Source organism: Microcoleus sp. BROC3, assembly GCF_036702515.1.
GTDB lineage: Bacteria > Cyanobacteriota > Cyanobacteriia > Cyanobacteriales > Microcoleaceae > Microcoleus.
The window spans coordinates 1-57671 of the sequence record NZ_JAUBTQ010000028.1 but is presented as its reverse complement, the minus strand read 5'-3'; the positions used below and the strand labels follow the sequence as shown (position 1 = coordinate 57671).

Genomic DNA, 57671 nt, shown 5'->3' with positions numbered 1-57671 from the left:
GGTTTAGCGCTAGGAATCGGTCAGGCGATCGATACCAGCGTAGTTATTTTAGAAAATATTGTAGTCGGTCTAGACAGCAACCCTCATCTGAAAAAAGGCAAAATCAAAGATCGAAAAGAACGCACGATAGAAGAGTCGGTAGAGCGGAGTGAAGAAGTAGAATCAGCAATGGTTGCCTCTACAGCGGCAAACTTAGTATCAGTGCTGCCATTTTTGCTGATCGGTGGCTTCTTTTCACTGCTATTTAACGAATTGATTTTGACAATTAGCTTTGCAGTAGCAGCGTCTCTGCTAGTAGCTTTAACGGTAGTGCCGATGCTGACTTCTCGCTTGATGGGAATGTCTTATTCCAGCGGTATCAGTCAGTTCGGGCCGATAAAACATTTCAACCGCGGTTTTGAAAACGGCACGCGAGCCTACGGTTCAATGCTGTCAAAAGTGCTGGGTTTGCGGTTAATTATCATTGCCCTCGCTTTTGTAATTTTAGGTGGCGGCACTTGGGTGATGGTGGGACAAATTCCCCAAGAAATTTTGCCAAGAGTTAATACAAGCCAAGCCAGATTATTTGCTTCATTTCCTCCGGGTACTAACTTGGAAACAAATCAAAAAGTGATTGCTGCTGTCGATAAAATTCTACTAGAACAGCCAGAAACAGAGTACACTTTAACGACAGCGGGAGGGCTGCTGTTCGGCAACAATACGGTTGAAAATTTGCTCCGGGGAAGCAGCACAATTACGCTCAAATCTGGTACCAATACCACCGACTTTACAGAAAGAATGACTGAGGAATTGAAAAAAATTGACCTTCCTAAAGGAACTCGTCTGCGGTTAGTTCCAGAATCGATTAGGGGTTTAGTTTTAACTAATTCTCCAGTGCGGGGTGGCGAAATTGATGTCGTGGTTCAGGGGGACACTGAAGAATCATTGCAGGAAGCAGGCCGTCAGATATTAAAAGCATTAGATGAGAAGGTAAAATTAGCCCGGTTTCGACCGGAGGCAGACCCGCCGCAGTCAGAGGTACAAATTCGTCCAGACTGGGAAAGGGCTGCTGTGTACGGGCTGACAGCCCAAGATATTGGGGAGACAATTCAGACAGCAATTGAAGGTGCTGTTCCCACTCAGTTGCAGCGGGGAAACCGATTAATAGATGTGCGGGTGCAGTTCGATCGCACTTCTGTCAAATCTATTCCCCAACTCGGACAAATTCCATTATCTGGCGGCAATAACAGCATCATCCGTTTAAGCGACGTGGCCAATATTACGATCGGCAAAGCGCCTGCAGAAATTCAGCGTCTCAATCAGCGCCAAGTTTTCTTAGTTGTCGGAAACTTGAATAAGGGTGCAAGTCTCGGCGATGCTGTTCAGCAAGTCGATGCAGTTTTATCAGAACTGAAGTTGCCGCGAGGAGTAAGAATTGTGCCGAGTTCGGCTGCTGAAACTAATGAGCAATTGCAAACTTCTCTCAAGCTTTTGGGAGGGTTGGCGACTTTTTTAGTGTTTGTAGCGATGGCGGTGCAGTACAATTCTTTGGTTGACCCGCTGGTGATTTTGCTGACAGTGCCGCTGGCGTTGGCGGCGGGAGTATTCGGGCTTTATGTGACCAAAACTGCGATCGGTGCGACGGTGATGATCGGGGCAATTTTGCTAGTGGGAATTATCGTGAATAACGGTATTATTATGGTGGAGTTGGCGAACCAAATTCGGGAAGAGGAAGGGGTCGATCGCACAACAGCAATTCTCAGGGCGGCACCTCAGCGCTTGCGTCCGATTTTGATGACAACTATTACTACAGTTTTGGGTTTGTTTCCCCTAGCTTTGGGAATTGGAGAAGGTTCGGAGTTTCTGCAGCCTTTGGGTGTGGTGGTGTTTTCGGGTTTGTCGCTGGCGACGCTGCTGACGCTGTTTATTATTCCCTGTTTCTATATTTTGCTGCACGATTTCTTTGGGATGTTTGCAGCGAAGAAGAAGCCGCAGGCGGTTGCTATTCCCGTACAGAAGGCGGCGAGAAAGACTCCGAATTTATAGGAATTTCTCCTCGTTTTCCTCGTTCCTAGGCTCTGCCTAGGAACACAGATCCGGAGGCTCTGCCTCCACTTCTTCCCAGACAGCGAGGCAGAGCCTCTGGACATCGGTTCCCAGGCAGAGCCTGGGAACCAGCTAAAAACCGACTGTAGATTTTGAGGGAAAGTGCGATCGATTTTAGTCCTCTTTGAGAGGACTTTTGCTATGAGACAGGGAATTCATTCCCTGTCGGACTGCGGAACTCACAAGTAATACCGGTACTGAATTGGATGTTCAGTTGAGACGCCTAGAATTAGTCAATAAGGTGTGTTTGACATCCATTTTTTTTGTGTTACAATAATACTACATAAAAAACTGGCAAAACAAACTTAAACAAAAATGCCCTACGAAAAATTAGACATATCAACCCCAAAACCAGTATTATCTTGGGCAAATCACGCCCTGGGCGAAAAAGAAACCAAGATGGCAGAAAATGTAGCATCTTTGCCATTTGTATTCAAACACGTCGCACTAATGCCGGATGTACATTTAGGAAAAGGTGCTTTAGTCGGTTCCGTAATTGCCACAAAAGAAGCGATTATTCCGGCTGCGGTGGGCGTGGATATTGGTTGCGGGATGGCTGCGATCAAAATGCCTTTCACCGCCAACAAATTAGAAGGCAAACTCAAACAAATTCGCCTCGATATCGAAGCCGCAATCCCTGTGGGATTTGCGGAAAATAAAGAAGTAGAAAAAACTGTCACTAACTGGCAAAAATGGGGCGAGTTTAAGGAACTTCATCAAGGCGTACAGCACCAAGACAATAAAGCCTTAAAACAAATGGGTTCCCTGGGTGGTGGCAATCATTTTATTGAGGTTTGCGTTGATACTGAAAACTTTGTTTGGCTGATGCTGCATTCCGGTTCTCGCGGCATAGGGAATTTGCTAGCACAGCAGCACATCGAGACTGCTAAACATTTAGCTAAACTGGCAGAAATTAATCTGGCTGACAAAGATTTGGCTTATTTTGTAGCGGGTACGCGGGAGTTTGCCGCTTACTGGCACGATTTGCAGTGGGCTCAAGATTATGCTCGTTTTAATCGCGATGTAATGATGAATCGGTTTAAGCGGATTGTCGAAAAGCACGTCGCGGGCGGCAAATCTGTTAAACCGTTATTAGAGGTGAATTGCCACCACAATTACGCGGAAAAAGAGGTGCATTTTGGCGAAGATGTGTATGTGACTCGCAAGGGTGCTGTGCGCGCGGATGTTGAGGATTACGGGATTATTCCGGGTTCGATGGGGGCGAAATCTTTCATTGTTAAAGGGAAGGGAAATGCTGAAAGTTACTGTAGTTGCAGTCACGGTGCGGGGCGCTTGATGTCTCGCACTCAAGCTAAAAATGTATTTACTCTTGATGATTTTGTGCGGCAGACTGACGGGGTTGAGTGTCGCAGAGATGAGCAATTTTTAGATGAAATTCCGGGGGCTTATAAGCCGATTGAGGAGGTGATGAGTCAGCAGTCGGATTTGGTGGAAGTTGTGGCGACTTTGAAGCAGGTGGTTTGTGTCAAGGGGTGACAGAAACTGGTTTATTTGTACTTCACCTATCTGACAAGTGCTGTATGGCAAGAGGGGGAAATTGAGCTTAACTCGATTTCCCCCTCTTGACAAACGCTTTGTTTTCTGAAGCTTTTCTCTAACACACCATCTGTCTCGACTCAATTTCTAGCAAGCGCAGCAGTGTTTCATCGCCCTTGGCCTTGGCTGCTTGCTTTCTACGATCGAGAATGTTGCAAATATTCGCCTGGTGCACTTGCGCCACTTCCACAACTGTTGGGTAATATTCCACCGTCGTTGAGGCGCGAGCTGCTGCCACATCCCGATCGCCAGCTTGAGCATCTCGCTTTTTGGTATTGTTGGTGCCACCGTATTTTTTGGGGTTGGGAATGTGTCTCGGATACCGATAGTTCCAGTTTTGGCCCCGGTATTTGCCCGCGACTTCGCCTTCGACCATATCAACTGTAGGAATGTCGTACTCGTAGTTTGAACCGCGATAAGTGAGTTTCATATTTTTTGATCCTTATATGTATGAAGATAAAAAGGGCAGTCAGGTCAGGGTTGATTTTCTTGGCTAAAACTTTTTTAGTTTCTGTATTCAATTATACTGTTTTTTTAGATAAATCGCTTTTATTTACAATAATTAATATTTTGAGGGGGAGACGGCAAGAAAAAACCCGCCGCAGCGGGTTTAATCGAGTTTTGGACTAATTGGAGCAGCACCCTGAGCGAAACTGCTTCGGTTCCGAAGAACTAGCCGACTGTCACCTGATCGGTTTGCACGCCTGCGGCACCTTCTTCAGCAGAGGCGATCGCCACCAACTTGTCGAGAATTTCCTGACTGGGAACTTGACCTTTGAGAACAACCGTGCCGCTGAGCTGAGCCACATAAACAGTCTCGATATCAGCAACTTCTGGATCGCCGTCAAAAGCTAAAGCCACCCGCTTCGCGAGGCCACTTTCGTCAAAATTTCCGTCTGGGCCGACTTTAGCTGGAGCGATGGATTGCGCTTGTGCTGCTTGCTGTACTACTTGTGCCATCGGTTCAGCCGGGGCTTCAGGCTTTTCGAGTCCGAACAGTCTTTTAAACCAACCCATAGTAGTTGAGTCTCCTGAAAATACACTTTTTACACGATAGCTCTAGAATTCCAAAAGACTCGTAATTGTTGCAAAACTCAGCGAAATTTATCAAAATGTTTTATCGGGAGACTTTCACAATCTAAAATCTTAAATAGTATCTAGATGTTGATGTTGCTATTTGATGTATAGGACGATCGCTACGCCTTGGATAGCAGAGGCGTGGTCGAAATAGTTGCCCCACTGTCACCTTAAAAAACTGCAGAATGCGCCCGAATACATTCCCGTTTTGTTTAATTACCGGGGACATCTCGTGCCGGTCATCGATCTGTGTCCACTGATACAAGGAACCGTAACTCGCGCTTAATTGGGGGTAGTCCTGCATAAGTAGTGGTGCGATTTGATCTAACCCGGTCTGTAGAAGCAGATGAAAGGCAAAAATCACTACTTGTTTAGGAATTAGCAATTAGCAATTACCAATTTAGGACTGACGCACGATTGTTTAGAAACCGGTTTTTTTACGAAAATACGCGTTGTAGACCGCACCCAAGGTAAAAAACCCGGTTTCTGGGTGCCGATGCGTCCAGGACTGCAATTCTCAAGTCCCAATTACTACTCACCATTTCCCAATTAGAGATAGTTAAATCTAATTCTTAACTTTTTAGATAATATTGTTCTGCTTCCGACCAATTCAGTTTAAGCAACGAATCATCTCCCCATGTCAGCTTGAGACTCGGCTTAATTGCTGTCACGCCCAAAGCGCTAATAATCTGTGCTGCTACAGCTTTCGCCAATAGCGGCGGTACAGAATTTCCGACTTGGCGAAAACCGTGCCATTTTGTAACGTGAAATCTAAACCAGTCAGGATAAGAATGCAGCCGCGCAGCTTCTCTGACTGTAATGCACCGAGGGGCGATCGGGTGAATCGGTCTCGGCGAAGTATAAGCCCCCCTCGCCCTGTCGGTTCCCGCCCTGAGAGTGTTGCAAACTCCGTCGGGGTGAAGCTTGTAAAAACGGCTGATCGGCTCTTTTTCGCCGTGTTTGGCAGCCTGAAACCTTTCCATACATTCCTGAGAATGCTTAGTTCGCAAACTACAAGAGAGGATTTGTCGATCGTACTCGCGATCGTAGGAATAATCATCATCCAAACCATCAATTCCGCGCATTATACTCGCGTAAGTGCTGCACTTTCCGTACTCCGCCATTACCCAATCTCTGTGCAGCAACTCGCTGTACTTTTCCACATCCGGCAAATCTCCAATCGCATCCCAAACTGTCGGGACAGCAGGTAAATTAATTTTTTTATAGCGTTTAGGAATTTTAACTTTCGGCAGTATAGTCGTTTGCTGAGGGTATTTTGGCAGCTCATAATCTTTTTTGCAGCCAATCAGAAATAATCGTTTGCGAGCTTGAGGCACTCCGTAGTTAACAGCGTTGAGAACTTGATAATTTTCTTCTACTTTATAGCCTGCTTCCAGAAAAGAGCTAATTAAAATATTCAGGAGTTCTTTGTGTTCTCCTGATGCAATCCCCGGCACATTTTCCATTACAAAAAACTTTGGTTTTAGCTCCAAAACTAAGCGTTGAAAGTGAAAAATTAGAGAATTTCGCGGGTCGTCAACATCGCGCTTGCCCATCATGGAGAATCCTTGACAGGGCGAACCGCTGATTACTACGTCTATCTCGCGCCGCCCGATCGCCGATTTTTTCCGAATTTCTGAACCCGTAAGCTGTGTGACATCTTTGCACAGAATAGAACACAGCGGGAAATTAAACTCGTGTGTGGCGCAGTGAATAGGGTCAATTTCGACTGATGCGAGTACATCAAAACCTGCTTGTTCAAAGCCCAGGGTCATGCCGCCCGCGCCTGCAAATAAATCAACAGCGATCGGTCGCTTTTTCCGATTGCTTGGCATAACATTTCAATAAAAAAGTTGCTTTAATAGAAATTAAGGAAATCAACCGCGTTTCTGGTAATAAATCGTGGGTTTGTCAAGAAGCCATCCACAAAGGAACCGGGTTTCTACATAACCTTTTAATACAAAAATTGCTTTAATAAGCTGTATTTAATTTGACATTTTTCATGATTTCCGCAGCGGCCCGATCGCACACACCCACATCTCCGAGACTTTCGCGCATTTCCCGATAACCTGCCAAAGTTTGCTGGCGTCGATCGGCATTTTGCAGCAATTCCAGTGCGTGGTTCACTATATTTTCCGCAGTCGCCTCGTCTTGCAGCAACTCCGGGACGATCGGCTTCATTTGCACCAAATTGGGCGGAGACATAAAAGGAATCGAAAATTTCAGCACGTGGCGAGCAATAATCGCCGTAATCGGACTGACGCGATAGAGGACAACTTGCGGAACATCCAGCAAAGCCAACTCCAAATTAACAGTACCAGATTTAGTAATCGCCAGATCGGCAGCCGCCAAGATTTCCAGAGTTTGATTTTCTAACAAAGTAGCCCGCAAACCGTAATTCTCGATCGCCTGTTCGATTTTGCTGCGGAAAGCTTTGTTAGCAAGCGGAATCAAAAAATGAACTTCCGGCAATTTAGCTTGAATAATTTGAGCTGCCTCAAATATAACCGGCATCAGGTACTTGAGTTCTTGGTGCCTGGAAGCGGGAATTAGGGCGATCGATACCTGTTCGGGCACAATTCCTAAAGTTTTGCGGGCAACTTCCCGGCTGGGCGCAGATTGCATTCTATCCACCAAAGGATGCCCAACCCAACTCACTTCGGCTCCTTTTTTTCGATAATAAGAAGCTTCTTCGGGGAAAATTGCCAAAAGTTTGTCGCAAATATTGACAATCAGATCGGTATTGCGAGGAGAAATCGACCAAACCCATTCTTGAGGTGCGATGTACCAAACCACCGGCAAATCCGGCAAACAGCGGCGGATGTAGCTGCCAATACCGAGATTTGGAGTCAAATAATCAATCAATACAACCGCATCGGGGGGGAAGTTTTTTAGATATTGTTTAGCTTTTTCCTGAACTTTGATCGTCGGCCAAATATAGGGTACAGATTCTATAAGGCCCATAGAACCAATGCCCACAGTATCGCCTAAAATAGTAGCACCAGCTTCCGCCATACGAGGGCCGCCCAATCCTGTGATTTCTAACTCCAAACCTGCGGCGACAGCGTGACGTTTTAACGCTGCAATTAACAAAGCTCCTTGCAAATCTCCAGAAACTTCACCAGTGCTAATAAAAATTTTCATAAACTCCTCAATATCATCGGTAAGGTGCGTCAGACTAAAAACTCTTTGAGTTACCTCTAGGTGGTGACTGACGCACCCTACAGCTTCTTTCTACTTCTTCTACTTCTTTTACTTCTTCCTTCGTTTCCTTTGCGTCTTCGCGGTTCAACAATACTAATTCTTCTGACCCGAAAGAATTAATATAGGCCTCATTTACTTTTTGCCAGGAATCAAACCGCGCCGCCCTTTGGTTACAGACTGCTGCACAAATCTCCGCAGGTGCTGCAAGTGGGCGTTTTCTGGTAACAAATCCAACTGCTCCAAAGCTTGATTGAGAGTGTAGCCAGAATGGTATAAAATACGAAAAGTTTTTTTCAAAACAAGCAAATCTTCTTCTGTCAAACCAGCGCGTTGCAGACCGACTTTGTTGATTGCTCGCACTCTCGAAGGATTCCCCTCGACTAGCATATAAGGAGGTACATCTCGATCGATCCTGCTCAAGCCGCCCACCATAGACAAGCGGCCGATGTGGACAAACTGATGAACCCCCAAAACTCCGCTCAATCGGGCTTGAGACTCTATTTTAACGTGTCCGGCTAAGGCTACAGCATTCGCGATAATTACTCGATCGGCGATCGCGCAATTGTGTCCCACATGAACATAAGCCATCAATAGATTATGATTGCCAATAGTCGTGCTTTCCCCGGCTCCAGTAGCGCGGTTAATTGTCACGTATTCCCGAATCTGATTGCTATCGCCAATTTTCACCCTAGTCGGAGAACCCTCGTATTTCAAATCTTGAGGTTCCAAACCAATCGCCGCACCGGGGAAAATTTGATTGCGAGCGCCTATTTCGGTTAGCCCGTCGATAATTGCATGAGCGCCAATCTTAGTATTCGGCCCGATTTTCACTCTTTCCCCAATTACAGCATAAGCTCCCACTTCTACAGTCGGGTGAAGTTCAGCACCGGGATGAATCACAGCAGTTGGGTGAATCAAAGTAAGCATTTGTCTGTTTTTTTGCTGGTAAGTGGGAAGGAAGTTCGGCATCGCGCAGTGTAAGGGATTTAACGGATGGATGTTGACGGAAGAAGGAAGAGGAAAGAAGGAATTTTTTAAATTTTAAGATTGCTGCGTTCCGAGGAACGCTTCGCGGTTCTAATTTAAATTCAAAACTCACAAGTCAAAACTACCCGCAAGCCCTCACCAATTCCCCAATTTAATCTACCATCGAAAACATCAATTCTCCTTCACAAACTTTTTGTCCGTCTACTTCAGCCAGAGCCTGGATTTTTGCGAAGCGACGGCGTTTTACCCACAGCAATTCTACAGTCATCAGCAACTGATCGCCCGGTACAACCTGACGACGGAACTTGACTTTATCAATTCCGGTAAACATCCACAATCCTTGCTCGATGTCGGGCAACTGAGCGAGAACAATACCGCCAACTTGAGCCATCGCTTCGACAATTAATACCCCAGGCATAATCGGCCGTCCGGGAAAATGACCTTGAAAATGCGGTTCGTTGAAAGTCACATTTTTAATTCCTACAGCCCTCTCGGACGGCACGTAATCAACAATCTTGTCAACCAATGCAAAAGGATAGCGATGAGGTAATAATTTCTGAATTTCTTCGAGAGTAAAAGTAGATTTAACCGCTGGAGAATCCTCACCGTTTGTGGTGGAGACGGATTCAGAATTAGCAGTATTGAGGGTGTTAACTTCAGTCAGCGTGGACATTGCTTGAAGACTTTTGAGTGTGGTAGAAACGCGATGGATCGCGTCTTGGGTTGTGAATTGTAACAGGGGCTTGGCTCGAACCTTTGTTTCTAACTTGTCTCCTTCACGGCCCGCCCGCTTGGGAGTTTACGGCTAAGGCAAGTTGGACGTGCAGGTTGTGACTGGCTTTGTAAGCCAAGTAGTGAGCTTTTGGCCAAGTTCCTAGCAGACTGAGGTCGCCTGCTAAGTCTAGGATTTTATGGCGCACAGGTTCGTTGGCAAATCTCAAAGGCGGGTTGAGCCAGCCGGAGCGATCGCAAACTAGGGCGTTTTCTAGGGTACCACCTTTGATCAAACCTGCTTGTCGCAATTGGTCAACTTGGCGAGCAAGTCCAAAAGTGCGGGCTGGGGCGATCGCCGTCGCAAAACTTTCTGCCTCTGGCGACCAACTGTACCATTGATTGCCGATCGCCTGTTCTTCAAAATCAATTCCGTAACTAAACCGAGTTTCCGCTGACGGTAAAGCCGCTGCAAAAGCATCCCCGTGACGCACCCAAATAGGCTGTTCTAGGACGAAGGAGGAAGTGGGGTCTTGCTTCGATTCTTGAGGAACTAAGCCGGTACGGGCGATCGCCTCTACCCAAACCAGAGCCGAACCGTCCAGCAGCGGCACTTCCGGCCCATCAACCTCAATTCGAGCATTATCCGCTCCCATCCCCGCCAAAGCGGCTAATAGATGCTCTACAGTGCGAATTTGACCGTCGATACCTGCCAGTTCAGTTGAAAGTGCAGTCTGACAAACTGCCTCAATTTTTGCAGGAATTATTGGAGCACCGGGCAAGTCAATTCTGACAAAATAGCGGCCTTCACCAACCCCAGCAGGCAAAACTCGGACGCGAGTTTGTTCGCCGCTGTGCAAACCGATTCCCGACAGTTCAAATTCAGATTTTAAGGTACGTTGAGTCATTTGGAAGAAGGAAGAAGAAAGACCGAAGAGGGAAGAAGAAAGACCGAAGAAGGAAGTTAACCGTAGGGTGCGCAATCGGCACCTGAGACAGGATTGGTAGGGTGCGCAATCGGCACCTTACCAATTACCAATTAGCCCTTACTCCTAACTAATAACTAATGACTGCTGACTAATGACTATTCGTTAATTAGAATCGCTCACCAATCCCAAAGTGAATTTGATTGTCGCCGGTGTCGTTGATACCGTAATCGATCCGGATCGGCCCTAAAGGAGATTGAATCCGCACGCCGAGGCCGTAACCGTAACCGCTACCGGGCTTTTCGCGGATACCGGCCGGGTCGCCCGGGACATCTTTGCCCGTACCCAAGTCGGTGCCAGCATCCAAAAATAGCGCTCCGCCGATAAACGAAATAATCGGGAAACGGTACTCAACGCTGGCTTCTAGGAAGCTGCGGCCGGCTCCCATGTCGCCTTCGTCGTATCCGCGCACCGAGTTGGCGCCGCCCAAGGCAAAGGCTTCGTAGGGAGGCAAATCTCCGAATACGGTGCCGCCTCTAAAACTGAATGCCAGGGTTTGAGGGCCAGGGGTAAAGTTAGTGTACTTGACTGGTAGGTACAAGCTGTAGCTGGCCCGCAGGCGGTTTAACAGGATGTTGCCGGAACCTACAGGAATCGATTGTTCCATCCCAAACCTGAGCAGCGAACCGCTAGTGGGGCGGAGGGGGTCGTTGCGCCGATCGCGCACAACACCTGCTTGCAAAGTTGTCAAGTCATCCGAGCCCGAATCGCTAAAACTCAACTGGTTGCCGAGTTCGTCCTCGGACTCGCGACGGCCTTTGCGATCGGTAATTGAGACTCGCTGGTACTGCAAGCCGACTGAAGCAGTCCACTCAGAATCGGCAAAAGGATTGCGGGCCAGGGGACGGGTGAAATTGATGCCGGCACCGGTGCGGACGATGCGGGGTCGATCGTTGTTGGGCAATCTGACTTCCCTTTCGCCGCCGTCAAAAATCACGCTGATCGATCGTCTTCTAAAGGCATTAATCGTATAAGAAGTCCGGTAAGGATCGCCCGCAATCCAGGGGTCGGTAAAACTCAGGTCAAACAGCGTTTGGCGTTCCCCGATTTGTACTTCAGCCCCCAATTTCTGGTTCCTACCGCCCAAGTTTTGTTGCTGGTAACTCACCGTACCGAACAAACCCGTCGCCGAACTCAAACCCGCACCCGCCGCCAAAGAACCAGTATTTTTCTCGATGACGTTAACAATTACTCTTGCCTTGCGGGGGTCTGTCGTTCCCGGTTCCAAGGCAAGCCGCACGTCTTCAAAAATTCCCAAACCAAACACCCGTCTCAAATCCCTTTCCGCCTTGGTGCGGTTAAAGATGTCTCCGGGCTTGAGTTCTACTTCGCGGGTGACGACAAAGCGGCGGGTGTTGCCTCCGATGGGCTGACCCGTGGCATCTGTTGCCTCTCCCTCCTTGTTCAGGAAGCGGACATCAACGGATTCGATCTGACCTTCTGCCACTTGCAGGGTCACTGTTCCGTCGTCTGCTACTTGCGGGGCATCAGTGATTTGGCCCAAAACATAGCCGTTGTCTTGATACCACGTATTAATTTTTTTCACTCCCTCCTCAAAGCGGCGGAGGTTGAGAATTTTGCCGTATTGATCGCGGAAGCTTTCGTCAATTACGCTTTGGGGCAGCACTTGCTGACCGGTGATTGTCACTCCCCGCAGCACCGGATTTGCCTGGACAATAAAAGTTACCCGGACGCCCAACGGGGTGTCTTCGGGTACTGCCCGCACGTTTCTGAAAAAGCCCGTGGCAAAAATGGCGTTGATGTCTTGTTGCAGTTGGCTGCGGTTGGTCGTGCGTCCCGGTTGGGTGCTGATGACTCGGTAAATTTCGCTTTCCAGGTCTCCCGTCGCCCCGGTGACGGTAACTTCTGCAACTAGCACTTGCGGTTCGGCGGACCCGGCGGGTGCGGGGGTTTGTCTCGGCTGCGGTGCTGGGACTGAGGGCAAGGTGGGAACGGTGTTAGCCGGCGGTCTGGTCGGGGCCGGTCTGGGGGGAACTTGGTCGTTTTGAGCGATCGCCCCGGATTCCTCTGGTTTCCCTAGCTCTGCTGCGATCCAGGCCGGCGTTACAGCCGCTTCCGATGGGGGGAGCGCGCTGCCGAGTTGTGATCGCCCGTGCAGGGCGTTTTGGCTGCTAGAGGCGGGGGAGGGGTTGGATGCTAGCTCGGGTTTGAGTTCAATGCCCGCAGGTGAAACCGGGGAAGACGGGTCTGTGACTCGGTTTGGGGGATCGTCGTTCTCTCCTCTGGCAGGGGCCGCAGCTATTTTTAGGGCTTCCCCTTTGCTAGTTTTAGCGGCTTTGCGGTTTTGAGGAGGGTTTTGGGTTAATTCTGCAATGGGGCGATCGGGTAATTCGATCGAATCAACGGGCGTAACGGCGGCCAAAGTTTCCTCTGCTGATTCAGAGTAGGATGTTTGGCCGTTTGCAGAATTTGATAACCCGAATGTTGCTGAGGCAGTAAAAACTGCCACCAATACAGCAGATAAGCGCATTTTTGTTCACTTTTTTGGAATCCACACACCACATTAGTCATTAGTCATCAGTCATGAGTCATTAGTTATTAAGTCGGTTGAATTTCGCGCTGACCGCTAATTGATATGACTGTTGACCGCTGATTGCTGACATCGAAAGCACAAGGGTGACAAACTGTGCAATTCTAGCGCATTGCCAAGGCCTCTAGACTTTCTGAGCTAGAACCCGTTGCAGAACTTGCTGGTAAGCGGTTTCTACCGCTCCCAAGTCGCGCCGGAATCGGTCTTTGTCCATAACACGGGCGTCGGGGTCGGTTTCTGCCTTGTCCCACAGGCGGCAGGTGTCGGGACTGATTTCGTCAGCGAGAATCAGATTTTGATGTTGGTCGATACCGAATTCTAGTTTGAAGTCTACTAGAGTGATGCCGCACTGGCTGAAAAATTCCTTGAGTATTTCGTTAATTTCGCGGGCGGCGATGTCTAGTTGGTCTACTTGTTCGGGGGTGGCTAGCTGCATTAACAGCAGTCGGTCGCGGGTCAGCAGCGGGTCTCCCAAATCGTCGTTTTTGTAATAAAACTCGACCAGCGGCGGATTGATAATTGTGCCGAGGGCGAGTCCGGTTTGTTTGCAAAGACTGCCGGCGGCAATGTTTCTGACAACTACTTCCAAGGGCAAGATTTGGACGCGGCAGACTCGCATTTCGTTGGGGGCCGGCGTGTCGATGAAGTGGGTGGGAATGCCTTTGGCTTCTAGCATCCGAAACAGGTGCGCGGATACGGCACAGTTGATTTCGCCTTTGCCGGCGATGCTACCGCGTTTCTGGGCGTTAAAGGCGGTGGCGTCGTCTTTGAAGTGGGTCAGCAAAATTTCGCTGTCTTCGGTGGAGTACAGGATTTTGGCTTTGCCTTCGTAGAGTTTGCGATCGGCTGACATGGCGATTAATAATAATGTAGATGAGTTTTAGATTTTACAGTAGCTCGATCGGGCGTTATTGGCGAGTTTTTGGTTCTCGGCTGCGCCGCTGATGCTCTGACGGGCGAATACGCCTGCAGATAGATACCGCCACCGGGTGAGGTATAAATGATTCTTGACAAAGGACAATAGAAATTAGAGCTGCTGGGTTCGCGATCTGTACTGACTGAACCTCGCCAAGGAAACTGGCGCTTAAAAAACATCTGTAAAATGGCTGATTTATGGAAGACAAAAAAATTCATATCCTCTTGGTAGAAGATGATGAGGTTGATGTGATGAACGTCCGGAGAGCGTTCAAAAAAAATAACATCGTTAACCCCCTCTACATGGCTGCCAACGGATTAGAAGCTCTAGCTATATTGCGCGGAGAAGCAAAAATAGAGCCTGCAATGCCTCAAGCGCGCCGGTTGATTTTGCTTGATTTGAATATGCCGAGAATGAACGGGATCGAGTTTTTGCGAGAATTGCGGCTGGATGAAAGTTTGAGGTCGATTCCGGTGATCGTCCTCACAACTTCTAATGAAGATAGAGATAAGGTAGAAGCTTATAATTTGAATGTAGCGGGGTATATTCTTAAACCTGTCACTTTTTCTAACTTCGTGGAAGTTATGGCTACCCTCAACAGATACTGGATGCTGAGCGAAATCCCCTAAAATTATAAATGTTTAATAAAAATTTTTCAATGTGGTTTGTGATTTTTCATCTGTGCAGTTGTTTGAATTCCTTTTTACAGACTGCAACTTTTTCGGAGTAATCCACAATTCGGTTGTTATGGACAAATTTCTCAAAATTCTGATAGTTGATGACGATGCAGTCGATCGGATGGCGGTCAAACGCTCGCTCAAGTCCGCTGGGGTTTCGGCAGAAGTTACAGAAGCAGAAGACTGCGCGGATGCCCTGACCAAACTCTCCGTCAGTAAAAATTCTACCCAGGCGGTCGCGAAACTCTCAAAACAAGATAAATCTCAACATTATTTAAGCGAGGTTGAGGAGCCAGAAAATTCGCTGCTATTAAATCAGATATTTGAGTGCAAATTTGACTGCGTATTTCTAGACTACGGCTTGCCCGACGGAGACGGACTGACTTTGGTGCAAGATGTACGGGAAGCTGGGATAAAAGTTCCCTTAATTGTGCTCACAGGTCAAGGCGACGAACAAATTGCTGTGGAATTGATGAAAGCGGGAGCTTCTGATTATATCGCTAAAGGCAAGATGTCTCCAGAGAGTTTGTCCCGCAGTTTGTACAATGCCATTCGCGTTTACCGGGCCGAGTTTGAGGCGTTTCATACGAGTGAAAAACTTAAGGAAAGCGAGGAACGGTACAGGTTAGTTTTAGAGGGAGTGAACGACGGAATTTGGGATTGGGATTTAAGTAAAAACGAGGTTTATTGGAACGATCGCCTTTTGGAAATTATCGGCTTGTCGCGGGAAGAATTTGGCAGCACTATGGAAGCTCTCTACAACCGCCTGCACCCGGAGGACAAGGAGGGCATCGTCACGGCGATCGCCGCTCACTTGGAACAAGAAATAGACTACAATGTAGAATTCCGGCTGCTGCACTCTTCCGGTTCTTATCGTTACTGCACTTCTCAGGGAAAAGCTCAGCGAAATTTCCAAGGAAAAGCGCTGCGGATGGCCGGCATGATTAGCGACATTACTGAGCGGAAACAAGCGGAAGATGCTCTAGAAAGGGAACGGCAGCAACTGAAACAAATTATTAATTGCGTCCCGGTAGCAATGGCGATGTTCGATACGGAAATGCGCTATTTAGCTAACTCTCACAAATGGCTGACTCAATTTAATTTCGAGTGGCAGTCCCTGACTAATCTCAGTCATTACGAATTGTTTCCAGATACGCCGAATCGCTGGAAAGCGATGTATCAACAAGTGCTCAAAGGTGAGGTAGTTTCTGTGAGCGAAGATGCTTGGGAACGAGCAGACGGTTCTGTTATGTACCTGCGCTGGGCAGCTCACCCTTGGTACAATCCCGACGGTAAAGTGGGGGGAATTGTGATGGTGGCTGACAAGATTAATGAGTTGGTGGAAGCGCGGGAAACGGCCCTAGAAGCGAGCCGGGTGAAGTCGCAATTCTTGGCAAACATGAGTCACGAAATTCGCACTCCGATGAATGGGGTTTTGGGCATGGCTCAATTGCTGCTGCGCGCTCCTCTGGAACAGAAACAGCGGGAGTGCGCTCAGACTATTTACCGCAGTGCTGAACATTTGCTGAGCGTGATTAATGATATTCTCGATTTCTCTAAGATTGAAGCGGGAGAAATGCGGCTGGAAAAAGCTGATTTTGATTTGGATAACTGCATTGAATCGGTGATAGCAATAGTGGCACCTTTGGCAGAGGAAAAAGATATTGAATTGAATATTTTAGTTGACAGTTCGGTGCCCAAAAAGTTAGTGGGCGACTCTGGCCGGTTAAAGCAAATTTTGTTAAATTTGACGGGGAATGCGATAAAATTTACCGATCGCGGTCAAGTTTTAGTTCACATAACTGTCAAGCGGGGCGATCGATCTATCGAAGGCCCCGAAGGTGCAAAATTGCTATTTTCGGTGCGGGACACTGGCATTGGAATTTCGGCAGAAGGGCAAACAAAGCTGTTCCAATCTTTTTCTCAGGTAGACGATTCTCCTACTAGGCCTTACGGCGGAACGGGTTTGGGTTTGGCTATTTGCAAGCAGTTAGTCGAGACAATGGGAGGCGACATTGGGGTTCGCAGTTTGCTAGGCAGCGGTTCGACTTTTTGGTTTGCTATACCTTTAGAAAAACAGTTGCAAGTTGAGCGTCGCGAGCCAGAACTTGCGGGTAAGAAGCTGTTAGTAGTCTCTGGAAGCGCTTTGAGGAGGGCGGCGGTACGATCGCTCGCTCAAAGTTGGGGTGCTCGCTGCGACGAGGCAGAAAGTGCTACTGATGCTTTGACTTGGTTGAAAAATGCTCAGCGCGGGATGTCTCAGCATTCGGGGGAAGGGAAAAAAAGCTGCGATGGGGTGCTTGTGGACTTGCAAATGCCGGATTTGGATGCGGAAGAATTTGGTTTGAAAGTGCGATCGATGCAGCCAGTTGCGTCGTTAATCGCCATGACTGCTTTGCGAGAACAGTCGAAAGCTGAAGCGCTTTGCAACCGGGGTTTTAGCGGCTATGTACTCGAACCGGTGCGGCCTTCCCGCCTGCTTGAAGCTTTGCTGGCTCCGGTTAAGGAAACGGGCAATGTTGGGAACTTGGAAGCTGCTAATACTGACAAGTTGCCAGCAGTTAATTCTCAAGATGTTACTCTCAATTCGCCGTCATCGCTGAGAATTTTATTGGTGGAAGACCACCCGATAAATCAACAAGTTATTGTCGCACAGTTAGAGGTTTTAGGCTATCACGCTGACTGCGCCGCCAACGGTCAAGAAGCGCTGAATTTGCTAGCAGACAACACCTATGATTTAGTGCTGATGGACTGTCAAATGCCGATACTTGACGGTTACGAAACTGCACAAAAGTTAAGGGAAATCGAAGGAGGCGATCGGCATACTTTTGTGATTGCTTTAACTGCTCACGCCATGCCGGGGGAACGAGAAAAATGTCTGGCGGCGGGGATGGATGATTATCTCAGCAAACCTGTAGATTTAGAGGCTTTGGCGGCGGCCCTGAAAAAGTATCAAGCCCAAAATGTTCAGTTTGAAAATAAGTATGGAGTTAAAAGTATTAAGTGGGAAAACAATTCTCACTTAGCAACAAATTATAAAGAAGTTTGGGAAAAAGCGCAGGTTGTGGGTGTGCCGGCACCAAGGGCGATCGCACTTCCAAGTTGGGAACACGCAGACTGCGACGGACTGTTCGACAAGAGCAGATTGGAGCAACTCGGACGAGTTAATATTAAATTGCCAGAGCGACTTTTGCAAGCATTTGTGGGAAACGCGCAAGCTGATGTGGCTGCTGCCAAAATAGCTGTAGAAGCTAAAGATTGGCAAACTGTCGAATATCAAGCACATCGTCTCAAGGGAACTTCGGCTAATGTGGGAGTTGCTTTGATGTCGAATTTAGCTGCACAATTGGAACATCAAGCGCGAGTCTTTCAATTTGAACCGCTAGCTCTGGAACTGTCAACAATTGAGGGGGTTGAGAACATATTAAGGAGTTTGTCAACTCATTTAGCCCGAGTTCAAGAATTGGTGGAAAAGCGAATGTTTGGTTAATCTGTTAGTAGATAGTAGTCGATTGTAGTCGGTGATAGAAATCGCAACTATACCAACAAAATTAGCCTTCGCGTGACTAAGAAATAAAGAGGTAAAGTACGGACAGCGCACCCTAAATATATAATTTCTGCCTAAGTTCTATTTCTTTCTTTCTTTCTTTCTTTCTTTCTTTCTTTCTTCACTCTGTGTCCTCTGCGTTCTCTGCGGTTAATTAAAAAAATTAATTTAGCTATGACTTACGATACCAGTAAAAACACTATCTTAGAGAGCGAGCCCGTCGAAAATAATGGAGCAAGGCTGACGCCTTTGATGGCTTTTGCTCGGGAAGTTTTGTTGTACGAACAGGAGGCAGATCCTCCGGCTATGCGTTCCCCAGATCTGGGGGGGAACGAGGGAGAATATCAGGCAGTTGTGGTGGATAATCTGGTTGCAAAAGTAGCTCGCTGCTGTCGGGAAAGCAAGATTGGAAAAAAATTACCGACGGCTTTTTACGTTCACGTTTCGGCTCTGCAGAAACTCAACCCTGTACTCGTAATTTACGAAAATTGTGCCAGACATACTCTCGAAAATATTCAAGAAGCAACTTTAGTTAAATTTTCACTCGATCGACCTAAAATATCTTATCTTTTTTACCCTGATTTCGATACAGATGCTCACCCTGCTTTGCAAACCAGCATCCAAATTAATCTCGAAACAGGACAAGTTAAATGTTTCGATTACAGCAACAGCGAAAATCCCCCGGTTTTACACCGGAAGGAAACTTTTGTAAGTGCGGATTATCCCAATTACGAAAAGTTTGCTCGACTCACTCGCTGCGAGGAAGGATGGGGACTGCTTGACAATACTAGCGTTATCGGCACTCGCGAGGGTTGGCTCAAATATTTAGGATATTGCGGTGTGGAAATTCAAGATCATGCTGTTGTCGAGCGTTTGAAACAGGAGAATAGCGACCTTTCAATTCCTAAAATTGAGCGACACAAAGCTGCGATGGTACGCAACTCGCTTTCTAAACCTCTGCGTCTGGTTTTAGAAGCTGATTTAGCAATTGATGGGGCGACTTTTTTTGATTACGGTTGCGGTTACGGCGGGGATGTTAAATATATTGCACAAGAAGGTTATGCTATTTCGGGTTGGGACCCATACTATCAGCCGGATACTCCGCGAACTTGTGCGGATATTGTGAATATTGGTTATGTGATTAATGTAATTGAATCTTTAGCGGAACGCCGAGAAGCGTTGCTGAATGCTTGGGAATTAACTAAGAATTTATTAGTTGTGGCGGCTCAGGTTTTGATTGATGATAGCGATCGAGGTCAAATTGCTTATGGGGATGGGGTGATTACTTCTCGAAATACTTTTCAGAAGTATTACGAACAAGAAGAGTTGAAAGTTTATATCGACCAAGTTTTGAGTGTTGATGCAATTCCTGTGGCTTTGGGGATTTATTTTGTGTTTCGGGATGCTGCGGAGGGTGAAAGTTTTCGTGCTTCTCGGTTTCGATCGCACTTATCGACTCCCAGAGTGCGATCGCAAGTTAAGCGGTTTGAGGATTATGCGGAAATGCTGGCTCCTTTGATGGCTTTTGTGAGCGATCGGGGCCGCCTTCCGGTTAAAGGCGAATTAGCGGAAGAATCGCCAATTAAGGAGGAATTTCACAGTTTTAATCGCGCTTGGAGGGTGATTTTGCAAGCAACGGATGCGGATGATTGGGAGAGAATCGCCGACAAGCGCCGCCAAGATTTGCTGGTATATCTCGCTCTCAACGGTTTGGGCGATCGACCTTCGATCCGCCGACTCCCGGCTCAAATCCGCAACGACATCAAAGGTTTGTTTGACAATTATCAAAAAGCTTGCACTTTAGCTGATTTAATGCTGTACAGTTTGGGCAAAGCTGATATTGTTGCGGATTGCTGCGAAGATAGTGCGATCGGCTACAAACAGCCCGGTACCCTTTCAGTTCACGTCTCAGCTTTAGAAGAACTCGACCCTTTGCTCAGGCTCTACGAAGGCTGCGCCAACCGCACAATCGGCAGGCTTGACGGCGCGACAATCATCAAATTTTACGCTGGCAAACCTCAAATTTCCTATTTATTTTATCCCGACTTTGACACTAACCCGCATCCAGCCCTCCACACGGCAATGCACATACATTTGCGCAACCTTTCTGTCAGCTATCAAAACTATTCGGATGTGTACAATCCGCCAATTTTAGTGAGAAAAGAAGCTTTTGTTACTGCTAGTTATCCGCATTACCAAAAATTTGCGAAACTCAGCCGCCAAGAAGAAAAGTTAGGGATTCTCGATCGTGGCGCAGTTAAGAAACATCGAGAATGGGTGAAGTGTTTGGAGGAAAACTGCGTTACAATTAAGGGTCATCGCTTGTTTTGGCGATCGAATGCTGACCCAGAAAGGTTGAAAATGCTGCAAAAAGCTGCGTCGGAACGTCAGCAGAAAAAGATTGAGTGTAATGCAGGAAAGATTGAACAAACCGCAGAGAGCGCAGAGGGTACAGAGGATGGAAAGGTTAGTGGCGAAGAACACAGTTGAAATTTGTTGGTAAGGTGTTTACAATTGAGGCTGTAGCGTTTCTAGGGGTTGAAATGGAAGAATATTTGAAAGTGAGTGAAGTTATTGATTGGCAGCATCATGAAATTAGGAAATGTGCTAAACAAATCGCATCGGGATATGAGACACCAACGGCGATAGCTAAGGCTTGCTTTGAGTGGGTGCGAGATGAAATTCATCACAGTTATGACTATCAAATGAGTCCTGTGACCTGTCGAGCTTCAGATGTACTTCAGCACAAAACAGGGTATTGCTATGCGAAAAGTCACTTGTTAGCAGCGTTACTAAGAGCAAATGAAATACCAGCAGGTCTTTGCTACCAGCGGTTGAGTATTGATGATAAAGGTGCGCCGTATAGTTTGCACGGTTTCAATGCCATCCATTTACCTGAAGTTGGTTGGTATCGAGTTGATCCAAGAGGTAACAAAGAAGGAGTCAACGCTCAGTTCACTCCACCTCAAGAACAGTTAGCGTTTAAAATTCAGTTTTCCGACGAAGAGGCAGATTTTCCAGCCATATTCTCAGAGCCGCTTCAAGTCGTTATAGAAGCATTGCAAGCACAGAAGACATGGGATGATATGCTTCGTAATCTCCCAGACATTTCGTTGGAGTCCGCGAAGAGTTATGGTCTGCTATGATACACATCGAATACTGCTTTGGGCAGGCGCAGCGTTTTGAATTGTTCACGGGCAAAAGAGCCGCAACATTCGTCTTTATGAGCGGCTCGGATACAAGCTATTCAAGAGTGAAAAAATAAACAAACCCCTGTCGTTCGTGTTCGTGCAGAAACAGTGAAAAGCCGCAACAAGCAGCACAGGCTGTGGCAGTAGTTTGAAAACGATCGTTTTTTGTCATAACGTATTGACATTGTAAATACATTTTACCTATACTAGGGAGCATGAATGTATACTTCGTGCTCAATGGCATTACCTTTGTATGGGAGGAGGGAAAAGCGCGGATAAATCCCACAAATCATGATGGGGTTACTTTTCAACAAGCTGCTGAATCCTTCTTTGATCCATTTCTAGTTGTCGTTGATGCCAGCCGCAATGAGGAAGCGCGTGATGCTGTGATTGGGCTAGATAGTCGGTGGAATCTACTGTATGTGGTTCACATTGAGCGTGAAGAAAATGTCATTCGGATTATTTCAGCACGTAAAGCAACTCGTCAGGAGAGGGCAGAGTATGAAGGTTGAAGCATTAAAGCAGCGGTTAGATCGAAACCGTCCAATGACTAGCGTGACGATCCGTATGCCCGAAGATGTTGTGGAAGATCTAAAGAAAGTTGCACCATTGTTGGGTTTTTCGGGTTATCAGCCATTAATTCGTGCTTATATCGGTCAAGGTTTGCGCGTTGATTTAGAACGATTTGAGAGCGAGACAGTAACAGCCTTAGTAGCAAGTTTGAAGCGTCGAGGTGTCAGCGATGCAGTGATTGATGAGGCATTAAACGAAGTCCTTCGTGCAGAGTCCTGTTAATTGTGTCTAGCCAGCAGCATTTCATATCAAATCCGTTGACATCGGAATTATTCATCTCTCTCTTCTGGAGACTCTGCGCCCTCTGCGCCCTCTGCGGTTAAATCATTCCGGTACAATCGGAATTGATACCATTACAAAAGTCACTGTCTCATAAACGCAGACCCAACCATCCTACTTTTGACGAAGCAGTTCGCCTTGAACAAGAATGGCGTAAGTCTGCTGAATAGCTCAATACCTGCACGCGCACAAAAAATCCGGTTTCTGCGTGAATATCTCAAGGGATTATCCACGATTTTTCCTAGAAACCGGGTTTTTTAGGTTGATAGTGCGTAAGTCTTGTTAAGCAAACTTAATCTTCAAATAATCATCCTCCATCTTCGCCCCCGAAGGTTGCAGCGCCGCTAAAGCTTGGGGCAAAACCAAATTACGGCGGTGATTCCCAATCCGAACATTCAACTCATCTCCCGTTTTGCTCAACTGAATTTGATCTTTAGCAATTCCGGGCAAATACAGTTCAAGACTATATTGATTGTTTTCCTGCACGATCTTAATCGTATTTTCTTTGTAATAAACTTGACTTGGGTCTTCGTCTTTGTAAAGCGTTTCTTTCAACCGTTCCAAAGCTGCCAAACCGCACATTTCTTCAGAATAAAGTGGCACTTCCTTAACTGGCAGCGGCATGAAATCCGAGTGAATTTCCTGACGGTACTGCTCCTGACTTTCTTTCCACCGTTTGAAAAATGGGTCAGTTACTTCTGCGGGAATAATCCGGTTTGCTACTACTAAATCTGTGGCTACATTGTACAAACTCAAATAGGCATGAGCGCGCAGAGACTCTTTAATTACCATTTTTTCGGGATTGGTAACTAACCTTACCGAAGTCACAGTATTGTCAGTTAAAACCTTTTCCAAAGCTTCGATTTGTTCGTAAAATTCGTAAGGTGCATCCATCACCTCTTTGTCTGGTAAAGAAAAACCCGCAATTGGTCTAAAAATAGGTTCAACTAAAGGTCGAAGGGCAGCAGATATGCCTTGCAGCGGCTTGTAAAATTTTCTCATGTACCAGCCGCCAACTTCCGGCAAACTTAGCAGTCTCAATGCTGTGCCAGTCGGAGCAGAATCGATAATTAAAACATCAAATTCGCCTTCGTCGTAATGCCGCTTCATTCGTACTAAACCGAAGATTTCATCCATTCCTGGCAAGATGGCTAATTCTTCAGCTTGCACCCCTTCGAGCCCCTGCGCTCGCAAGACTTGAGTAATGTAGCGCTTAACGGCTCCCCAATTGCCTTCTAATTCCCTGAGAGCGTCTAATTCGGCTCCCCACAAATTCGGTTTCACCAGGCGCGAATCGTGTCCGAGTTCCATGTCGAAGCTGTCGGCTAAGGAGTGAGCGGGATCTGTGCTCAGCACTAGGGTTTTGTATCCCAATTCGGCACATCGCAGCCCAGTCGCAGCGGCTACAGAGGTTTTGCCGACGCCGCCTTTTCCGGTCATTAATATTAAGCGCATTGATTGTTTAGCTCGCCTGAAAGTTCTTTACTCCTATATTGTAACGTTATGTAACATAGATTAATTTAGTAGGGGAATTAATTTGGGCGATCGCGCCGCCGGACATACCACATTTCCGGTGATACACCAAATTGCTGCCATGTCAAGGCAAGTTAAAATTATTTATCTCAGATATCAATTGCAACAAATAAAAATCCCTCAGCGTTCATCTGTGTTTATCTGCTAACATCTGCGGTTAAAAAAGGGCGATCGCTCTGGAAAGAGTATTCTTTATTGCTAAAAAATCTGAGATCAATTCTCAAACATTAGTTTTCAGAGGAAATACAAGCTGTTTGAGTACATCCAACCGCGAACAGTCCCAGTAATCGATGTGAGAAACGATTAAACTGTCGTTATTGATTTTCAGTTCGCTCCTTCCGGCGATCGCCATTTTCGGTTTCCAAGGTAGGGGTGCGATCCAGCTCAGAGTCCAGCGAGTTTCTATAGTATCTCCCGACTGCGAAATCCCGTGCAAATCGAGATTTACATCCTGAAAAAAAGTCCCCATAAACCCGATCATTTGGCGGTAGCGATCGACTCCTGTAAATCGATTTACCGGATCTTCAAAATAAACATCTTTTGCATAGATGCTGTAAGTCTGATTATCGGGAAATCTTTGATAATCGTCTTTGAGAATTTCAATAATATCCATTATGATTAGCTATTTGCCTTAAATTATTATAATATAGTTTATACCTGCTTGAGAAAAGGCGGACAACTTATGATCGACCTGTACACTTTTACCACACCGAACGGTCGCAAAGTCTCGATCATGCTCGAAGAAATAGGTTTACCCTACAGCGTGCACGTCATCGACATCACAAAAAACGACCAATTTAGCCCAGAGTTCATCGCAATCAACCCCAACAGCAAAATTCCGGCGATAGTCGATCGAGATAACGGCATCACCGTCTTCGAGTCCGGTGCTATTCTGATCTATCTTGCCGAAAAAAGCGGCAAATTTCTGCCCACAGACAAACAAAAATACTTTCAAGTTATGGAATGGCTGATGTTTCAAATGGCCAGCGTCGGCCCGATGTTTGGTCAGCTAAACCACTTCAAACGCTTTGCACCCGAACAAATTCCCTATGCGATTGGGCGCTACGAAAAAGAAACCTTGCGCCTCTACGGAGTATTAGACACTCAACTAGCAAAATACGAATACATCTGCGGCGACTATTCTATCGCCGACATTGCTACCTATCCCTGGGTTGCTATTTACGAATTTCAAGGATTAACCCTCGACAACCACCCCCACCTCAAACGTTGGGTAGAAACTTTGCAGAAGCGTCCCGCAGTTGAGCGCGGAATGGCTGTTCCATCATTATAAACCCCCCATCTAAATTGTATTTTCGGGAGGGCGGGACACCCCACAAGCAAGTTGACTTTTGTGGAACGGGCTAGAAGCCCGTTCTTAATAAACAGCGGGCGGGCTAGAAGCCCACCCCACAAAGCAAGTTGACTTTTGTGGAACGGGCTAGAAGCCCGTTCTTAATAAATAGCGGGCGGGCTAGAAGCCCACCCCACAAAGCAAGTTGACTTTTGTGGAACGGGCTAGAAGCCCGTTCAAAAAAAGCCCTCAAACTCAATCCGCGAAATGCTTAATAATCGCATCCGCAAACTCCGAACACTTCAACTCAGGCACCGGCGGTTCCATCAACCTCGCCAAATCGTAAGTAACTTCACCGTTAGAAATTGCCGCTCCCAAACCCTTCTTAATCAAGTCTGCTGCTTCCTGCCATCCCATGTATTCTAACATCATCACCCCGGACAAAATCAGAGAACCGGGATTGACTTTATCCAAACCGGCGTGTTTCGGTGCAGTGCCGTGAGTGGCCTCAAAAACTGCACATTCATCACCAATATTCGCGCCCGGGCCCATCCCCAAGCCGCCGACAATGGCGGCGGCCGCATCGGATAAATAATCCCCGTTCAGATTCATGGTCGCCAAAATCGAATACTCGGCCGGTCGGGTTTGAATTTGTTGGAAAATACTGTCAGCAATTCGGTCGTTGACCATAATCTTGTCTTTCCACAGCCCGCTGCCGTGACTGTCCCAAATTGCAAACAGAACGTCGGCGACTTCTTGACGAATTTTGGCTTGTTTTTCTGGCGTCAAAGCATCGTATCCCGGGTCTATTTGACGGGCATTATCTTCTAAGCTAATGTCGGGGTTTTGTTCTTTGTTGCCCAGAATCCAAGACTCTCTTTCAGTTACGCACTGAGCGCGAAATTCGGTGGTTGCTAATTCATAACCCCAATCTCTAAAAGCTCCTTCGGTGTATTTCATGATGTTGCCTTTGTGCACCAAAGTTACTTGCTGCTTTTCTTTTGGCAACCGCAAAGCGTGGGTAATGGCGCGCCGTACTAAACGCTGAGAACCTGTTTTGCTAATTGGTTTAATCCCAATTCCAGAATCGAGGCGAATTTGTTTTTTGCCGTGTTCTGGTGTTGCCGGAATCAACTCATTATTGAGATATTCAATCAATTTCTTGCCGATTTCGCTGCCTTTTGCCCATTCAATTCCGAGGTAAATATCTTCTGTATTTTCCCGGTAAATAATTACATCTAGGAGTTCAGGAGTTTTGTGTAGCGATGGTGTTCCAGCATAATACTTGCAGGGCCGCACGCAGGCGTAAAGGTCAAAGATTTGCCGCAAAGCTACGTTTAGCGATCGAATTCCGCCACCTATGGGCGTTGTCAGCGGCCCTTTGATGGCGACTCCGTATTCTTTGATGGCGTCTAAGGAATCCTGGGGCAAATATTGGTAAGTACCGTAGACATCGCAAGCTTCGTCGCCTACATAGATTTTAAACCAGTTGATTTTTCGATCGCCACCGTAAGCCTTTTCTACCGCAGCATCCATGACTTTCTGGGATGCAGGCCACAAGTCAACGCCGGTACCGTCGCCGCGAATGAAGGGAATAATCGGGTCATTGGGGACGATCGGCAAACCGTCTTTGAAAGTAATTTTAGAACCTGTTGTCGGAACTACAATCTTTTCGTACATATCTTAACAGCGCGGATAGGAGTGTTCCCTATTTTGCCACGATTATCTGCCTAAACTTCAATCAATTCTAAATATTTGTATGAATTTTTGATAAATTGATTTTTAACCGCAGATAACAGCAGATAAAGGCAGATAAACGCAGATTTTTTTGGTGGTGTCTGCATTTATCTAGGATTTTATTCTTTTTGCATATTCTTCTTCACAATCCACAAAATACACCAGATGACTATAATCACCACAACTATTTTTGAAACAGGACCCAGATATTCCTCTACAAGTGTATAATTCTCACCTAGTTTATATCCTGCCAAAGTCAGGAAACTTACCCATAACAAAGTGCCGCCTGTTGAGTAGAGTAAAAAAGGAATTAAAGGCATATTGTTGATGCCAGCGGGCAGGGAAATCAGGGTACGAACTCCCGGTACGAGGCGACACAAAAACACGGCTTTGTTGCCGTGTCTGTTAAACCATCTATTTGCTTTGTCAATATCCGCACCCGATACTGCGATCCACTTGCCGTATTTGTCTGCTAAATTCCTCAAGCGTTCTTCGCTCAATAATTTACCGCCATAGTACCAAGGAAGCGCGCCCAGAACTGTACCGATTACTCCTGCTGCGATCGCCGGTGCTAACTGCATATCATTACCCTTTGATGCCGTGAATCCTGCCAGTGGCATAATCAATTCTGAGGGGAGGGGCGGGAAAAGATTTTCTAAAAACATCAACAGGCCAATTCCGAAATAGCCCATCGACTGCATTGTGTTAGTTATCCATTCAACCATTTTGATTTAATAATTGGTAATAGGTATAGCAGAAGGAAGTTCGGCAACGAGCAATGTACGGGATGTAACGGATGTCAGGAAGACCGAATGCCGAAGTTGGAAGAAGGAAGTTCATGAAGAAGCAGGGACACGGCATTGCCGTGTCCCTACTGTGGGGATAGATAGAGCGATGATTAAGTTCCCGAAGTCCAAGAGTTGGTGTACTCAATTTGCTCGGCAGTCAAGGTATCAATGTGAATACCCATTGCTTCCAATTTGAGACGGGCAATTTCTTTATCAACTTCCACGGGAATTGAGTGAATACCTGGCTCTAGTTTGCCTTTGTTCGTAACCAGATATTCGCAGGCTAAAGCTTGGTTGGCAAAGCTCATATCCATCACGGCGCTGGGGTGTCCTTCGGCTGCTGCCAAGTTGATCAAACGGCCTTCGCCCAACACAATAATCGACTTGCCATTATTGAGGTGATATTCTTGAGTGAAAGACCGGACTGTTTTCACATCGGTGCTTTTTGCGCCGAGGGATTTGAGGTCAATTTCAATGTCGAAGTGACCTGAATTGCAAACAATTGCGCCGTCTTTCATTGTCTCGAAATGTTCGGCACGAATGACGTGTTTGTTGCCGGTAACGGTAATGAATATATCTCCGACTGTTGCTGCTTCGTCCATCGGCATGACGCGGAAACCGTCCATCACTGCTTCGATCGCCCGAATCGGATCGATTTCGGTGACAATTACGTTAGCACCCATGCCGCGAGCCCGCAGTGCCGTGCCTTTGCCGCACCAACCGTAACCTGCAACCACAATATTTTTACCGGCTAACAAAATATTGGTAGCGCGGATAATGCCGTCTAGGGTAGATTGACCGGTGCCGTAGCGGTTGTCAAAGAAGTGCTTGGTGTCGGCGTCGTTGACGTTCATTGCCGGGAAAGTCAGCACGCCGTCTTTCAACATTGCCCGCAGGCGCACGATGCCTGTGGTAGTTTCTTCGGTAGTTCCGATCAAGTCGGAAATTTGGTTCGGGCGGTGCTGGATCAGTGCCGCTACTACGTCGCTGCCGTCGTCGATAATAATATTGGGGCGGTGGTCTAGGGCTGTGTAGACGTGACGTTCGTAGGTAGCCGCGTCTTCTCCTTTGAGGGCGAAGACGGAAATGCCGTAGTCTTCAACTAAGCAAGCCGCTACGTCATCTTGAGTGCTCAAGGGGTTGCTGGCGATCAGTACGGCGTCGCCACCGCCGAGTTTGATGGCGATTGCCAAATGAGCGGTTTCTGTGGTTACGTGGCAGCAAGCAGCCAAGCGAATGCCAGCGAAAGGCTTTTCTTTAGCGAAGCGTTCTTGAATTTGCCGCAAAACGGGCATTTCCCGGCCGGCCCACTCAATGCGTTGTTTTCCCAAGGGGGCAAGGGACAAGTCTTTGACTTCGTGTTTAATCTTGACGGATGTAGCAACCATGTATGTTATTTCCCAGAAATCATCAAACTTTGTTAGTTTTAGCAGATTAACCCCTCAGCGGGCAAGTGCTGTGATTTTACTCGATCGCCGCGGGCGAGGCGAATCTTAAATTTTGATGGTGTTCGATCGACCAAACTGCGATGGCACAGGGGAGTCACCCACACATCTGCGTCAAAAATTCCTGTCGGGCGCTCGCAATTTGGGATTCGCTGCGAGTGGGAATGATTAATGCCCATCGAGTTACTAATTTTGGCAAGCAAGCTGATACCTATGGTTTCCTGGAAACAGCTTTAATTGCTCAGCCTAAAACCGATATAGTCCTAGAAATTCCGCAGCGGAAAGGGCGATAGCTTTGGAAGCATCTCAATGAAAGCAGCCCAGCTAGAAATTGGAGTTTTGAGGCAGGAGGTAGAAGGAAAGAGGAAGAAGCAAAGAGCCAGAAGAAGTGTTTTTACAAATATGAGATGCTCCCGAGGCAAAATAGTTAATAGCAAAACACACTAATTGATAACACCAGCGATTCAAATATTGCAACTAACCCGAAAAGCGAGACAGTCTACAGGATAAATTTATCAATTGCACTGACAAGGAAAAAATTTACTGATAGTAAGAAATCCGGCAATATCTCAGATTGGCAAGCGGCGGCGGCAGTTAGTGGCAGCCAGGAGCGGAAAAAGAAGCGATCGCAATTGCCCAAATTCTCAACACTCAACTCCTAATTGGCAAACAAGCAACAGAATCCGCGATTAAGCAACTGATGTTGAATGCTAAAATTATTCACCTAGCAACTCACGGCTTGCTCAATGAATTAAAAGAGAGCGAACTACCCGGGGCGATTGCCCAGGCTGCATCTCAAACGGATGACGGCTTGCTGACTTCCAATGAAATCCTCGATTGGCGACTGCAAGCTGAATTAGTAGTGCTGAGTGCCTGTAATACTGGTAGAGGTATCATTACTGGCGACGGCGTGATTGGATTGTCTGCTTCTCTGATGACCGCAGGTGTTACAAGTGTTGTTCTCTCACTTTGGTCTTTTCCAGATGCGCCAACCTGTTTGTTAATGATGGAGTTCGATCGCCAAATGCAGGCAAATCCTGACAAGGCGCAGGCACTGGGCCAAGCAATGCTGACAGTGGCGAAGGAATATCTTAACCCTAGCAACAGGGCTGCATTTACTTTAATGGGAAAATGTGAGTAAGCAATAGGCGAGTTTTTTGCACTTTAACGAGCAAAATACATTCACCAGTCCTGGACGCATCGGGGCCCATGCGAAACCGGGTTTTTTAGCTTGGGTGCGGTCTACAACGAGTCTGTTAGTAAAAAAACCCGGTTTCTACTAAAGAATCGTGCGTCCAGGACTATTCACCTTAAAAACGTTTTTTACAACATCGGTCTCCAACCTAAAATCCTTAAAGCTAATAACTGATAGCTTAAAGCTTCGCGCTCAACGACATGAATCCTCAACTATTGCGCCTGCGACTGACTTGGAACGATACACTTACCGGGGATTGTCGCTCCCCGATACTCGACTTGCCCATCGCTTTGGGACGAATTTTTGATGCTATGCCCGCCACAATCAACGGGGAACGAGTTTCTAGAATTGCCCTCAGCAGCAGTCAAGTTTCTCGCTTCCACGCAGTGATTGCCAGGGAAGGCGACACGATCGCAGCGATTGACACGGGCAGCCGAAACGGTACTTTTGTCAACGGCGTTCGCCAAACCCGGTGCGTGCTGGCAAACGGGGATATGCTGCAAGTTGGGCCATACGCGATCGGCATTTCATTTGCTGTTAATTCCCCAGAAACGCCGTCTGTCAATTCTCACATTTTCTTTAACCCGCAGACAAATGGGCCAGACCCCGGGTTGGGCCAGCCTCCGGTGTCGCCGCTTCCTCAAACAGGTAGTAGGGGAGAATTTCCGCCGATCGCATTTTTGCACGCTTCTCAAGTGACAATGCGATCGCTCCAATCTATGGGACTCCCTGTGGCAGAAGTTGATTGGGCTGCAGTTGGCGGCGGTTTGGGCAGCTTGATGTGGGTGGATTTGCTGAGAATTTGCGGGGTGAAAACAGATCGAATTGCGGTTTTGGGCATGGAAAACCAGCCTTACGCCCGCTATCGCCGTCTGTGCCTGAATTCTCAAATTCCGCTGCGGGAACGCCTGCGATCGAATTCTGACTCTTGTCCAGACAACATTTGGGGGTGGCCTCCCTATGCTTTGCGGGAAGCTTGGCAGGAATTGCTGAAAGGGCGTTTGGGGATGTCGTTGAAGTTGATGTGGCAGGTGTTTGCCGAACCGACTTTTGCCGAAACTTATACGCCTCGCGCGGGAAATGTGTTTGATTCTATTGACAGGGAAGTCGATCGAATTGGGTGGAATCAGATGTTTCGCTACGGTAGAGTGCGGGGGATTCGCAAAACAGATGACGGCAGGTACGCGATCGCTTATTCTCGATCGAATGCGGATCACCGCGACCACGCTTTTTTAATCGCCAAATACGTACACTTAGCCACCGGCTATCCCGCCATTCAATTTCTGCCGGATTTGCAAGCTTACCGCGAAAAAACCCAGGATTTTGAGTCGGTTGTCAACGCTTACGAAAGCCACGACGGAGTTTACGAAAAATTGGAGGCCAGCGGCGGCAGCGTGTTAATTAGAGGCAGGGGAATTGTGGCTTCGCGGGTGGTGCAGCGGATTTACGAAGCGCGGCAGCGGAACCGCAACATTCAAGTATTGCATTTGATGCGATCGCCCAAACCCCTGGGCAACAAATTTAACCTCGCTCAGCGTAGCGTCGAAAATCACTACGAATTTCAACCTTTCAACTGGCCAAAAGCTTGCTGGGGCGGGGAACTCCGCGTACTTTTAGAAAAAGCCGCCCCCGAATTTCGCCCGCAGTTGCTCACCGACTGGGGCGGAACTACCACAGCCCAGCGCAGCGACTGGCAGCGGATTGTCAAAGAAGGTTTAAGTCAAGGATGGTATCAAATTACCTTCGGGGAAGTCGAGCGAGTGGAGCGCGACAGTCAAAACCGCACGGTGACGTACATTCAGGAGAAGGAACTCAAGGGGCAAATTAAGTTAGAAGCTGATTTTATTATTGATGCTACGGGTTTGGACGCTAAGGTAAAAACCAGTCCCCTGTTAAACGATTTGGTAGCTCAATACAATCTTCCCCTCAACGGTTTGGGCCGGCTGAGCGTGAACAAAGATTTTGAAGTACCAGAATTGCGCAACACTTCTGCTAGCAACGGAGAAGGCCGGGTATACGCAGCCGGCGCGATTACTTTAGGAGGGCCTTACGCGCCGGTAGACAGTTTTTTGGGCTTGCAATATGCCGCCTTGCGTTCGGTTGAAAGTCTGGCCGCCAACCGAGTTCCGGGTGTGCGGAAATTGAGCGTTTGGCGATCGTTTGTGCAGTGGTTGAAATGGATTTTAAATAAATCTCCCGACTAATATCATGTCCGGTCGATTAACCATGATATAATCAGGAGGAACACCACCCCCATCAAATAAAGAATGCCAAAACGAATTACGATCGCACCTCATCTGAGTCCAGAAGAGCTACAAGCTCGTTTCCGTCAAGCTAAAACAACAACCCAGGCTCATCATTACCAGATTATTTGGCTGTTAGCGAGCGGAAAAACCACCGCAGAAGTGATGGCAGTGACAGGTTATAGTCGTGGTTGGATTTATGAATTAGTCTGGGGATACAATCATTTAGGCCCTGAATCCCTCGGAGATCAGCGTTGCCAAAATACCGATCGTGACCCTCTGCTGAATGATGTGGAACAAGCTCAATTGTGGCAAGTCTTACAGCAGCCACCCCCCGATGGCGGGCTGTGGAATGGTCGTAAAGTGGCCGACTGGATGAGTGAACTCAAGGGTGAAAAAGTCTGTCGTCAAAGAGGGTGGGAATATCTCAAGTCCATGAAGTTTCGATTGAGAGTTCCTCGCCCGGAACATCAGGAATCAGATCTTCTCGAACAAGAGGAATGGAAAAAAAAATCTGGGTCAGTTCGTCAAGAAAATCAAGAAGGAGAACCTAGAAAGCGACGTAGAAGTCTGGTCAATGGACGAACATCGTTGCTTGATTGAAACCAGTTTTGATGCGGGAAGGGGTGGATGAGTTTAGTAATGCTACGGCTGTTGTTAACTGGCGGTTTCAATGGTTGTGGTTATATGGTTTCGTACATCCGAGTACGGGAGAAACATATTGGTGGATACTGCCATTTGTCAACAGCCAGCTTTTCGAGCGAGTTTTAGAAGATTTTGTCAGACATTGGAAAGTAGGACCGAAAAAAAGAGTCGTTTTAGTTGTAGACGGAGCCGGATGGCACTGAGCGTGAAAACGTGAAAATCCCCGACGGCATACATTTGTATTGTCTACCTTCACACTCACCCCAACTCCAACCAGCAGAAAGGTTATGGCCCCTGACAAATGAACCGATAGCCAATCGCTGTTTTAAGAGCTTAGATGAATTAGAAGCAGTGTTATTTGAGCGATGTCAAAAACTGTTAAATCTCAAACAGTTAATCAGTGGTTTGACTCATTTCTATTGGTGGCCGGAGGCAAAAGTTTAATCATGGTTAATCGACCGGACATGATATAACTTGAAGGACGAAGTTCGGCAACAAGCAATGTACGGGATTTAATTGATTTAAACGAGCTTCGCGTTCAATCTAAAATCTAAAATCTCAATTCAAAATCGAACAATTTTGCCATGTAATCTAAAATCTAAAATCTAAAATCTAAAATCGCATGACTCCCACCTTATTCGGTCGCTGGCAAACTCGGTTATTGCTATTTGCAACAGTAGGCGTTTTAGTAACCCTGCCCTTTTTTATAGGTTTAATGACCTCCAAATCAGGCTCAATTTTTTTCTGGATTTTAGGGTATGTAGCGATTTTTGGTCTCGGCTGGGATGCTTTATATATATACATCCAGCAGTTCCGCTGGGATCGAGATTGGCCCGGTGCATTTCAATTGCTCGCCGGGATTTGGGAAGCACTTTTTGTGTTATTTTTAATCAAAATTATCGGTTTGCCCGGGATACCTGCACAAGATTTTGACTTGGGATCTTTTGCATTGCATTATAGTTTAGTGTGGCTGGCTATTTATCTGGCGTCGCAAACATTGATGCGAATTTTCTTTCCCCACTGGCGTTTCCGAGGCGGTGAATGGTTTTAAGAATAGTTTTGAGTATAGTAAGGTGCGCATTGCGCACCAGTAGGGGAACGGCATTGCCGTGTCCGGCGGCGGGATCTGCGACTTTTAATAATAAAAGGTGCGCATTGCGCACCCTACAGAATTTATAGTAAGGTTCAGCGCTCCTGTGCACCCGACAGAATTTATAGTAAGCTCAACTCAAAATTGCTGGCATCCTTCAATGCACCGTCCTCCTTGTATTTTCTCATTTTTTTCTGGTTCTGGCTTGCTCGATCTGGGTTTTGAGTCGATCGGCTTTAATGTAGCGTATGTCAATGAAATTTTCCCACCTTTCATGCAAGCATACCGCTATTCTCGGCAGTGCCTGAATTTGCCGCTACCAGAATACGGATATTGCGAAGGAGAGGAAGCAGATGTAACTCGACTTGTAGGGGGAGAACCAGCTTTTCGCCTGCGGGAATTGATGCAGGATGCCCGCAATCATCACGATATTGTGGGGTTTATCGCGGGGCCGCCTTGTCCTGACTTTTCTATTGGTGGTAAAAACCGGGGTGGGGAAGGAGATAAAGGCAAACTTTCAGCTTCCTACATTGAATTGATTTGCCAACAGCAGCCGGATTTCTTTTTATTTGAAAATGTGAAAGGTTTGTGGAGAACCAAAAAACATAAAGCTTTTTACGACGAACTAAAACATCAGTTGGCTGATTCGGGATACGTTTTTGCCGAACGTTTAATTAATGCGATAGAATACGGTGTCCCGCAAGATAGGGATAGAATTATTTTGATTGGACTTAGAAAAAACCTTGTCAAAAATCTGGGCATTTCCCTAAAGGAAAAAAGCCCAATGTTAGCCGAAAGTTTATTTCCTTGGCAAAGTCAGGTATTATATCCTAAATCAGAAATTTTTTCTCATCCTTGGCCGGAGAGAACAGCCTTTGCAGATGATGGTTTCGTGCCTTGTCCTGATGGCATTCCCCAAGATTTAACGGTAGAATTTTGGTTCCAAAAAAATGACGTTCTCAACCATCCCAATGCCAAACACTATTTCCAACCCAAAGCAGGCCTTAAGCGGTTTGCTTCCGTTGATGAAGGAGATGATTCAAAAAAATCTTTCAAGCGATTGCACCGATGGCGTTATTCGCCAACAGCTTGTTACGGCAATAATGAAGTTCACTTGCACCCTTACAAACTTCGTAGGCTTTCTGTTGCAGAAACACTGGCTATTCAGTCACTGCCAAAAGATTTTGCACTGCCAGCCAAGATGACCTTGACTAATATGTTTAAAACTGTTGGCAATGGGGTTCCTTATTTGGCTGCACAAGGTATTGCCAAAACAATTTTTAATTTTTTATATATAAAACAAATAGATAAATAAGCGCAAAAGTCTTTCAGAAACCCGGTTTATTGCTAGATTTGTCGTGACTAATCCCAAAACTCGTAGAAACCGGGTTTCTAACCCAGGGTAACAGTTAATCGTTGCGCCTCACACACGCTAGAGATTGGTGAACGCCGTTGTTTAAATGAACTAATAAAAAGAAAAATTCACAAATGGTTTAGACTTGTTATATAATAGTTGGTTAAGGTTGAAAACCTATATTTTTTATTGCCTGCAATTCGCCATGACCGTTAAACCCCGCCGCTATCACATCACTACTTTCGGATGCCAGATGAATAAAGCCGACTCGGAACGGATGGCCGGCATTCTGGAAAATATGGGCTTTGAGTTCTCGGAAGACCCGAACGAAGCTAGCTTGATTCTCTACAATACTTGCACGATTCGCGACAATGCCGAACAAAGAGTTTATTCTAACCTCGGAAGGCAAGCTCATCGCAAGCGCCAAGAACCGGGTTTAACTTTAATTGTAGCTGGATGCGTGGCGCAGCAGGAAGGCGAAGCGCTGCTGCGCAGAGTGCCGGAATTAGACTTAGTAATGGGGCCGCAACACGCTAACCGACTTGAAGATTTGCTGGAACAAGTTTTTGAGGGCAATCAAGTTGTGGCGACTGAAGCTGTTGAGATTATGGAGGATATTACTAAGCCGCGCCGCGACAGCAAGGTGACTGCTTGGGTGAATGTAATTTACGGCTGCAATGAACGCTGCACTTATTGTGTTGTCCCCAATGTTCGCGGGGTTGAACAGTCGCGAATGCCGGAGGCAATTCGGGCGGAAATGGAGGATTTGGGCCGTCAAGGTTACAAGGAAGTAACTTTGTTGGGGCAAAATATTGATGCTTACGGACGCGATTTGCCGGGGACAAAACCGGACGGCAGCAACCAGCATACTTTGACGGATTTGCTTTATTTTGTTCAGGATGTGCCGGGAGTCGATCGCCTCAGATTTGCTACTAGCCACCCGCGCTATTTTACGGAAAGATTGATTAAGGCTTGTGCGGAATTACCGCAGGTTTGCGAACATTTTCACATTCCTTTTCAGTCGGGAGATAATGATATTTTGAAAGCGATGTCGCGAGGCTATACTCAGGAAAAATATCGCCGGATTATTGATACAATTCGCCGTTATATGCCGGATGCGTCGGTTACTGCGGATGCGATTGTCGGTTTTCCCGGGGAGACGGAAGCGCAGTTTGAGAAGACTTTGAAGTTAATCGCAGATGTTGGTTTCGATTTGGTGAATACTGCGGCTTATTCGCCTCGCCCGGGGACGCCTGCGGCTTTGTGGGAAAATCAGTTGAGTGAGGAGGTGAAAGCCGATCGCCTGCAACGAATCAATCATGTCGTCACAACAACGGCGATGGAACGATCGCAGCGCTATTTCGGACGCACTGAAGAGGTTTTGGTGGAAGTGCAGAATCTTAAAGATTCAACTCAGGTGATGGGACGCACTCGCGGCAATCGCCTCACATTTTTTAAGGGCGATATTGTAGAATTGGCGGGTAAAATTGTGCGGGTTAAAATTACAGATATTCGCGCTTTTAGTTTGACGGGAGAAATGGTGGAATAGTTTTGGGTTTTGGGTTGAATTACCAAAAATAATGTTGTCCAACTCAATACTCAAAACATAAAGTGTAGGGTGTTAAATCGCAACTAGATTTGTGGGAAGTAATTTAATATCGGCAGCAAATTATGCTGAAACTAATTCGCATTTTGCTGCCCAAAACTCTTCCTAAAAATAAGCATGACAGGAGTATTGAGTTCCCGGAATATCTAAGTGCGCGAAAAGACGAGGAAGGAAATAAACTGTTTCAAGCCAGGGCAAGAAACCGGAATCGAATGCGGAGGGAAATGATGCAATTTTCGATTAAATGTGGCTGTTGGCTGTGGATTCTGGGGACGGTTTAAGTGAAAATGACCCGGGGCGAATTGAGGCTTTTGACAGGCGGGAGGGGGATTTTAACCGCAGAGATCGCAGAGGAGAGAGAGGAAGAGTGGAACAGAGGAGATAAATAGTCTTAAAGCGGTTCGTCTCTGCGTTAGCTGCGCTAACTGCGTGTATATTTGTCGAAAAGTCCTAGGAGTATTGAAAAATGACAACGATGCGGATCGGGCTATTGTTCGGGGGGCGATCGGGCGAACACGAAGTCTCAATTAGTTCGGCGCGGGCGATCGCCCGCGCCCTGGCTGCTGACGAAAATGCCTCTAAATACGAAGTTCTGCCCTTTTACATCCAAAAAAACGGCCGCTGGCTGTCGGGAACATTACCTCAACAAGTGTTAGCCAGCGGAAAACCTCTGGAAATAGAGGAAGAACCAGGACAAAACGACTCTCCCGCTGGACAGTTTCCTAATTTTAATGCCGTAGATGTTTGGTTCCCTGTTTTGCACGGGCCCAACGGCGAAGACGGTACGGTGCAAGGGTTGCTGAAATTAATGCAAATTCCTTTTGTCGGTTCCGGGGTTTTAGGTTCGGCGCTGGGAATGGATAAAATTGCCATGAAAATGGCTTTTGCTCAGGCTGGTTTGCCGCAGGTAAAATACATCGCTGTCAACCGTTCCGAAATCTGGTCTAATCCTTGCGTTTTCCCCAAACTGTGCGATAAAATTGAAGCAACTTTGGGCTATCCTTGCTTTGTTAAACCGGCGAATTTGGGTTCGTCTGTGGGAATTTCTAAAGCTCGATCGCGGACTGAGTTAGAAGCAGCTCTCGATAGCGCCGCCAGCTACGACAGGCGGATAATTGTCGAAGCGGGTGTGGTTGCTAGAGAATTAGAATGTGCAGTTTTGGGTAACGACAATCCCAAAGCTTCAACAGTGGGAGAAATTACTTTTCAAAGCGATTTCTACGACTACGAAACTAAATATACCCAGGGACAAGCCGACTGCTCAATCCCGGCAAAAGTCAGCGGTGCGATCGTCTCGCAAATCCAAGAAATGGCAGTACAAGCATTTTTGGCTGTAGACGCGGCAGGTTTAGCGCGAGTAGACTTTTTCTACATTGAATCAACCGGAGAAGTTTTGATTAACGAAATCAACACTTTTCCCGGCTTTACAGCTACCAGTATGTATCCGCAAATGTGGGCAGCGGACGGCATTTCTTTCCCCGAATTAGTAGACCGTTTAATTCAATTAGCTCTCGAACGGCACGGGTAAAAAGGTTGAATCGCGCCCTGCAAAATGCTGCCTTGCCAACTGCAAAAAATATTTTTTTCGCAGGTGATATATCCATACCAGCAGAAACGATATAACATGGTTGTGGCAGGCAGTGCCTGCCAGCAACCCAATTTCCGCTGCGGGTCGAGCAACTGGGAATTTTCAGCGGTCGGGTATAAATAAATGCAACATAAAATGGTTAACGGAGAAGGGCGAATAGCAGTGTCAATCTCACATCTTGCATCTCAAATTTTAACTCGGTTAACTTAGATGAGACGTTTCACTCAACTGCCGCAGTGGTGGACTTACGGACTGGTATTTCCCCTAGCGGTACTAAACTGCTGGTTAGCCCTCCTAGTCTTTGAATATTTTCGCGCCCTGATTACAGTTTTGGTAGTCGCTACAGTGCTGTCTTTTTTGCTAGATTATCCAGTGCGCTTTCTGCACAGATACGGCCTGAAGCGCGATCGAGCAGTTTTGTCGGTATTGTTTTTGACTTTACTGCTATTGGTGGTTTTAGGCCTCACTCTGGCCCCGATTCTGCTAAACCAAATTACTGAACTTGCCACCCGACTGCCGACTTGGATAGTTTCTGGCACAGAACAGATTGAAGCGTTCCACAAGTGGGCGGAGAATCGCAATCTCCGCATTGATGTGAGCGGTTTGACTACCAAATTGAGCGATCGACTTTCAGCTCAATTGCAGTCACTCACTGGGGAAGTTCTCAAATTTGGCTTGGGTGCTGCAGACAGCCTGTTGAATTTCCTCCTCACAATAGTCGTGACATTCTACTTGCTCTTGCACGGCGATCGCGTGTGGGAAGGCTTGTTTAAATGGTTTCCCTCCAAGCTGAGCCTTCAATTGCGAGAGTTGCTGGCGCGCAGCTTCCACAACTACTTCGTCGGGCAAGCAACTTTGGCGGGTTTGATGGGACTGTCGATGACTGTTGCTTTCTTAATTTTGCGAGTTCCCTTCGGACTGCTGTTCGGTTTGGGTGTGGGTGTAATGACCATAATTCCCTTCGGAGCACCTTTAAGTATTTGCATTGTCAGTTTGCTGATCACATTAAACAACTTTTGGCTCGGTGTCACAGTTTTAGCTGTCGCTACAGTAATTGAGCAAGTAATTGAAAGCGGGGTTGCTCCTCGGTTGTTAGGCGGTTTTATCGGTCTCAATCCCGTGTGGATTTTAGTGGCGCTGCTGGTGGGGGTTAAGGTGGCGGGAGTGGCAGGTTTGTTAGTTGCTGTGCCGATGGCTGGTTTTATTAAGAATACTGTTGATATTTTGGAAATTTCGAGGAACAAGTCGAGGGAAATCGATTCGGTTAGTTCCATTGAACCTATGGAGCAATAAAATTGCCAACTCGGTTAAAATTTAAAATTTTAACCGAGTTTTTCCGGCTATTTTGACTTAGGTTTAGTTGGTACTTTAGCTTGAGGATTTACAGTTTTTTTACTTCCTGCTTTAGGTTTAGGCTTTCCGGGTGCTTTACCTCCTGTGCTGGATGCAGCCGGAGTGAAAAACCGCGTTTATACGTTAACGTCGATCGCTCGCAACGAAGATTTTGACTCTTAACCGGGTTTTTGTGAGTCCATGACTGTTGTAGAGTTCGGATATCAATCCTGTGAACATTTCATGTCAATGCGGAATATCCTGGCCTGCGATCGTAGTCTTGATTATGGAAGTGTGAGGTAATTCGCCAGTGCTACCTGAGTTCGATCGCTCTCAAAAGCTGGAATCAACAAATTGCCTGCGACTGTCCGGTTTCTACCCCACCTTGTAGGGTAAACCCCACCAGTCAAGCAGACATCACAAATGCTTGAATTAAAATTAAAGAGCCTGTACTTCTAACTTAATTACAGTAGGTGCTAAAAATGCAAAACCATAATTATAACTCTCGCTCTAACTCCCACCAAATCAATACTATGTCAACCCAAAATATGCCTGCATCTCAGCGTTCTAGCAGTTTTGCTTTCCCGAAAAAAATTGCTTTTTTATCTCTCCTTTTACTCGGCTCCACTGCAACTGTTGGGTGCAATGCCCTAACTTCTCAAGTTCCTGGAAGTTCTAACGCGATTCAAGCTCAACCTTCAACTCCAGCGCCAATCTCAGCATTGCCTGCAAATATATTACCCTCTCAAGACTCTAATTTTGTCACTAAAGTTGTCCAGGAAGTCGGCCCGGCAGTGGTGCGGATCAATTCTTCTCGCACGGTGAAGAACCAAGCTCCAGATGAAATCCCCGAGCAATTCCGCCGCTTCTTCGGCCCGGAATCTCCCATTCAACCGGGAAATCGGGTAGAAAGGGGTTCGGGTTCGGGTTTTGTTTTTGGTTCCGACGGCCGCATTTTGACTAACGCTCACGTTGTTGACGGCGCGGATACGGTGACGGTAAAACTGAAGGATGGCCGCGAATTTGTCGGCAAAGTTTTAGGCGTCGATACAGTTACTGATGTGGCTGTTGTTAAAATTGAAGCTACCAATTTGCCTGTGGTGAGTTTGGGCAAATCTGAAGAATTAGAGCCGGGAGAATGGGCGATCGCGATCGGCAATCCCCTCGGTTTGGACAATACTGTGACTGTGGGCATTATTAGCGCTACAGGCCGTTCTAGCGCCGATGTCGGTGTTCCCGACAAGCGCGTCAGCTTTATTCAAACCGACGCTGCGATCAATCCCGGCAATTCCGGTGGCCCGCTGCTGAACCAGCGCGGTCAAGTTATCGGCATGAATACGGCGATTATTCAAGGCGCTCAAGGATTGGGTTTTGCTATTCCGATCGATCGAGCACAACAAATTGCGGACCAATTAGTAACAGCAGGAAAAGCCGAACATCCTTATCTCGGCGTTCGGATGTTGAGCATTACTCCCGAAATCAAGAGAGAATTTAATCAAAATCCCAACACCAAATTGAGGCTGACTGAAGATAAAGGCGTGTTAGTTTTGGGAGTTGCGAAAGATTCTCCGGCGGCACAAGCTGGAGTTCGCCTTGCCGATGTCATCAAGAAAATCAACGGTACGGAAGTAAGTGATGCTGGCAGCGTACAGCAAATTGTTGAGAAAAGTACAGTGGGCAGCGATCTGCAGCTTGAATTGAGCCGCGGCGGACAACCTGTTACTGTGGCGGTGAAAGCGGGTGCTTTTCCAGCCGACCAGCAGCGGTAGAATTGTTGATTGAAACTTAGATCTTGCACCATTGTCAATAATCCTTTTATGAACAGGCAAGATGCCTGTTCCACAAGAAAATTAATCTCTTGTGGAACGGGCATCTTGCCCGTTCTTAAGAATGCTGCAAGAGGTGAGTTTTAATCGGCTTGGTCTGTGAGAAGGGTTTAAACCTCCGGCGGGATGTCGGGGGTAGTCATTATAGTAAGTTACCATAATTTATATGGGTTATTAAGAGGTAGAAAGATGGCTAACATTAATCGGAGGCGTACTGAAAATATTAACGGTAACTTTTATGTAGACAATACCTGCATTGACTGTGATACTTGTCGGTGGATGGCACCTGAAGTATTTGGTCAAGCGGGAGAACAGTCTGCGGTTTACCACCAGCCAACTAATGAAACTGAAGAAATGCGATCGCTCGCGGCTCTTTTGTCCTGTCCCACCAGTTCGATCGGCACTGTAGAGAAACCCAAAAGCATCAAACAAGCCCAGCAAATGTTGCCCGCACTGGTAGCAGAAAATGTCTATCACTGCGGCTACCACTCAGAGAAATCCTACGCCGCGGCCAGCTATTTAATTGTCCGTCCCGATGGCAATATTTTAGTTGATTCTCCCCGTTTTGTGCCGCCGCTAGTCAAAAACATAGAAGCAATGGGCGGCATTCGCTATATGTACTTGACTCACCGCGACGATGTGGCAGACCATCAACAATACCACGATTATTTTGGGTGCGATCGCATTCTCCATGCTGACGAAATTAACGCGGGTACTCGCAGTGTAGAAATTAAACTGTCTGGTAGCGAACCACATCAAATCGCAGATGATTTGTTGATTATTTCTGTACCTGGTCACACGAAAGGTCACACAGTTTTGCTTTACAATAACAAGTTTTTGTTCAGCGGCGATCATCTTGCTTGGTCGGAAAGTTTGCAGCAGCTAGTGGGCTTTCGCGAAGTCTGTTGGTATTCTTGGCCGGAACAAATCAAATCTATGCAGAATTTGGCTAATTACTCGTTTGAATGGGTGTTGCCGGGACACGGCCGCAGGTATAATGCCGATCGACAAACAATGAGCAATCAAATGCAACAGTGTGTTGCTTGGATGCTCAGTGCTTAATACCGCAGATTTCAACTAAGTGAAGTACATTCACCCCACCCGCCCTATCGGGTACCCTCCCCTTAATAAGGGGAGAGTTGGGGAGGGGTGTACTCCATTTAGATGCCAAATGCTGTAGTTGAAAACCCCTTTTATTCTCCGCCGTTGAAACAGCTATTAGATACACAAAGTCCTAGCAGAGGGGGACTAAGAAGAAGTGGGGATATTTAAGCCGGATTGGGTATTAAGCCTTTGGAATGGCAACCAAAGTGATAGAATTAGCGGGATAAGTTGCCTGAAAACCTGCGGCGCTGACACCTAAATCGGTCTGACGGACGATCGCCTGCAAATTCGCATCGCTATAACTGTAAACTTGAGCTTTGGCGGCTGGGTTAAATCCTTTCAAACTCAACTTGCTGGTCAAATTTTGGCTAGTTTTATTAATAATTACCAGCGTCAGAGTACCATCACTGGTACGATCGGCTGCGTAGATTGACAAAAGCCCTTGATCTGTGCTAGCTGAGCGCACCCAAGTATCGCCGTACTTACCGCCTTTTCCGTCGTAATTCATGTACATTCGGAAAGCCTAAGCCCCCGGTTCCGATATACATTTAAATTTTATTTTTTGGGCGGGCTAGAAGCACCCCACAAGATTATATGCGTAAGGTGCCCATTGCCCACCCGGAGAGACTTATTTAACCTTGACTGTAAGCCTCCATTGGCAAACAAGAACAGACAAAATTGCGATCGCCAAACGCATTATCTATCCGCCCCACCGCCGGCCAAAACTTATGTTCGCGAGTCCAAGGTGCCGGATAAGCCGCTTGCGCGCGAGTATAAGGACGATTCCACTCATCAACCATCAGAGATTCGGCGGTATGCGGCGCATTTTTCAATACGTTATTTTGCGTGTCAACATTACCTTTTTCAATTTCCGCAATTTCCGATCGAATTGCAATCATTGCATCGCAAAAACGGTCTAATTCCTGCTTCGATTCGCTTTCCGTCGGTTCCACCATTACCGTACCTGCGACCGGCCAAGAAACCGTCGGCGCGTGATAGCCGTAATCCATCAACCGTTTAGCGATATCTTCGACTTCAATAGCCGCAGATTTTTTGAGCGCTCGCAAATCCAGAATACACTCGTGCGCCACCAAACCAGCTTTCCCTTTGTACAAAACCGGATAGTAAGATTCTAAGCGTTTTGCCATGTAATTAGCATTAAGAATTGCTACTTTTGTCGCTTCAGTTAAACCCACTCCTCCCATCATCCGAATGTACATCCAAGAAATAGGCAAAATGCTAGCACTTCCCCAAGGCGCGGCGGAAACAGCACCAACTGATATTTGTTGACTGTTGACTGTTGACTGTTGACTGTTAAGGATAGAATGACTGGGCAAAAATTCTACTAAATGAGACATTACCCCAATCGGCCCCATTCCCGGCCCGCCGCCGCCGTGGGGAATACAGAAAGTTTTGTGCAAATTTAAGTGACAAACATCAGCACCAAAATCACCGGGGCGGCACAAACCAACTTGAGCATTCATATTTGCGCCGTCCATATAAACTTGTCCGCCACAGTTGTGGACAATCTCGCAAATCTCTTTAATTTCTTCCTCAAAAACGCCGTGCGTAGATGGATATGTCACCATCAAAGCCGCCAGTTCTTTTTTGTGTTTCTCTGCTTTTTTCTGTAAATCTGCGACATCAATATTGCCCTGGGAATCGCACTCGACTGCAACTACTTTCATCCCCGCCATCACCGCGCTAGCCGGATTTGTACCGTGGGCTGACTGGGGAATCAAACAGATATTTCGGTGAGATTCGCCTCGGTATTCGTGGTATTGGCGAATAACTAACAAACCCGCGTATTCGCCTTGGGAACCGGCGTTGGGCTGCAAAGAAATTCCCGCAAAACCGGTGATTTCTGCCAGCCACTGTTCTAGTTGCACGAACATCATTTGATAGCCACGAGTTTGATCGCGGGGTGCAAAGGGATGTATCTTGCCAAATTCTGCCCAAGTCACGGGCATCATCTCTGCAGTGGCATTCAATTTCATTGTGCAAGAACCCAAGGGAATCATCGATGTATTTAGCGATAAGTCCTTGGCTTCTAAACGGTGCAAATACCGCAAAAGTTCAGTTTCTGAATGATAGCTGTTGAAAACTGGATGGGCGAGATAGCTGCTGGTGCGATCGCAAAAATCAGGTAAGGTCAAATAGGAATTCAATGAGTCTGCATCCAGCGGAATGTTGAGAGCATTCTGCCCGTCTGCCCTGATATAATCTTTATTCTGTGCAAAAATTTCCCACAACTCTTGCACATCTTCAACGCTGACAGTTTCATCTAAAGTGATTCCCACTGTCGAATCATCAAAAACTCGGAGATTAATTTTGCGAACTTTAGCAGCTTCTAGAAGTTCTGACAGCGGTTTATCTCCCAATTCTACCCGCAAAGTATCGAAGAAATGTTGAGAACCAATTTTGTATCCGAAACTTCTTAAACCGGATGCCAAAAGTGCCGTTAAACTCCATACTTTCTCAGCAATGTCTTTCAGTCCAGACGGGCCGTGATAAACAGCATACATACTCGCCATTACTGCCAGCAAAACTTGAGCAGTACAAATATTGCTAGTAGCTTTTTCGCGGCGGATGTGCTGTTCGCGAGTTTGCAAGGCCAAGCGCAAAGCAGATTTGCCGTTGGCATCTTTAGAAACGCCGACAATTCGCCCCGGAACTTGCCGTTTAAACTCTTCTCGCGTGGCGAAATAGGCTGCGTGGGGCCCTCCGAATCCCATCGGCACTCCGAAGCGCTGAGTGCTTCCTACGGCTATATCCGCGCCGAATTCGCCGGGGGGTGTGAGCAAGCAAAGGCTCAATATGTCGGCGGCGACTGTGACTAATGCGCCGACTTCGTGTGCCGATCGAATAAAATCCGTATAGTCGTAAATTGCGCCGTCTGTGGCGGGGTATTGCAGGAGAGCGCCGAAGATTGTACGATCGAACTCAAAGCTTTGATGGTCGCCGACAATTACCTCAATTCCCAACGGCTTAGCGCGAGTTTGCACAACTTCAATAGTTTGAGGGTGGCAATCTTGGGAAACAAAAAACGCTTTTGCCCCCTTTTTGCTGGTGCTGTAACTCACCGCCATGGCTTCCGCCGCCGCTGTCCCTTCATCTAGCAAAGAAGCGTTGGCAATTTCCAAACCAGTGAGGTCAATTATCATGGTTTGGAAGTTCAGTAAAGCTTCCAATCGCCCTTGAGCAATTTCGGCTTGGTAGGGAGTGTAAGCTGTATACCAGCCGGGATTTTCTAGGATATTCCGCTGAATGACCGGGGGAGTGATGCAGTCGTGATATCCTGTGCCGATGTACGATCGAAATACCTGATTTTTTGCAGCAATTTCTTTCAATTCTGCCAAAGCGCTGTACTCGCTTTGCGCTGCGGGAAGTTGTAGGGCGCAAGAAATGCGAATCGCCGCAGGAACCGTTTTGTCAATCAACTCATCAAGGCTAGAAATCCCCAAAACATTGAGCATTTGCTGGATTTGGCTGGGTGTCGGGCCAATGTGCCGGGCAGCAAAACCATTGATGGGGGAAAGGTTTTGCTGCTGGTTGGGTTCAAGTTGAGGGCTGTAGAGTACCAAGGCTGATTCTCCTGAATTGACTTTTCTTCTTTGTTTGTAACATTTTGCTAAGGAAGAAGAAAGTTCGGCAACGAGCAAAGTACGGGATTGAAAGGATTTAACCGATTTAGCGGATTGATGTTGAGGTTCGAGATTCGAGGGAAGAGGTTCGAGGGAAGAAGGAAGAGGAAAGATTTTTCCCATTCTCCCCCTCCCCCACTCTCCCCTACTTCCCCTCCCCTACTCGCCTTCCACCATTTTTCGATACTCCGGGGCCGATAAAGCGTCGTCTGCTTCGCTGGGATTGTCAACGCGCACTTTCAGCAGCCACCCATCGCCATAGGGGTCGTCGGCCACAATTTCGGGAGACTCTACAATCTCATCATTGCGTTCTACGACTGTACCGGTAACTGGTGGGTTTAAGTCTGCAACGGCTTTCACTGACTCGACTGTACCGAAAGGTTGGCCCTTTTCCACCGTGGCACCGACTTCTGGCAATTCCAAAAATACGATATCACCTAATTCAGCCACGGCAAAGGCTGTGATACCGATCGTGGCTATGTCGCCTTCGAGTCGGATGTATTCGTGGCTGTCTAGGTATTTCAAGTCATCTGGGTATTGTGCCATGTCTTTTCTCGCAATAAACAAAGTATCAAGTAAATTTTATTGAATAACGCACCCTACAACTTGGTGAAATTTTGCCGAAATTCGTAAGGTGCGTCAGTCAGAGTTTTTCGATGGGAGGCGAAGATGATTTGAGCTGACGCACCCTACAAGCTAGGTCGGTGTGGAGAGCGATAAAATGGTTTTTTTACCACACTAGCCGGATAGTTTTTTCCGCGAATTTCGACTTCTAATTGCTGACCGATTTTAGCTAATTTTGCCGGAACAACGGCGAGGGCTACTGCCCGATTCAAAGTAGGCGATAATGTACCGCTAGTGACTTCTCCTACTGTTTCGCCTTCAAAGATTATCGGATAGCCGTGGCGCGCAATGTGCCGCCCCTGCATTTCTAACCCTACCAAGCGCTTCGACACCCCATTTGATTTCTGCTGTTCCAAAACCTCTCGCCCAATAAAATCGCCTTTGGTGTCCAGGTGAACAACCCAACCCAATCCCGCTTCTAAAGGCGTAGTATGGTAATCGATATCTTGACCGTAAAGAGCCATTGCTGCTTCTAGACGCAAAGTATCTCTCGCACCCAAGCCGCAGGGTACAACGCCAGCAGTTAACAGTTTTTGCCAGAGTTCTTTTCCAACTTCGGCATCGACCATAATTTCAAACCCATCCTCTCCGGTGTAACCTGTTCTGGCGATAAAACTCGGCTGTCCCAACAGGTTTGTTTCTAAGTGACCGAAAGCCTTAATTTGTGCGAGGTTGTCTGACACAAAAGGCTGGATAAAGTTAACAGCTTGTGGCCCTTGAATTGCGATCAAAACTTTGTTTTTAGAGATGTCGGCAAAACTAACTCCGCTCAATTCTAAGTGGGCGGCAATCCAAGCTTTATCTCTGATGCGAGTGGCGGCGTTGACAATGATTACTGCCCGTTCTTCGCTAGTAGTGGCATCGGGTTCTTGGCAGTAGAAAATAATGTCGTCTAAGATGCAGCCTTTGGCATTTAGCAAGACTGTATATTGAGCTTGACCGGGTTGCAATCGGCTCAAATCAGAGGGTACTAAGGATTGAAATTTTTCTCTTACTTGTTTCCCTCTCAAACCAAATTTGCCCATGTGGGAAATGTCGAACATTCCTGCTTGCTGGCGTACGGCTTGATGTTCGCTGCTGATGCCTGCGTACTGCACCGCCATCTCCCACCCGGAAAAGGGAACCATCCGAGCTTTGAGTTCTAATGATAGGTCGTATAGAGGCGTGCGGGCAAGTTGGCTCGGCCTCTCTGGATTGCTGGGTTCAGTTGACTTGGCCACAGGTAGCGCTTTGGTTGCGGGTAGAATGTTTTGATTTTACCAAAAATTGAGTTCGCATTTTTGGACGATCGACTTGGGGATAAATCGTCGATAAGTAAGCCCACCTAAAAAAACAGAATACCGGTATTCCCGAATTCTGTAAGAAGTCGAGGATCTAACAGGTATCGCTTTTTACGTTTTTTTAATGGAGAATAGCGGGCTCGAACCGCTGACCCCTACAATGCCATTGTAGTGCTCTACCAACTGAGCTAATTCCCCTTTCTTTTCGCGCTCTCAATCATGCCTTAAGTTACCAATATTTGTCAAGCGTTTTTACAAAATTAATTTTGAGCCTTGGACTGGCAAGGCTTTGGGCTTTTTGTCAAAAAACATCTCCTCGCTTCTGGATAATCGTCAATCCCTACTATCATTTAGTAAGTGTGTTGGGATATTTCGGTTAAATGGCTCAAACAAGACCCCATGAGGAAGTAGACGACTACCAGAGCCGCTGCTGAGACAGCAACTAGAGCACCTGCTAGCATTAGTGAAAATTCCCGTTGCGCGATCGCCTCCTGCATCAAGTGCAAAGACCAAGCAACGAGGGCAACGTCAATTATTAAAATAGAAATCAGCATAAGTTACGATTTGTAACAGCGTACCTATTGTAACAAAACTTTTGGCTGAGTGCCGCGCAGCTCAGACCTATTTAAGTTTTGCTGTAAAACCCGCAGGCAGCACCGGAAAGCCCCTAAGCAAAAATGATAGCTTTGCTTAATAATTACGATATGCAAAGTAAATGAGAGCTAGCTCAGCGTTATAGGTGGCGTTTTTGATTTGGAAGCCAGCGATTCCCTAGGGGATTAGGTGCGCTTCACACGCTTTTTTGAGGGTCAGGGTGCGATCGACCTTTGAGTATAACTGATTTGATAGCAGAAGGTCTGAGCCGCTATTGCACTTGGATGCTGTAAAATTAACTTTATTAACCTGCTTGAAAAGATGACAAATCGCTCTACTCGCGCCCTTTTTCACAGCAAAACACTCAACACTGCTTTGCGTGCTTTTAGCTTTCCGCAAGATATGGAAGTGCGCCGCCAAAAATTGGGAACGTGGATTGCTGCACTTAAAACTGGTACGTTAGACGAAGTTAAAGAAGTTTCGCTGCACGGCAGTTTTATTAATGATATTTTTCAGGATGTTTTGGGATATTGCTCGGTAATTCAAGGTGCGGGGAAAGCTTGGGAAATTAACGCGGAACAAACGATATCTGATGGCGGCGGTTCTGCTGACGGGGCGATCGGCTTTTTTACTGCTGCTGACAATCCTAAAGGCAAAGCCGTGTCCCTGCAAGGTAAAGTGATTGCTCCGATCGAACTCAAGGGAGCGAAAAATGATTTAGATCGTCCCGCATCTGGGCGAACCGAATCAGCAGTTGACCAAGGTTGGCGCTACGCTAATTATACACCAGATTGTCGCTGGATTATTGTCTCGAATTATCGAGAGCTGCGACTTTATCATACCAATAAAACTCCCGCTTATTACGAACAATTTTTTCTGACTGACTTGGCGGATATTGCAGCTTTTAAGCGGTTTTACTTTCTGCTGTGTCGCCGCAATTTTTTGCCTCAAAACCAAGCTCAAACAGTTTCTGTTATTGACAGACTGTTAAAAGACTCTGACGAAGCTCAAGAGGAAATTACCAATAAATTATATCCAGAATACAAAGCAATTAGACTCGCTCTCGTCAAGCATTTTCGCTTTTCTGGGCCGCCGGATATCCCCAACCGCGATCGCGTACTCATCGAAAAAGCTCAAAAAACTTTAGACCGTGTTTTATTCATAGCTTTTTGTGAAGATAAAGGGTTGCTGCCGCGAAACACCCTCAGCAACGCTCACGACCACAAAGACCAATACAATCCTAGATTAATTTGGGAAAATTATCAATCTGTATTTCGCTGGGTAGATGTGGGAAATGATGACCCTCCTGTACCGGATACAACGGCGGTTTATTTAAATTCGATCCGGTTTTAGACGCACAATTGACTGTGCCAAATCCCTTATGCAGTCAGCTTAAGAATTTGACGAGATTTGATTTTGATACCGAAGTTTCCGTCGATATTTTGGGGCATATTTTCGAGCAGTCTGTTACAGATTTGGAAGAATTAAATGCTGAAACTACCGGACAGGAATACAATCAGAAAAAAGGCAAGCGGAAAACTCAAGGTGTGTTTTACACGCCTGCTTTTATTACTCAATATATTGTCGAGGTTTCTCTTGGTGGTTATTTGCAGCGACGAGAGCAAGAATTGCGCGATTTATTCCTAATGAGCGAAGTTGCTGGAGTGTCGGTTCAGCCACCCAATAAAACTGCAATTAAGTTTTGGAAAGCGTATCGAGACGAAGTGCTGCAAAAAACGCGAGTCATCGATCCGGCGTGCGGGGGAGCATCCCGGTTTTGCGCTTTTGAGCATCAAACGGATATTGATCCGTTAAGGTAGGCGCAGCGAAGCTTAAGCATTTGATTAACATTTTTCATCAACCACTGCGCTCCTGAAATTTTTAACCTTCTATCAATTTGTTTTACTGCCGACTCTACAGCTCCGGAACCGATTGAGCAAACCTTTTGTGTTGACAATTGGTCGTAGTTAACAATCCGTCGGCGATGCTTCTCCAAATAAGCACAAAAGTTCTGGGCTTGTTTTTGACGGCAAGACTTAAATAAATTGATGGTTTCCTCGACTCGTCCTTGCCACAGAAACTCCTTACCCTGCGCCAGACGCTTCAACGACCCACCGACCTTACATAGATTTTCAACTAAGTGATACCAATCTAAAATTTCCCGCCGCGCCCCGTCAGGATTCAACTGGACAATAATATTCCAAATGCCATCATGACCATCTCCCAAACAGGTTAGTAGCTCTGATAAAGGCTGACTGTTCACATAATTAACTAACGCTTGGTTGTCAAGAAAAAATGCCCCGTAATAACTGTCGTGCAGTCGCACAGCCTTGTAGTCAAGCCAGTGACTGCCCTCTCCCTTTTCTTTTCTGAGACGGACTTTCCCCCCATCCACACTGGTTTCCTTTACCTCCCAAGCAGCTATTATGGGCGCCCATTCTTGCTTTTCCACTAATCGGTGTAAACAAGTGTGGCCTATATGCACTCCCGTCTGGGCTGCTATTTCACTCTCAGCTTTCTCATAAGAGAGATTAGCCACCTGACGCAGGCAGCACTTTTCCAATAATGGAGCTAAACGAGTAGATTTTTTGACTCCCAATTTTTCGGCTGGTTTTTCAGTAATTATTAGCTTACCAATGCAACTTTTTACTGTGCGAGACCCTCCTGATTCTGTTCCTGTTGCCTGTTTGATAAAAAAAAACCAACCTCCGGCCCGACTAATTCTAGCCATTGCTCTCGAATATGCTTTTCGATTGTTTCCAGACTTGATAATTCTGAGACCGGAGTATTTGTGTACATAATCTCGGCAATCTCAGCAGCACAAGCTTTTAAACGCTCCTTCTGTTCAGGGGTCATAGCCACTCCTCCTACGAATGCAGTTCACGCTTCTATTGACGCTCTACCTATTATCCTCTCTTGATACTACTTTTACAAAACCGGGATGCTCCCGTTGGGGACCCACTTTTTCAAGCCATTGTTGCCTGAGATGCTTTTCGATATTTTCCAGACGGGTCAGTTCACTCGGGGCTGTATTGTCATACAAAATTTTAGCAATTTCTGCCGTACAGGATTGCAACCGCTCTAGTTCTTCAGGGGTCATGGCTCTTTTTCTCCACTTTTTTTGACGCTTTTATTAATTTTAACTATTTTACGCTTATTCGGATATATTTACAAAACCGGGATGCTCCCGGCGTGCGGTTCGGGTGCTTTTTTGATTGCGGCTTTTGATTATTTGATGCAGCAGTACGAAAGAGTCGATCGCGAATTGAATGCTTTGGGGTATAAGCCAAAAAACGGCAACTCGCTGGAATTTGACAGAAGCATTTTAAGCAACAACCTGTACGGCGTAGATTTGCTGCCGGAATCGGCGGAAATTACCAAACTTTCCCTGTGGTTGAAAACGGCGGAACCTGGTAAAACCCTGACTTATTTGGATGATAATATTAAAGCGGGCAACTCGATCGTCGCTGACAGTAATGTAGCAGATACAGCGTTTGATTGGCAAGCTGAATTTTCCCAGATTTTTGCTGATGGCGGTTTTGATGTTGTCATTGGCAATCCGCCTTACGTGCGGCAGGAGTTGCTGTCTCTAATTAAACCATACTTGCAAGCAAATTATGAATCATATAACGGCGTAGCAGACCTTTATACTTACTTTTATGAACTCGGGTTAAAGATTCTCAAACCGGGGGGTGTGCTTTCGTATATTGTCACAAATAAATGGCTGAGGTCTGGATACGGCGAACCTCTACGCAAGTTCTTTGCCAGTCAAGGTTTACTAGAGCAAATTATTGATTTCGGACACGCCCCAATTTTTGAGGATGCTGATACTTTTCCGTGTATTGTCGCAGTCAGAAAACCTAACGCTTCTCTATGTATCTCTGAAACTGAAAGCGAGATTGAGCAAGGTAAATCTGAACCTAATTCGCCTGTGATTGTTTGTCCAGTTCCGCGCGAGGAACTTGCTAATATCAACTTTACACAATACGTTCAACAACACGGCTATCAAATTTCGCGATCGCGTTTCAATGCGAGTGCTTGGAGTCTGGAACCTCCTGCTGTTGATGAGTTGATGCAGAAAATTCAACGAGTGGGTGTTCCGCTCAAAGATTTTGCAGGTGTTAAGCCTTATCGAGGTATTTTAACAGGATTGAATGAAGCTTTTTTAATTGATGAAGCTACTAAAAACAGTCTAGTTCAAGCAGACCCTAAATCCGCTGAAATTATCAAGCCTTATTTACGAGGTCAAGATATTAAACGCTGGAGTCCAGAGTGGGCGAATCTTTGGGTTATTTTGCTGAAATCTAGCAGCGATAGTGTATGGCCCTGGAGTAAAGCAAACGATAAAGCAGAGGAAGTATTTGCACAAACATTTCCATCGCTGTATCAGTATATGAAGCCGATGCAAGAAAAACTGTCTAAGCGTTCCGACAAAGGGCGTTACTGGTGGGAACTGCGTAGCTGTGCTTACTACAGAACTTTTGAACATCCCAAAATTGTTTATCAGGAAATAAACACTTTTCCCGCTTACGCTGTAGATTTTAATGATTATTTTATAAACAATAAAGTATTCTTTTTACCGCATTTTAACTTATATACTTGTGGCTGCTTAAATTCCCCTATTGGATGGTGGATTGCTCATCAATTATTCCCTAAAATGATAGGAGATGCTGTTACTCCTCGCAGCGATTTAATGGTTGATTTTCCGAGCGCAGCACCAACTGACTCAATTCGTGCCGAAGTAGAACCAATTGTCAGCCGTTTAATTGAAATCGCCAAAACTAATCAAGAAACTCACCGAGATGTCTTGCAATGGCTAGAAATCACTTATTTAATTGATAAACTCGGAGAACAACTCGAAGATTTTTCTGCCCTTTCCTTTGCAGAGTTCGTAGCAGAAATCAGAAAGCGAATGCCGAAAACTAAATCCTCCGATCCTCTCGGCGTTGCTGGACTAAAAGCAGTCCGCGAAACTTATAACCCACATTCCGCACCCTCAACTGGCACATACACAGTTGGGGTGCTAATGGAGAGTCTCTAGGACGAGATAATAGTCAAAAATACCCGCTCCTGAAGGGGTCACAATCGCATCGACCTGTTGGGGCTTGCTGAAAATTAACTGCTTTCAGGCATCAGTCCTAGATTCTTCATCTCTAACAACACCTTTATCCGTCATAATTCACTATTAATAGACAGCAAATATCTTCAGCAGCCTGACAATTATACATCACTACTGAATTAAATATTTCTGAAATTTCAGTCAGTTTGGCTCATCAAACAAACTGCTTGATTTCAGAGTAATAAATAATCAGACCTACAGGAGAGCGGCAGCAAGTTTAATATAGCCATTCGCTCGGCTGTTAAATTAGAAATTTGTTGAATCCCTTGCAGGCTCACAAGATGAATCGATTGAAAAATCTGGCAAATCCAACGGAGGGTCGGTCGATTAGTTTGTTTACCTAACTGATTTTTAAATTTTGAATTGGTGCGTTGCAAATTGTGACGCAGTAACCTTTGACCTAAAGTATAGACCAACAAACACAAACCCATTACCAATGCCAAAGCTTCGATTCTTTCTGGCGACTTGAGAAATACACTGTCCGTAAAAAATAGCGGATATTTCAAGAATCCAAACCCTCTTTCTGCTGACTGCTGTTCCTTGTATTTCACAATCATATCGTCAGCCTCTAATTGCTTAGCTTCCAGCACATTAGTGGCGAGAATAAACCTGCCACAGGCTTTAGTTTCTTGGGCGAGCGCGCCTGTATCTGGTTCCAGTTTTGCTTGAACTTTAAATCTCAGTTTCGAGCTGGATGTCTCGCGAGAATTTGTCGCATTAGTATCAGTTTGTGCTGTAATTTCTTTGCTACTAACTTGGGTGATGTTGTAAAATTTTAGTTGTTTGGATAAGCGATGAGCTGCTGCGGCAGCGTCTGCGGCACAAGCCAATTCAATTTTTGAGAGTTCTTGCAGTTTATTCTCAGCTTCAGCCTTGGCTTTTTTGAGTTTTTTTTCAAGTTTTCGTAGGTCTGACTCGCGTCGCAAGCGGCTCTCTACTACTAACCATCTTTGTTCAATTCCACCATAATTACTTTTGTGTTCTGACCAACTATATCCACTCACAGAACAGGAGGTAAATTCTGCTTCATTTAACTGAGATACCAGTTGCTGCGATTGCTTGAGGCAAGGGCGGTACGCGGGTCAACCATCTTAAATTGGTTAACATAGATAAATTTGGGGCTGAATATAATGCACGCTCTGCAACCATTAAACTGTCGAGATTTAACTGTTGTTTAAACTCCTGACAAATTGATGCGAATACGGCACGATCTGATTCATTTCCCGAACCCACCCTTAAAAATAGTGGTACATCTCCTTCGCTACTACAAATTAAATCTAAAATGAATTGTTTTAAGTCGGACCTGTGGTCGCGGGAGTAGCCGTAGGTAATCTTAATTGGCACGGCCGATGACACAGGTTTAGTGGACTCGCGATCTCCGCGATCGAGTGCCGTTTCTGACTCGATAACAGATACAGATGCTAGCTCCGATTCGTATTTACCATGCAGGTGAAAGGAACTTGAATCTAAATGGGATGTCTCTGTATCGATCTCAAATTTTTGAGCTGCGGTTAATGCGATAGTTGTAAATATTTGGCTGCTGACTGCCAAATATAACTTGTCTAATACTCTACCTAAGCGGTATTCGTGTTTGGTGTGATGCTTGAATACCTTCACCCATTAAATGTTCGATTGCTTTGCCTTCAAAAAATTTGGGAAATAAGTATAATGGAGCCCAAACGTGCCCTAACCCATTGATAATCATCGCTTTGACTGCCTGACCCGGACTGACAATCTCACCCGGTTGTTCCCCTATTAACTCGTTGATTTTTTGGACAATTCCTATGGAATCAACTAGACCTGCTATCAGACCAAGATGGTCGAGATTAGAGACGGTTATCTCTGTTGCTTGATGCACGGGCTTCTTGAGTTCGAGCGAGTTGTTTGCTACCTGAGTTTAGACTATTTTTATCCGCAGCGCTGCACAGGGGACGACTGGTTTTTGTTGTTCATTTACACGATCGCACATTTTCATCCCTCAGCGTTTTACCAAGCTTTCGAGCGACACAGGTTGGTTGTTGTCGCGCGCACTTCATCTCCAACGATCTTTCACAGAAGCACTTGGGTCGGCTGTATTTTTCAAAATTGACCACGAATCGATCTCGTGACACGGCTTTCTGAGTATTTCTACTCACTTCTCGCCGACCGATCTACTCTTCCTTCCCACCCCAACTGTGTGTGTGCCAGTTGAGGGTGCCGAATGTGGGTCTAAATCACCCCAAACACCTCTGTTAACTTCTGGCACTTGGGCCATCATATTGGACATCAGGAAAGTAGCGCTGTTATTGGCTTCGTTGCGGGTGCGGTCGGCACTGGGTGCTATGTGTCCCCGGTCGTAGCCGCTTCCGGTGTAATCGTTGGGGCGGACTTTGGTGCGACTCGTTTAACCTAAAATAAGGGTTTTAAACCCTTATGGGACGGTTAGCCTAGCCGATTAACTCGGTTAGCGACAACTGATTGCATATATAGGTGAGACTTTGTGAGTCAAGTCCTATCCTTCAAGTGCAGAGGTGAAAGCATATCCCCTAGTATGACTGGTAGCAACAGTCAGGCTAAAGCGGGGATAAAAGGCAGAACTACTGAGAGCCAAACTCGGTAACTGTCGAGCAAGAATCCATGCGTAGCGCAAGCAAAGATGTGTCCGAACCATCGTCACCCTAAATGGTGTAATGGCTAAATCAAGGATAAACCTGTTGAAAAACACAGTAAGACCTGATTAACACCAAGCCAAAAGGCAAGGATAGGGCATAAGCGGTTCCATGACCGACTTATAAGCACAAGCCTACAAAACCCGGTGGAAAGCATCGCGCTAAAGATTCAACCAATGTGCAATCGGAACGAAGTAACCCAACTAATTATCTCTGGAAAGGTCGATAACCAGTAAGTAGCTAACGAATGATAATTAGGGGCAGGATTGTATCACAAGCGAAAGCCTCAATGTAATACTGAGGATATGCTGACAGATACACGGTAATTTCAAAGATAGAGTCCTAGTAGCAATATATATGTCTAATACGCAGAACAATCAGACGGTGGAATGGAAAGACCTTAATTGGCGAAAGTTAGAAAAGGTTACTTTTAAGTTGCAAAAACGAATCTATCAAGCGAGTGAACGTGGTGATGTTAAAGCAGTTCGTAAACTTCAAAAGACCCTGATTAGGTCTTTGTCTGCAAAGTGTATTGCGGTTCGTCGGGTAACTCAGGATAATCAGGGAAGTGCGGCTTGTTGACGCGCCAAGGAGAAATCCGAAAGCGTCACACCTGCTGAAAGCAGGTCAATAGGGAAGGGTGG

General features: G+C 46.4%; 42 protein-coding genes, 1 tRNA gene and 5 pseudogenes (1 of these 48 running past the window's edge). 24 read left to right on the top strand and 24 right to left on the bottom strand.

Annotated elements, in window-relative coordinates; genetic code table 11:
• Both QUB30_RS18935 and QUB30_RS18930 read left to right on the top strand, forming a co-directional pair.
• Positions 1–2025: the 3' portion of an efflux RND transporter permease subunit gene (locus tag QUB30_RS18935; protein ID WP_333336375.1), read on the top strand. Its footprint begins 1203 nt before the window's first position; 2025 of the gene's 3228 nt are visible here — the last part of the coding sequence; its start codon lies beyond the left edge, outside the window; the stop codon is at positions 2023–2025.
• A 375-nt stretch (positions 2026–2400) separates the two neighbouring features.
• Positions 2401–3582, top strand: coding sequence for an RtcB family protein (locus QUB30_RS18930; protein WP_333336372.1), 1182 nt, complete (start codon positions 2401–2403; stop codon positions 3580–3582).
• Positions 3583–3700: 118 nt separating this feature from the next.
• Here QUB30_RS18930 and QUB30_RS18925 read toward each other — a convergent pair whose 3' ends face one another.
• The 9 genes from QUB30_RS18925 to purC all read right to left on the bottom strand — a co-directional run bounded on the left by QUB30_RS18925 (position 3701) and on the right by purC (position 14011).
• Complete coding sequence (locus QUB30_RS18925) at positions 3701–4072, bottom strand: DUF4278 domain-containing protein (protein WP_333336369.1); 372 nt, start codon at positions 4070–4072, stop codon at positions 3701–3703.
• 242 nt (positions 4073–4314) lie between these two features.
• Positions 4315–4659: a BON domain-containing protein gene (locus QUB30_RS18920; RefSeq protein ID WP_333336366.1), complete on the bottom strand. Its 345-nt coding sequence runs from the start codon at positions 4657–4659 to the stop codon at positions 4315–4317.
• A gap of 632 nt (positions 4660–5291) precedes the next feature.
• On the bottom strand, positions 5292–6554 hold the full coding sequence (locus QUB30_RS18915) for a DNA cytosine methyltransferase (RefSeq protein ID WP_333336363.1): 1263 nt from the start codon (positions 6552–6554) through the stop codon (positions 5292–5294).
• Between the two features lie 136 nt (positions 6555–6690).
• The gene (gene lpxB, locus QUB30_RS18910) at positions 6691–7863 is read right to left on the bottom strand and encodes a lipid-A-disaccharide synthase (RefSeq protein ID WP_333336360.1); all 1173 of its coding nucleotides are present in this window, start codon (positions 7861–7863) and stop codon (positions 6691–6693) included.
• 192 nt (positions 7864–8055) lie between these two features.
• Positions 8056–8850, bottom strand: a complete 795-nt coding sequence (gene lpxA / locus QUB30_RS18905) for an acyl-ACP--UDP-N-acetylglucosamine O-acyltransferase (RefSeq protein WP_333336357.1) — start codon at positions 8848–8850, stop codon at positions 8056–8058.
• A 211-nt stretch (positions 8851–9061) separates the two neighbouring features.
• Entirely contained in the window at positions 9062–9583 is a 522-nt protein-coding gene (fabZ, locus tag QUB30_RS18900; RefSeq protein WP_333336353.1) for a 3-hydroxyacyl-ACP dehydratase FabZ, read from the bottom strand.
• A gap of 103 nt (positions 9584–9686) precedes the next feature.
• Positions 9687–10529, bottom strand: a complete 843-nt coding sequence (gene lpxC / locus QUB30_RS18895) for a UDP-3-O-acyl-N-acetylglucosamine deacetylase (protein WP_333336350.1) — start codon at positions 10527–10529, stop codon at positions 9687–9689.
• 187 nt (positions 10530–10716) lie between these two features.
• Positions 10717–13098 (bottom strand): BamA/TamA family outer membrane protein, encoded by a 2382-nt coding sequence (locus QUB30_RS18890; RefSeq protein WP_333336348.1) that lies wholly within the window; start codon positions 13096–13098, stop codon positions 10717–10719.
• Positions 13099–13282: 184 nt separating this feature from the next.
• A complete protein-coding gene (gene purC, locus QUB30_RS18885; RefSeq protein WP_333336344.1) occupies positions 13283–14011 on the bottom strand; it encodes a phosphoribosylaminoimidazolesuccinocarboxamide synthase in 729 nt (242 codons plus the stop codon).
• Positions 14012–14271: 260 nt separating this feature from the next.
• On the opposite strand from purC, the gene QUB30_RS18880 reads away from it, so the two are divergent.
• The 6 genes from QUB30_RS18880 (at position 14272) to QUB30_RS18855 (ending at position 22284) form a co-directional block, all read left to right on the top strand.
• A complete protein-coding gene (locus QUB30_RS18880) occupies positions 14272–14703 on the top strand; it encodes a response regulator (protein ID WP_333235355.1) in 432 nt (143 codons plus the stop codon).
• A 118-nt stretch (positions 14704–14821) separates the two neighbouring features.
• Positions 14822–18241, top strand: coding sequence for a response regulator (locus QUB30_RS18875; protein WP_333336341.1), 3420 nt, complete (start codon positions 14822–14824; stop codon positions 18239–18241).
• Between the two features lie 231 nt (positions 18242–18472).
• A complete protein-coding gene (locus tag QUB30_RS18870; protein ID WP_333336338.1) occupies positions 18473–20788 on the top strand; it encodes a DNA phosphorothioation-associated putative methyltransferase in 2316 nt (771 codons plus the stop codon).
• Entirely contained in the window at positions 20785–21444 is a 660-nt protein-coding gene (locus tag QUB30_RS18865; RefSeq protein ID WP_333336335.1) for a transglutaminase family protein, read from the top strand. The genes QUB30_RS18870 and QUB30_RS18865 overlap by 4 nt, the downstream gene beginning before the upstream one ends.
• 260 nt (positions 21445–21704) lie before the next feature.
• Positions 21705–22001 carry a BrnT family toxin gene (locus tag QUB30_RS18860; protein WP_333336332.1) on the top strand — a complete coding sequence of 99 codons (297 nt, stop codon included), beginning with the start codon at positions 21705–21707 and terminating at the stop codon, positions 21999–22001.
• The gene (locus QUB30_RS18855) at positions 21991–22284 is read left to right on the top strand and encodes a hypothetical protein (RefSeq protein WP_333336328.1); all 294 of its coding nucleotides are present in this window, start codon (positions 21991–21993) and stop codon (positions 22282–22284) included. The genes QUB30_RS18860 and QUB30_RS18855 overlap by 11 nt, the downstream gene beginning before the upstream one ends.
• 339 nt (positions 22285–22623) lie before the next feature.
• Here the strand turns inward: QUB30_RS18855 and QUB30_RS18850 are convergent, their stop codons facing one another.
• The gene (locus tag QUB30_RS18850; RefSeq protein ID WP_172188640.1) at positions 22624–23796 is read right to left on the bottom strand and encodes a TRC40/GET3/ArsA family transport-energizing ATPase; all 1173 of its coding nucleotides are present in this window, start codon (positions 23794–23796) and stop codon (positions 22624–22626) included.
• 298 nt (positions 23797–24094) lie between these two features.
• The gene (locus QUB30_RS18845; protein ID WP_333336325.1) at positions 24095–24487 is read right to left on the bottom strand and encodes a DUF2358 domain-containing protein; all 393 of its coding nucleotides are present in this window, start codon (positions 24485–24487) and stop codon (positions 24095–24097) included.
• Between the two features lie 69 nt (positions 24488–24556).
• Here QUB30_RS18845 and QUB30_RS18840 point away from each other — a divergent pair, with 69 nt between their 5' ends.
• On the top strand, positions 24557–25165 hold the full coding sequence (locus tag QUB30_RS18840; RefSeq protein ID WP_333336322.1) for a glutathione S-transferase N-terminal domain-containing protein: 609 nt from the start codon (positions 24557–24559) through the stop codon (positions 25163–25165).
• Between the two features lie 255 nt (positions 25166–25420).
• Here the strand turns inward: QUB30_RS18840 and QUB30_RS18835 are convergent, their stop codons facing one another.
• The 3 genes from QUB30_RS18835 to ahcY form a co-directional block, all read right to left on the bottom strand.
• The gene (locus QUB30_RS18835; protein ID WP_333336319.1) at positions 25421–26845 is read right to left on the bottom strand and encodes an NADP-dependent isocitrate dehydrogenase; all 1425 of its coding nucleotides are present in this window, start codon (positions 26843–26845) and stop codon (positions 25421–25423) included.
• 176 nt (positions 26846–27021) lie between these two features.
• Entirely contained in the window at positions 27022–27627 is a 606-nt protein-coding gene (locus QUB30_RS18830; RefSeq protein WP_333336316.1) for a DedA family protein, read from the bottom strand.
• Between the two features lie 173 nt (positions 27628–27800).
• A complete protein-coding gene (gene ahcY / locus QUB30_RS18825) occupies positions 27801–29078 on the bottom strand; it encodes an adenosylhomocysteinase (protein WP_333047387.1) in 1278 nt (425 codons plus the stop codon).
• A gap of 221 nt (positions 29079–29299) precedes the next feature.
• On the opposite strand from ahcY, the gene QUB30_RS18820 reads away from it, so the two are divergent.
• From QUB30_RS18820 to QUB30_RS18770, 11 genes and pseudogenes are all read left to right on the top strand, one after another.
• Positions 29300–29428 carry a hypothetical protein gene (locus QUB30_RS18820; protein WP_333336312.1) on the top strand — a complete coding sequence of 43 codons (129 nt, stop codon included), beginning with the start codon at positions 29300–29302 and terminating at the stop codon, positions 29426–29428.
• A gap of 323 nt (positions 29429–29751) precedes the next feature.
• Positions 29752–30276 (top strand): annotated as a pseudogene (locus tag QUB30_RS18815) (CHAT domain-containing protein); the annotation flags it as partial.
• 254 nt (positions 30277–30530) lie between these two features.
• Positions 30531–32534 carry an FHA domain-containing protein gene (locus QUB30_RS18810; protein WP_333336309.1) on the top strand — a complete coding sequence of 668 codons (2004 nt, stop codon included), beginning with the start codon at positions 30531–30533 and terminating at the stop codon, positions 32532–32534.
• Positions 32535–32597: 63 nt separating this feature from the next.
• Positions 32598–33662 (top strand): annotated as a pseudogene (locus tag QUB30_RS18805) (IS630 family transposase).
• A 178-nt stretch (positions 33663–33840) separates the two neighbouring features.
• Positions 33841–34269, top strand: a complete 429-nt coding sequence (locus QUB30_RS18800) for a hypothetical protein (RefSeq protein WP_333336306.1) — start codon at positions 33841–33843, stop codon at positions 34267–34269.
• Positions 34270–34468: 199 nt separating this feature from the next.
• A complete protein-coding gene (locus QUB30_RS18795) occupies positions 34469–35623 on the top strand; it encodes a DNA cytosine methyltransferase (RefSeq protein ID WP_333336302.1) in 1155 nt (384 codons plus the stop codon).
• A 244-nt stretch (positions 35624–35867) separates the two neighbouring features.
• The gene (gene miaB, locus QUB30_RS18790; protein ID WP_333336298.1) at positions 35868–37211 is read left to right on the top strand and encodes a tRNA (N6-isopentenyl adenosine(37)-C2)-methylthiotransferase MiaB; all 1344 of its coding nucleotides are present in this window, start codon (positions 35868–35870) and stop codon (positions 37209–37211) included.
• A gap of 523 nt (positions 37212–37734) precedes the next feature.
• The gene (locus QUB30_RS18785) at positions 37735–38796 is read left to right on the top strand and encodes a D-alanine--D-alanine ligase family protein (RefSeq protein ID WP_333336294.1); all 1062 of its coding nucleotides are present in this window, start codon (positions 37735–37737) and stop codon (positions 38794–38796) included.
• Positions 38797–39066: 270 nt separating this feature from the next.
• Positions 39067–40149, top strand: coding sequence for an AI-2E family transporter (locus QUB30_RS18780; RefSeq protein WP_333336291.1), 1083 nt, complete (start codon positions 39067–39069; stop codon positions 40147–40149).
• 572 nt (positions 40150–40721) lie between these two features.
• Positions 40722–41957, top strand: a complete 1236-nt coding sequence (locus QUB30_RS18775; RefSeq protein WP_333336289.1) for an HhoA/HhoB/HtrA family serine endopeptidase — start codon at positions 40722–40724, stop codon at positions 41955–41957.
• A 246-nt stretch (positions 41958–42203) separates the two neighbouring features.
• Entirely contained in the window at positions 42204–43076 is an 873-nt protein-coding gene (locus QUB30_RS18770; RefSeq protein ID WP_333336286.1) for an MBL fold metallo-hydrolase, read from the top strand.
• 223 nt (positions 43077–43299) lie between these two features.
• Here the strand turns inward: QUB30_RS18770 and QUB30_RS18765 are convergent, their stop codons facing one another.
• The 6 genes from QUB30_RS18765 to QUB30_RS18740 form a co-directional block, all read right to left on the bottom strand.
• Positions 43300–43626, bottom strand: coding sequence for a hypothetical protein (locus QUB30_RS18765; RefSeq protein WP_333119933.1), 327 nt, complete (start codon positions 43624–43626; stop codon positions 43300–43302).
• A gap of 124 nt (positions 43627–43750) precedes the next feature.
• The gene (gcvP, locus tag QUB30_RS18760; RefSeq protein WP_333336424.1) at positions 43751–46702 is read right to left on the bottom strand and encodes an aminomethyl-transferring glycine dehydrogenase; all 2952 of its coding nucleotides are present in this window, start codon (positions 46700–46702) and stop codon (positions 43751–43753) included.
• Positions 46703–46921: 219 nt separating this feature from the next.
• Complete coding sequence (gene gcvH / locus QUB30_RS18755; RefSeq protein ID WP_333336282.1) at positions 46922–47308, bottom strand: glycine cleavage system protein GcvH; 387 nt, start codon at positions 47306–47308, stop codon at positions 46922–46924.
• 143 nt (positions 47309–47451) lie between these two features.
• Positions 47452–48606, bottom strand: coding sequence for a glycine cleavage system aminomethyltransferase GcvT (gene gcvT / locus QUB30_RS18750; RefSeq protein WP_333336280.1), 1155 nt, complete (start codon positions 48604–48606; stop codon positions 47452–47454).
• A gap of 185 nt (positions 48607–48791) precedes the next feature.
• Positions 48792–48864 (bottom strand) — tRNA-Ala (locus QUB30_RS18745).
• A 152-nt stretch (positions 48865–49016) separates the two neighbouring features.
• Positions 49017–49220 carry a hypothetical protein gene (locus QUB30_RS18740; RefSeq protein WP_015176252.1) on the bottom strand — a complete coding sequence of 68 codons (204 nt, stop codon included), beginning with the start codon at positions 49218–49220 and terminating at the stop codon, positions 49017–49019.
• A 361-nt stretch (positions 49221–49581) separates the two neighbouring features.
• Between QUB30_RS18740 and QUB30_RS18735 the strand changes: the two genes are divergently transcribed.
• Both QUB30_RS18735 and QUB30_RS18730 read left to right on the top strand, forming a co-directional pair.
• On the top strand, positions 49582–50613 hold the full coding sequence (locus QUB30_RS18735) for a hypothetical protein (protein ID WP_333336274.1): 1032 nt from the start codon (positions 49582–49584) through the stop codon (positions 50611–50613).
• A gap of 14 nt (positions 50614–50627) precedes the next feature.
• Positions 50628–51080: a hypothetical protein gene (locus tag QUB30_RS18730; RefSeq protein ID WP_333336271.1), complete on the top strand. Its 453-nt coding sequence runs from the start codon at positions 50628–50630 to the stop codon at positions 51078–51080.
• Here the strand turns inward: QUB30_RS18730 and QUB30_RS18725 are convergent.
• Positions 51053–52116, bottom strand: a protein-coding gene (locus QUB30_RS18725) for an ISKra4 family transposase (RefSeq protein ID WP_333336269.1) whose coding sequence is annotated in 2 segments (ribosomal slippage) — positions 51053–51963 and positions 51963–52116 — 1065 coding nt in all. Because the reading frame shifts where the segments join, the coding sequence is not laid out codon by codon here. The genes QUB30_RS18730 and QUB30_RS18725 overlap by 28 nt on opposite strands.
• Positions 52117–52159: 43 nt before the next feature.
• Positions 52160–52360, bottom strand: coding sequence for a hypothetical protein (locus QUB30_RS18720; protein ID WP_333336266.1), 201 nt, complete (start codon positions 52358–52360; stop codon positions 52160–52162).
• A gap of 81 nt (positions 52361–52441) precedes the next feature.
• Between QUB30_RS18720 and QUB30_RS18715 the strand changes: the two genes are divergently transcribed.
• A complete protein-coding gene (locus QUB30_RS18715; RefSeq protein ID WP_333336262.1) occupies positions 52442–54301 on the top strand; it encodes an Eco57I restriction-modification methylase domain-containing protein in 1860 nt (619 codons plus the stop codon).
• A 251-nt stretch (positions 54302–54552) separates the two neighbouring features.
• Here the strand turns inward: QUB30_RS18715 and QUB30_RS18710 are convergent.
• Together QUB30_RS18710 and QUB30_RS18705 are read right to left on the bottom strand one after the other, a co-directional pair.
• A pseudogene (locus tag QUB30_RS18710) lies at positions 54553–56237 on the bottom strand (IS1634 family transposase).
• 273 nt (positions 56238–56510) lie between these two features.
• Positions 56511–56735 (bottom strand): annotated as a pseudogene (locus QUB30_RS18705) (DNA/RNA non-specific endonuclease); the annotation flags it as partial.
• A gap of 649 nt (positions 56736–57384) precedes the next feature.
• Here QUB30_RS18705 and QUB30_RS18700 point away from each other — a divergent pair.
• Positions 57385–57594: pseudogene (locus QUB30_RS18700) on the top strand (reverse transcriptase N-terminal domain-containing protein); the annotation flags it as partial.
• Positions 57595–57671 lie beyond the last annotated feature (77 nt).

What these genes read in the sequence shown, in the direction of transcription:
- QUB30_RS18855 (WP_333336328.1), top strand. Translation starts at nt 21,991, where the DNA reads ATGAAGGTTGAAGCATTAAAGCAGCGGTTAGATCGAAACCGTCCAATG.
- QUB30_RS18830 (WP_333336316.1), bottom strand. Translation starts at nt 27,627, where the DNA reads ATGGTTGAATGGATAACTAACACAATGCAGTCGATGGGCTATTTCGGA.
- QUB30_RS18770 (WP_333336286.1), top strand. Translation starts at nt 42,204, where the DNA reads ATGGCTAACATTAATCGGAGGCGTACTGAAAATATTAACGGTAACTTT.
- QUB30_RS18765 (WP_333119933.1), bottom strand. Translation starts at nt 43,626, where the DNA reads ATGAATTACGACGGAAAAGGCGGTAAGTACGGCGATACTTGGGTGCGC.
- QUB30_RS18870 (WP_333336338.1), top strand. Translation starts at nt 18,473, where the DNA reads ATGACTTACGATACCAGTAAAAACACTATCTTAGAGAGCGAGCCCGTC.
- lpxA (WP_333336357.1), bottom strand. Translation starts at nt 8,850, where the DNA reads ATGCTTACTTTGATTCACCCAACTGCTGTGATTCATCCCGGTGCTGAA.
- fabZ (WP_333336353.1), bottom strand. Translation starts at nt 9,583, where the DNA reads ATGTCCACGCTGACTGAAGTTAACACCCTCAATACTGCTAATTCTGAA.
- QUB30_RS18785 (WP_333336294.1), top strand. Translation starts at nt 37,735, where the DNA reads ATGACAACGATGCGGATCGGGCTATTGTTCGGGGGGCGATCGGGCGAA.
- miaB (WP_333336298.1), top strand. Translation starts at nt 35,868, where the DNA reads ATGACCGTTAAACCCCGCCGCTATCACATCACTACTTTCGGATGCCAG.
- QUB30_RS18740 (WP_015176252.1), bottom strand. Translation starts at nt 49,220, where the DNA reads ATGCTGATTTCTATTTTAATAATTGACGTTGCCCTCGTTGCTTGGTCT.
- QUB30_RS18845 (WP_333336325.1), bottom strand. Translation starts at nt 24,487, where the DNA reads ATGGATATTATTGAAATTCTCAAAGACGATTATCAAAGATTTCCCGAT.
- QUB30_RS18875 (WP_333336341.1), top strand. Translation starts at nt 14,822, where the DNA reads ATGGACAAATTTCTCAAAATTCTGATAGTTGATGACGATGCAGTCGAT.
- gcvH (WP_333336282.1), bottom strand. Translation starts at nt 47,308, where the DNA reads ATGGCACAATACCCAGATGACTTGAAATACCTAGACAGCCACGAATAC.
- QUB30_RS18810 (WP_333336309.1), top strand. Translation starts at nt 30,531, where the DNA reads ATGAATCCTCAACTATTGCGCCTGCGACTGACTTGGAACGATACACTT.
- lpxC (WP_333336350.1), bottom strand. Translation starts at nt 10,529, where the DNA reads ATGACTCAACGTACCTTAAAATCTGAATTTGAACTGTCGGGAATCGGT.
- QUB30_RS18920 (WP_333336366.1), bottom strand. Translation starts at nt 4,659, where the DNA reads ATGGGTTGGTTTAAAAGACTGTTCGGACTCGAAAAGCCTGAAGCCCCG.
- lpxB (WP_333336360.1), bottom strand. Translation starts at nt 7,863, where the DNA reads ATGAAAATTTTTATTAGCACTGGTGAAGTTTCTGGAGATTTGCAAGGA.
- QUB30_RS18880 (WP_333235355.1), top strand. Translation starts at nt 14,272, where the DNA reads ATGGAAGACAAAAAAATTCATATCCTCTTGGTAGAAGATGATGAGGTT.
- QUB30_RS18820 (WP_333336312.1), top strand. Translation starts at nt 29,300, where the DNA reads ATGATTAATGCCCATCGAGTTACTAATTTTGGCAAGCAAGCTGATACC.
- QUB30_RS18835 (WP_333336319.1), bottom strand. Translation starts at nt 26,845, where the DNA reads ATGTACGAAAAGATTGTAGTTCCGACAACAGGTTCTAAAATTACTTTC.
- QUB30_RS18915 (WP_333336363.1), bottom strand. Translation starts at nt 6,554, where the DNA reads ATGCCAAGCAATCGGAAAAAGCGACCGATCGCTGTTGATTTATTTGCA.
- QUB30_RS18780 (WP_333336291.1), top strand. Translation starts at nt 39,067, where the DNA reads ATGAGACGTTTCACTCAACTGCCGCAGTGGTGGACTTACGGACTGGTA.
- QUB30_RS18800 (WP_333336306.1), top strand. Translation starts at nt 33,841, where the DNA reads ATGACTCCCACCTTATTCGGTCGCTGGCAAACTCGGTTATTGCTATTT.
- purC (WP_333336344.1), bottom strand. Translation starts at nt 14,011, where the DNA reads ATGTCAGCCGATCGCAAACTCTACGAAGGCAAAGCCAAAATCCTGTAC.
- QUB30_RS18890 (WP_333336348.1), bottom strand. Translation starts at nt 13,098, where the DNA reads ATGCGCTTATCTGCTGTATTGGTGGCAGTTTTTACTGCCTCAGCAACA.
- QUB30_RS18775 (WP_333336289.1), top strand. Translation starts at nt 40,722, where the DNA reads ATGTCAACCCAAAATATGCCTGCATCTCAGCGTTCTAGCAGTTTTGCT.
- QUB30_RS18860 (WP_333336332.1), top strand. Translation starts at nt 21,705, where the DNA reads ATGAATGTATACTTCGTGCTCAATGGCATTACCTTTGTATGGGAGGAG.
- QUB30_RS18925 (WP_333336369.1), bottom strand. Translation starts at nt 4,072, where the DNA reads ATGAAACTCACTTATCGCGGTTCAAACTACGAGTACGACATTCCTACA.
- ahcY (WP_333047387.1), bottom strand. Translation starts at nt 29,078, where the DNA reads ATGGTTGCTACATCCGTCAAGATTAAACACGAAGTCAAAGACTTGTCC.
- QUB30_RS18930 (WP_333336372.1), top strand. Translation starts at nt 2,401, where the DNA reads ATGCCCTACGAAAAATTAGACATATCAACCCCAAAACCAGTATTATCT.
- QUB30_RS18795 (WP_333336302.1), top strand. Translation starts at nt 34,469, where the DNA reads ATGCACCGTCCTCCTTGTATTTTCTCATTTTTTTCTGGTTCTGGCTTG.
- QUB30_RS18850 (WP_172188640.1), bottom strand. Translation starts at nt 23,796, where the DNA reads ATGCGCTTAATATTAATGACCGGAAAAGGCGGCGTCGGCAAAACCTCT.
- QUB30_RS18735 (WP_333336274.1), top strand. Translation starts at nt 49,582, where the DNA reads ATGACAAATCGCTCTACTCGCGCCCTTTTTCACAGCAAAACACTCAAC.
- QUB30_RS18840 (WP_333336322.1), top strand. Translation starts at nt 24,557, where the DNA reads ATGATCGACCTGTACACTTTTACCACACCGAACGGTCGCAAAGTCTCG.
- QUB30_RS18715 (WP_333336262.1), top strand. Translation starts at nt 52,442, where the DNA reads ATGCTCCCGGCGTGCGGTTCGGGTGCTTTTTTGATTGCGGCTTTTGAT.
- QUB30_RS18720 (WP_333336266.1), bottom strand. Translation starts at nt 52,360, where the DNA reads ATGACCCCTGAAGAACTAGAGCGGTTGCAATCCTGTACGGCAGAAATT.